We start from the raw sequence: 54,385 nt of genomic DNA on the forward strand, positions 1-54,385 counted from the left end.
TGTCAAGCCCCGGAATAAAAAATATTTCGCTTTCGCCGTCGGGCAAATCATCTCTACGAGTTTGCGTTATCCCGTCCCACTCAGAGGGGCGTCGGCCGTCGTCACGACGAGGGGCGGGTTGCGGTGGACGTAACAGTTGCGATGGACGGTCGCGGCTGAAGCGTACGGCGAAAGCGTGTGGTCCTGGCGCCCGTAACGGCGTTAAGTCCTGCGGGAGCTAACGCTTCCGAGGGGCGACGGTGGCAATAGAGGCCGTCTCACCGGGGAGAGCGCGTCATAAGCCGTAAAGCCATTGCGCAGGGAATGTCGGATGTTCTCCGCTGCCCTGTATGCTCATGTGCAGCATACTTATGCACAATCGCACATGAGACCGCGGGTGCAGCGCGCATCCGGCATTCCCTGCGCCCTCTGAATTGAGAGGGCGGAGAATTTCTAGACAAAGCTCGGGCGCAACGCGTCGCGAGATCGCGAAGTTGCGTTTAACCGTCATCCCCGCGCAACGGCTTCGCCGTTGTCGCTGGAGGTGCGAGCGCAGCGAGCCTCGAAGGATGAATCGGCCACAGACGGGCCGTCGTCCTTCGAGGCGCGCAAGAGCGCGCACCTCAGGATGACGGGTCTTGGAGTGAACGCGGGGGGTCGACAGCAATGTGTGGCGCTGCACCATCCCCGTCATTGCGAGGAGCGCTTGCGACGAAGCAATCCATGCCTCAGCAAGCGGAAATGTGGATTGCTTCGCTACGCTCGCAATGACGTGGAAAGAGCTCGTGCCCTCGCCCTCAACCTTCCTTCTTCGCCTTCGCGCGCAGCTTCATCTCGCGGTAGCGCGCTGCGCCGCCGTCGCGGTTGTTCTGCGGGCTGCGCTCGACGGCCAGCGCATCGTCGGGCACGTCCTTGGTGATGACGGAGCCCGAGCCGATATAGGCGCCCTTGCCGATTTTCACCGGCGCCACCAGCGACGAATTGGTGCCGACGAAAGCGCCCTCGCCGATAACAGTCTTGTGCTTGAAAAAGCCGTCATAGTTGCAGGTGATGGTGCCGGCGCCGATGTTGGAATTGGCGCCGACATGGGCATCGCCGATGTAGGAGAGATGGTTGACCTTGACGCCGGCTTCGAGGTGAGCGGCCTTGGTCTCGACGAAATTTCCGATCCGCGCGCCATCGCCGAGCGAGGTGCCGGGCCGCAGCCGCGCATACGGGCCGACGGACGCCTTCTTGCCGATCGAGGCCTGTACGATGTGCGAGAACGAATGGATCACCGCGCCGTCGGCGATGGTGACGCCGGGGCCGATCACCACGAACGGCTCGATGGTGACGTCGTTGCCGAAGGTGGTGTCGGCGGCAAGATGCACGGTTTCCGGCGCGATCAGCGTCACGCCGGCGTCGAGCGCTGCCTTGCGCAGCCGCGCCTGCATCACAGCTTCGGCTTCGGCGAGCTGCGCCTTGGTGTTGATTCCGCGCACTTCATCCTCGCTGGTTTCAATCACGACGGCCTCCAATCCCATGTCCCTGACGAGTGCAACCGCATCGACGAGATAATACTCACCCTTGCTGTTGGCATTGCCGATCCGCTCGAGGATCGAGAGCGCCTTCTTGCCGTCGAACGCCATCACCCCGGCATTGCACAGCGTGACCTTGCGCTCCTCGGCGCTGGCATCCGCATGCTCGCGGATCGCCACCAGCTGATCACCCTCGACGAGCAGCCGGCCGTAACCGGTGGGGTCGGCAGCGCGGAAGCCAAGTACGGCGATCGCGGCCCCCTTCTCCAGCGGCGCGCGCATTCGCGCAAACGTCTCGGCCGATATCAAAGGCGTATCGCCGAAGGCGACGATCAGGTCATCGGCGCCGCGCGCCAGCGCCTCGCGGGCCGCCAGCACCGCATGCGCGGTGCCGAGCCGTTCGCGCTGGATGAAGGTCGCGGCATCGGGACGTATCCGCGCAACCTCGTCGGCGACCGCCTTGTGATCGGGGCCGATCACGACGGCGAGCGAGGCGCCCGCGCCGTTCGGGGCGGCATCCAGCACATGCGCCAGCAGCGACTGGCCGGCCACCGGGTGCAGCACTTTCGGCAGCGAGGACCGCATCCGCGTCCCCTCGCCGGCCGCAAGCACCACCGTCAGGCTGGATCGAGCAGTCATGAGAAGTCCTCAAATATCAGGGCCAAAGGCAACGGCGCCGTCTTTAGGTGTTTTCGCTGTGAGAGGAAACCCGATTCGCCGTCCCGCAAAGTTCCGGATTCAAGATCATGGCAGAATTCCTGTTAATGTTTGACCTGTGATTCGGCGGGCCTCGGGAGGGCCAAAGACGTTTGGCCAAGAATTCCGACCATCGCGCTGGCGGCCTCGAGACGGACGATACCGGCGGCGTGCTGAGCGGTTTTCTGGCCGAGGAAGAGGATCTCGACCGCCGCGCGCTGTGGCGGCTCGGATCGTGGGGCGTCGGTGCGGTGGCCGCGGTCGTCGTCGCCGTGATGGCGAACCAGACCCAGTTTGGATGGAAGCGCGACCAGATGGCCGCGACCGATCTCGGCCAGCGAGCGCAGCAGATCCAGAATGTTGCCAATCAAACGGAACGCGAGGCGCGACGGCTCGCCGCGGCCATCGATACGCTCAACAGCGATCGCGACCGGCTCTATGCCCGCGTCACCGGCCTGGAACGCGGGCTGGACTCCGTGACCGGGTCCATCGCCCGCCAGAATTCCGCCGCGGCATCGCCTGCCCCGGCAGCGCCTTCGCCTGCCGAGCCCCAAGCTACCCAAGCCGCGCAAACTCCCGCTCCCGCCGTGGCGCCGGTGGCGACACAGACGGCCGCGGCAACGCCTGAGAAATCCGTCGCCAATCCAGTCCCGACCGAACCCGGCTCGGCGGCGGCTTCATCCGTTGCCAAGGATCCGGCCAAAGAATCTGGCAAGGAAACAGCCAAGGAAACGATCAAGACCGAGTTGCCGAAGGTCGAAGCAAGGAAGACCGACCTGGCAAGGTCTGAAGCCGCCAAAGCTGAAGCGGCGAAGCCTGAAGCGGTAAAGTCCGACACGGCGAAAATCGATACCGTGAAGATCGAAGTTGCGAAGGCCGACGCGGCGACGCCGGCGACGCCGCTGGTCGCCTCACAGTCCTTCATGGCGCCGCCCGATCCATCCGCCACCAAACTGGTCGAACCCACCAAGCCCCTGAGTTCGGTGATCGCGAGCCCGATCCCGGAAGTGGTGGCGGCCGCACCGGCAACGGACGCCGAGGCGGACGAGGAAACCGGTCCGAAGGTTGCGATCCAACGCACCCAATTCGGGGTCGATCTCGGCACCGCCAATTCGGTCCCCGGCCTGCGCGCGCTGTGGCGCGGGCTGTTGAAATCGAGATCGAACGCGCCGCTCGCCGCGCTCCGCCCGATCATCGTGATCAAGGAAAGCACCAACGGGCTCGGCATGCAGCTTCGGCTGGTGGCAGGTCCCATCAACGACGCCGGAGCTGCCGCCCGGATCTGCGCCGTCCTGGCCGAAAACAAGCGGAACTGCGAGACGGCGATCTTCGACGGCCAACGGCTGTCGCTGACTGGCGACAGCCCCGCGCCTGCACCGGGCGCAAAACCCGCGCCGCGCCGGCGGGGTGCGGTGGCGAAACGAGCGGCCGTGGTCGCGGAGGACCCGGCAAAGAAGCCGGAAACAGCGGCAACGACCGCGGTCTCGTCCTGGTTCGGCAAGCGAGGCCAATAGATATTTCATTGTAGTACAAGGGGTTGCGGCCAGACTCTGATCCGTTTTTGCCGCCCCTTAATGTCCTGTGGTGGCTTGTCCCGCCGGCCATTCCCGACCATATTCGCCCCGCCATCCATCCAAGCCCGAGAAAATGCCGCTGTGAAAAAAATTCCGTTCCGGCTGACGCCCTATCAGGTGCAGTTCCTGTTGGTGGTCGGCTTCGTCACCGTCGGCTACGCGCTCTATCTGCGCTATCTCGCGGTCGAGTTCTCCACCGTCGCGCTGGCGTGCGACGCCGGCCTGCAGACGATGATCTGCAAGGCCCGCACGCTCGCCACCACGCTGTTCAAGAATTCGGTGTTCGGCATCGTGGCGCTGATCATCGCGGTGCTTCACGTGATGCGGCCGTCGATCGTACTGCTGACCGGTGGGCTGATCGCGGCCGGGCTTGGGATCGTGCTCTATAATGTGGTGCTGTCGGGGATCGCGATCGGGCTGCTTATTTTGGGGTTTGCACGGCCCGCGCCCGCCACAGCGTAAGCGCGAGCAGGAAGTAGATCGCGCAGGTCCACATCGCCTGCCAGTTCTGCGCGCCTTCGTTGAACCCGATATAGAGCATGGCCAGCACGAGCAGTCCGGCAAAGGCCGATTCGGCGATCGGGCGCGTGCCCTCCTTCGGCCGGTTGACCAGCATCAAGGCGGCAAACGGCACCACGGCCATGGTCAGCGAAGCGAACGGAAAATCGCGATAGCGCGGATCGAACGCAAAACCGAGCGCGGTCTCCGCGCCGATCACCGTGGCGACAACCAGCGTCAGGCCGAGCAGCACTGAGAGCACCGATCCGGTCCGGCCATCGCGCGGGCCGAGCAATTCGAGGAAGGTCGGCAGCGGCCGTCCCGACATCACAGCGTTGGCGCAGAGCATCGGCGACGCGATCGCGGCCGCCAACAGCGCCCCCCATTGCAGCCAGCCGCCGGTCCCGTAGCTCTCGTAGAACATCTTGTCGGCGGCGACGCCGAGCAGCATGCCGGAAATCGTCGCGGACGTGCCGACCGCAAGCCAGGCGGCCAGCCGCGGCTGCCACGGCCGCCGCCGCAACGTCAGCCAGCCCGCGAGAAACACGAAGAAGCTGAGCGCCATGCCGCATCCCATCTGCAGCTTCCAGAACGGGAAATTGCTGATCTCCTGGCCGGGCGGATATTTCACCGCCCGCTGGGCGGCATCGATCAGGCCCCAATAGCCGCCGACGGTGCCCTCGAGCTGGCGCTTCCACGGCTGGTCATAGGCCTCGATCAGGTTGACGCGAAAGCCTTCGCGCTTGGCGAGATCGAGAATTTCGGAAACGACGCGCGCCTGGTTGGTGCGCGACGGCAGCGCGCCCTCGCGCATCCGCCCGGCGCTGGGCCAGCCGGTCTCGCCGATCAGGATCTCCTTGCCCGGAAAGGCGACCGCGATCCGCTTGCGGATCGAATCGACATGGGAGGCGGCAAACTTCGCGCGCACCGGCATGTCTTCCCAGTACGGCAGGATATGAATCGTGACGAAGTCGACGGCATCGTAGATCTCACGGTTGCGCAGCCAGAATTCCCAGACATCGGCATAGGTGACGGGAATGGAGACCTGTGCCCTGACCGAGCGGATATGGGCGGCGAGATCGGACGCCGTCATTTCACCGCGCAGCAGCACCTCATTGCCGACCACCAGAGCAGTAATGACACCGGGATATTGCTTGGTCAGGCCGACCGTGATCGCGATCTGGGAAGCGTTCTTGATCTGGTTGCTGGAGAGCCAGATGCCCTGAATGACCTTCAGCCCGACCTTGGCGGCAAGGGCCGGAACCTGATCGAGCCCGTTCTCGATCGAATAGGTGCGCACGCAATCGGTGATCTTGGCGAGCTGCGCCAGATCCTGCGCGATCTGGTCGGCACCGATATGGGTGGTCGGAATCAGCGGCGTCTGCGCGTCGCGGAACGGCGCGTAGGAAACGCATTGCAGTTTCGCGTTGGGATCGATCGGGGCGCGCACAAGCATGATCGGTGTGGCCAGCCACCACCACACGGCCGCGATCATACCAAGCGATGTCAGGAGAAGCGCCAGCGGCGTACGAAGAGAAATCAGTTCCATCCTCCGGGCGGGGCCCGTCGATTAGCTGGTCACCGGCGTTCTGCCAAGAGTGATATGCCGGCAGGATAGACCTAATCCAGCCAATCCCCTGCGACGATTTTACCACGCCGCGATAAAGTTGTGAGTTTGCTGGACAAAATCCGAAATAACCGTCATGGGAATCCGGCAGCGTCTCCGCCGCATTGGGGACCAATTTGGACGGCAACTAGCCAAGCCATCACGAGCCGCCGGAATTGCCATTTCGGGCATCTCCTGCGGGCATGAAACAAGTCGGGGAATGTATGCGTCGAAGTGGGCCTGATCTCAAAAATGCGGTTTTGCGCCACCTTGCCGTTGCCGGCCTTGTTGCAGGCTTGGCCCTCCTGACCGGATCGGGCGGGGCGTTCGCCCAGAGCGGCACGCCCGCCCCGGACCAGCCCGGCAAGCCGCCGGCGGCCAATGCGGCCGACCCGACCAAGGATAATCAGCGGAAAACCGACGAATTCGTCGAGGCTACCCAGGCCATCAACGGCCCCGGCGGGAACCCGGAATGCGTCTGGCTCGGCCGGCGCGTGGTCCGCCTGATGTGGCGCGACGACCTCGATACCGCATTCCGGCATCTCGACCTCTACGACCGGTTCGGCTGCCCCGGCGGCCATGTCCAGGCGACCTTCCGCTGCCTGACCCGATTCGGCGGACAGATCGACGACAAGGTGCCGAGGAGCCTGGACGACAGGGTTCACGCCTGCTGGATCAATCCGGCCGCACAGCCGCAGGCCGCCGTCGCGGCCAACCCGGCCGCGCCTGCCCCCGCAACCGCCGGCAACGCGGCACCCGCCCCAGCTCCCTCGCCCGCTCCCAGCGCCAGCCCGACGCCAGCGAAGTAAGCGCCCAAGGCCTTGCAATTAAGGCCTGCAATATCGGCTCGAACGGAACGAACGTGATTATTCAGCGTTTGTTCAACTCCGCGCCCTTAAAACGCCATGGCGTCATATCAGTTGAGAATTCGCACGGCAGGACTATTCTTAAACCTGCCGCCGTGTCGGTCGAACCTAGGGGACGGGTTCGCTTTCCCCTTTCTAGGCCCCGTTATGGTTTAGCCGCCGATGCGCGCCGTCGTCGCCGTTCTGCTGTTTGTGACCGCAGCTCACGCTGCGTTGTGGGGTCTGTTCCAGGACAAGCAGCCGGCACCCGATTTCCGTGGAATTTTGCCGAGCCTTTCCTATACGCCGTTTGAGCCGGGGCACACCGTCGTTGAGGATGACGCGGAGAAGATTCGCGCCGATATGAAAAAGCTCTCGACGCTGACGCGGGCAATTCGCCTGTACGCGTCGACGGAAGGCAACGAACTGGTGCCGGCAATCGCCGCGGAATTTGGCCTCAAGGTTACGGTGGGCGCCTGGATCGACAAGGACAAGGACCGCAACAAGCGCGAGATCGAGGCGGTCATCAATCTCGCGCGAAAAAACAGCAACGTCATCGGGGTGGTCGTCGGCAACGAAACCATCTACCGGGGCGAACAAGTCCCGATCGAGAATCTTGTCGCTCTGCCGGACCTTGACTCCGAAGGTGCACGCATCCAACGCGAAGAGGTACAGCGGCTGCAGGAAGCGGAAGCCCAGCCTGAAGACAAGCGGGCTGAAGCGATAAAATGGACGACTGCACAAAACAACGTGTTTCGTCTGGGGCGGCTGATCCAGCGGATCAAGAAATCCGTCAACGTTCCCGTGACGACAGGCGAGATCTGGAACATCTGGCGCGATTATCCGCAGTTGGCCAACTCCGCTGACTTCATTGGCGCGCACGTGCTGCCCTATTGGGAAAACTTCACGGACAAGCAGGCGGTCGATCAGGCCGTCGCGATGTACCAGCTGTTGCGCGACCAGTTCCCGGGCAAACGGATCGTAATTGCCGAGTTCGGCTGGCCGAGCGCCGGTTACAATCTGCGCAATGCCGAGCCCGGCCCATTCGAGCAGGCTGCGGTGCTGCGCAATTTCGTCGCGCGTGCCGACGCCATCGGCATGGACTACAACATCGTCGAGGCGATCGATAAGCCCTGGAAATTCAACGAAGGCGGCGTCGGACCCTATTGGGGCATTCTGGATGCTTCCCGCGAACCCAAATTCAGCTGGACCGGCCCGATCGTCAATCTGAACTACTGGAAGCTGGCGCTGATCGCGCTCCTGGTCGGCATCCTGTTGTCGCTGCCGATCCTGCGGCTTGAAAAGCCCACCGTGATGCAGGCGCTGGTGCTGTCAGCGGCCGCCAACGGCGTCGGCGCCTGGGCCGCCACCGTGTTCGCTTACTGGGACGGGCACTATTTCGTGCTCGGCTCGGCCTTCGCGCTGACGCTCGGCCTGATCCTGCTGGTGCCGCTGGTGCTGATCGCGATGGCCCGGATCGAGGAAATCGCGGCGGTCGCCTTCGGGCACGGCCCGCGCCGGCTGATCACCAAGAGCGCGCCGCTGGCGCCCGCCACCATCGGCGAGAACGTTGCCTTCCCGAAAGTGTCGATCCACATCCCCGCCTATTTCGAACCCGTCGAGATGCTCAAGCAGACGCTCGATGCGGTGTCGCGGCTCGACTATCCGAACTTCGAATGCGTCTGCATCATCAACAACACGCCGGATCCGGCATTCTGGCAGCCGATCCAGGATCATTGCCGCTCGCTCGGCGAGCGCTTCAAGTTCATCAACGCCGAGAAGGTGCAGGGCTTCAAGGCAGGCGCGCTGCGCATCGCGATGGAGCGCACCGCGACCGACGCCGAGATCATCGGCATCATCGACGCCGACTATGTCGTGCATCCGGACTGGCTGAAGGATCTCGTTCCGGTCTTCGCCGACCCCCGCGTCGGCCTGGTGCAGGCGCCGCAGGAGCATCGCGACGGCGACCTGTCATTGATGCACTACATCATGAACGGCGAATATGCCGGCTTCTTCGACATCGGCATGGTCCAGCGCAACGAGTTCAACGCGATCATCGTGCACGGCACGATGTGCCTGATCCGCCGTTCCGCGATGGATATGGCCGGCGGATGGTCCAGCGACACCATTTGCGAGGACACCGATCTCGGCCTGACCATCCAGCAGCAGGGCTGGCTGACGCACTACACCAACGTCCGCTATGGCGAGGGCCTGCTGCCCGACACCTATGAGGCGTTCAAGAAACAGCGTCACCGCTGGGCCTATGGCGGCTTCCAGATCGTCAAGAAGCACTGGCGGCGCTTCCTGCCCGGCGGGAGCCGGCTTTCACCGGATCAACGCCGCGAATTCTCGCTGGGCTGGCTGAACTGGCTCGGCGCCGAGAGCCTCGGCGTGGTCGTGGCGATCCTCAATCTGATCTGGGTGCCGATCGTGGCGTTTGCCGACATCGCGATTCCCGACAAGATTCTGACGCTGCCGATTATTGGCGCCTTTGTCGTCTCGCTGGTGCATTTCATCTCGCTCTATCGCCTGCGGGTGAAGATCAAGGCCGGGCAGATGCTGGGCGCCATGATCGCGGCGATGAGCGTGCAGTGGACGGTGTCGCGTGCCGTGGCCCAGGGCCTGATCACCGAGCATCTCGCCTTCGCCCGCACTTCCAAGGGCGGGCTATCGCGGATGTCGATCGAATTCCAGGCGTTCTGGGAGGCCGTGATCGGCGTGCTGCTGCTGGTCGGCGCCACCGTGCTGGTGGTCATGAACGGCTACAAGCAGGTACGCGAGATCTACATCTTTGCGGGCGTGCTGGTGCTGCAAAGCCTGCCGTTCCTCGCGGCGGTCGCGATCGCGCTGCTGGAGAACTCCCGGATCAACTCGTTCGCCTTCTGGCGCGACGGCGCGGTGCGCACGGCGGAACTGATCGGGATCCGTCCGGTCCGGCTGCCGACGGTCGCGCGCCCCTCCCAGCCGGTCGCATCCGAGATTCGCCGGGAAGCCAATTAACGGACGGTGAACCGATCGGCGCTGCCCGCTTGAAGAAGCCGGACTAACCGCAAGCCGAACCTCAGGAATCTGGATCGGGCGGCCTAGCATTTTCTGGCGCCGGCGCTATTGACCCGCAGGGGTCCGCCCCCTACACAGCGCGTCGAGTGAGCGCGTAGCTCAGGCGGTAGAGCACGTGACTTTTAATCATGGGGTCGAGGGTTCGAGTCCCTCCGCGCTCACCAATGAAATCAATCTCTTACTGACTAAATGCCTGCTACGGTCTAGCAAGTCTTTCTCTTGTGCACACACCCTGCACACATTCGGGGACGTAGATGGAGCGCACAAGAATGAGCCCAGCTTCTGGGCGTGCTTATCCATCTGAAATTAACAACACGATTGGTCAGCCGGCATTACGGCGGGCTGACAATCCCTGCAGCAGACTGCGAACGCGAGCGTGCGCTAACCCCCTTGGGTCAGTTGCTGCATAATCTGTTGAAACATTTGGGCCGGATCGTTCTGACCACCCTGACCACCCTCACCACCGCCCGTTCCTCCGCCTTTGATTTCCAGCACTTTGACCGCCACCAAGGGGAGCCGCATAAAGCCGCCAGACACCACATCGAGTTCCTGCGCATTCAGAACGTCGCTCGCATTGATTGCTTCGGTCATCACAGTTCCCCTTTGATTAAACCAGCGCGATCATCCGGGCTGGTGCGGCCAAATTTAGCGACACTGCTCTCGTCGCGATGTGACGGCGATCACGGAGGTGTCTGAACTCTGGCGTGGGCGCACATTCTGGAATGAGAACCCCGCCCCCAGCCGGCCAGCTTGGGCGGGATTTTTTCGTTAGGTTGGCGACCTCAATTAATTGCAAAACCCGCCGGAGTGAACGGCAGAGCATCAGTCGCCTTTTGCCTCAAGGGAAATCGGGCAAGAGAGAGCGCCAGTTTGAAGCGGCCTCCCCAGGTTGCGGCGGCTTCGGGATCAAAGGCTATAGCTCGCCACGAAAGCCTCTTTCATTTTCACAACGAGGAAGTCCTTCTGTCCTTCGCCGGCCTTGCGCCCTCCGGTGACGTTTTCGAGTTCTTTGTCGCGGATTTTGTCGCTCAATTGAGCCTGCTCGGTCTTCATTGTCCCGCTCCGTGTTGTGGCGCTGTGCCGTTGATGTCGAGCGAGTATGAGGGCAGCGGGCGGTCTAAACCGTGAGACGGCTCACATAAGAACGAGCCGCCTGGGTGAACCGGCGGCCTCTCTTCAAGCCGACAGGTCGTCCCGAACGGGAATGCCCCGTCCGCGCTAGCCCCCGGGCGGGGGATTTCATGTCATCTGAAGGCCTGGAGTTTCAATTCGTAATTACTGCGCATCAATCGCTATTCGATTGACGAGTTTTCATCGATGCTCGCCAACGTTAGAAACGGCCATAGTGCTTAGTCTAACCGAATTCGCGCGACCCAGCCTGTACCGTTGGGAACAGCGTCACGAGAATTTATCCGTCAATGTCGCAAAAGCCGAGGGCAATGGTGCATCGGGAGAAAAAGGAACTAGGAGAGCGACATGAAATCGGATTATCAGATTGAGACAACCGAAATGACGGGCGAGCAGCTTGACGCTGCAAGCGGCGGTGCCGGTGTCATTGCTGGCTTCGGGGTGCGGACGGATCAGCGGATTGCGTTGCAGCAACAGCTTACCGCGGCGTATGCCCGCAACAATCCAACTGATTACTACGGGTATTTTGGCTGACCGTTTGAGTTTTATGAGGAGGCCGCCCCGCTGGCGGCCTCTTTCGATAATCAGGACGCGGCTTTTTGCGCGCCTTTAGAGCGTTCGCCAAATCTCATCATGGAACGTGTTGGGTACAAAGAGGCCGGCTGCCTTCTTGATCAGCTCCAGGTATTTTTGATCCGCAAGAAGCTTCAGCCCCATAGCCTCGTACTGGGCCAAGTTCTCGTAGTTGGCAATCCAAGCCATGCGAGCAGCATTACCTCCAACCGGAACGGCTATTTTTAGATCGATGCCCGTAGTTGTTTTTACTTGGGTACTGATCTCGCTTGCAAATGCCATTGCTGCCGACAACATCCCAGGCGCGACGCTAACACTCCTCTGAACCAAAATCATCGAAACCTCCCTTAGGATTTATTTTGGAATGGTGAAAAGCACGAATGCATTGCAGTGCAATGCTGACCCCAAAAACTCCGCAAACTTTGATCTAGGTCAAGAAGGCCGGCCCGTTGCCGCTTTTTCCGGAATTCGCTCCGCCTACATACGCCACGAAATGCGTACAACTACCAAGTTTTCCCGATTCTACTTTTCTGCAATCTGACCGTGTCCGTTTGTCCTCACAGCATGTCTGTGGCGCCACTTTTCGAGTACACCCAGCGCCGGGTGGCACCACCGCTGCCCTACGCACCAGCTGCAACAGGTCGCATCACCAAGCGGTGGCGCGTTTACGTACAGGTGGTGTCCTTCATCGTCCCGGTTACCCAAGGGCGCGAAGCCAGTCAGGATCGCGTTGTCTTCAGCGCCTCGATCGCCTTCATCACGTCCGGATCCAGTCCTGTTCCTCCCGTGTCGAGATGGGCCAGGATCGCGCTACGCATCCTCGGATCCCAGAACTTCCTGATATGATCGGCAATGCCCGGCACCGCCTTGTCGTGGCCCTGGCTCTGGAAGAATTTGCCAATCTGGTTGGCCATGTAGATCAGCCGGTCAGGCGACATGGGCGGCTCCCTCGGCGGCGACGCCGGCGCTGATCCGGCCGGGATGGGTGAAGACTTCGAACCCGTCGCTCCGGGCAATAGCGGCAAGCGTGATGCCGGCGGCATCCGCCGTCCGCACCGCCAGCGCCGTCGGCGCGGAGACGGCAACCATCAGCGGCGCGCCCATCGCTGCAGCCTTCTGCACCATCTCGACCGAGACGCGGCTGGTCAGCAGCACGATGCCTTCGTCCGCGGCAATCCCATCCTGCGCGAGTGCGCCGACGAGCTTGTCGAGCGCGTTGTGGCGGCCGACATCCTCACGCAGCGCAACATTGCCGCGTGCCGGCGTCCAGAACGCTGCGGCATGTACCGCGCGGGTCTCGACATTGATCCTCTGCAAGGGCGGCAAGCTCTGCATCGCCGCCATGATCTGTTGTGGCGAGAATGATCGGCCTTGCGGGACGACGGCCGCCGGACGGACCGCCTCCGCGATGGAATCGATGCCGCACAATCCACAGCCGGTGGGCCCTGCAATATGCCGCCGCCGTTCGCTGAGCTGGTCCGCTTTCGATTGCGCGAGCCACATTCGCAGCTCGATACCGTCGTCAAGGGAAACGATGTCGAGGGATTCGATCTCTCGAGGCGATCGCACGATCCCCTCGCTGAGGCTGAAGCCAACGGCGAAATCCGCAAGATCCTGCGGCGTCCCCATCATGACGGCATAAGTTCCGCCATTATAGGTCAGCGCGAGCGCGGTTTCCTCCGGAATGATCCTCGCGCCCTCACTCCGGCCACTGTCGCGCCAGACCAGACGATCCACCATGCGAACCGGCTCGTGCATGGTTACTCCGCGGCTTCCACGACGGGCGCAATGCGACGCGAGTGACGGGCCTGCTCGTCATAGGCTTTTTGCCAGTCCGACGGACCATTCGACGGCGAGATCTGCACCGCCGTGACCTTGTATTCAGGGCAATTTGTCGCCCAGTCCGAATAGTCCGTCGTGATGACGTTGGCCTGCGTGTCCGGGTGATGGAAGGTGGTGTAGACCACGCCCGGCGCTACCCGATCGGTGATCTCCGCCCGCAGCGTGGTCTCGCCGGCACGGCTCTTGAGCCGCACCCAGTCGCCGTCGCGCACGCCACGCTGTTCGGCGTCGTGCGGATGAATTTCCAGCAGGTCCTCGCTGTGCCAGACGACGTTGTCCGTGCGGCGCGTCTGCGCACCGACATTGTACTGGCTGAGGATGCGGCCCGTGGTCAGCAGCAGCGGGAAACGCGGCCCGGTGCGCTCGTCGGTCGGGATGTATTCGGTGATGACGAATTTGCCCTTGCCGCGGACGAAGCCGTCGATATTCATGACCGGCGTGCCCTCCGGCGCCTTGTCGTTGCAGGGCCACTGCACCGAACCGAGTTCTTCAAGCCTGGCGTAGGATACGCCGGCGAAGGTCGGCGTCAGCGCCGCGATCTCGTCCATGATCTGCGACGGGTGATCATAGTGCATCTCATAGCCCATCGCCTTGGCGAGGCCGATTGTGACTTCCCAGTCGGCAAGGCCGTTGCGCGGCGTCATCACCTTGCGGACGCGCTGGATGCGCCGCTCGGCGTTGGTGAAGGTGCCGTCCTTCTCGAGGAAGGTCGATCCCGGCAAAAACACATGAGCGTAGTTCGCGGTCTCGTTGAGGAAGAGATCGTGCACGATGACGCATTCCATCGACGACAGCGCCGCCACCACATGCTTGGTGTTGGGGTCGGACTGCAGGATGTCCTCCCCCTGCACATAGAGGCCCATGAAAGTGCCTTCGATCGCGGCGTCGAACATATTGGGAATGCGCAGGCCCGGTTCGGGATTGAGCTTGACGTTCCACATCGCCTCGAACTGGTCACGCACCGCCTCGCCGGAGATATGGCGATAGCCGGGCAATTCGTGCGGGAATGAACCCATGTCGCAGGAACCCTGCACGTTATTCTGGCCGCGCAGCGGGTTCACGCCGACGCCGGGCCGGCCGATATTGCCGGTCGCCATCGCAAGATTGGCGATGGCGATCACGGTGGTGGAGCCCTGGCTGTGTTCGGTGACGCCGAGACCGTAATAGATCGCGCCATTGCCGCCGGTGGCGAATAGCCGCGCCGCGGCGCGCAACTCCTTGGGATCGACGCCGGTCATGATCGCGGTTGCTTCCGGGGAGTTCTTCGGCTGGGCGACGAAGGCGGCCCAATCCTCGAACTCGCTCCAGTTGCAACGCTCGCGCACGAAGGCTTCATCGGCGAGGCCCTCGGTCACGATGACATGCGCCAGCGCGGTCAGCACGGCGACGTTGGTACCGGGCATCAACGGCAGATGGTGTACCGCCTTGAGATGGGGAGCCTCGACCATTTCGGTGCGCCTGGGATCGATCACGATCAGCTTCGCACCCTGACGCAGCCGCTTCTTCATGCGCGAGGCGAACACGGGATGCGCGGCCGCCGGATTGGCGCCAATCACGATGATCACATCACTATGTTCGACCGAATCGAAGTCCTGCGTCCCGGCGGAGGTGCCGAACGTCGTCGACAGGCCGTATCCGGTCGGCGAATGGCAGACGCGGGCGCAGGTATCGACATTGTTGTTGCCGAAACCGCCGCGGATCAGCTTTTGTACGACGTACACATCTTCATTGGTGCAGCGGGATGAAGTGATACCGCCGACGGCGTCGCGGCCGTACTTCTGCTGGATGCCCTTGAACTTGGCGGCAGCGAAGTTGAACGCTTCGTCCCACGACACCTCTTGCCAGGGATCGTCGATACTTTCGCGGATCATCGGCTTGAGAATGCGTTCCTTGTGGGTGGTGTAGCCCCAGGCGAAGCGGCCCTTGACGCAGGAATGGCCGCGGTTCGCCTTGCCGTCCTTGTATGGCACCATGCGCACGACTTCCTCGCCGCGCATTTCCGCCTTGAAGGTGCAGCCGACACCGCAATAGGCGCAGGTGGTTACGACCGAATGTTCGGGCTGGCCGATCTCGATCACGGATTTTTCCGTGAGCGTCGCGGTCGGGCAAGCCTGCACGCAGGCGCCACAGGACACGCATTCGGAGCCGAGGAAACTTTCGCTCATGCCGGGCGACACCCGGCTGTCGAAGCCGCGGCCGGAGATCGTCAGCGCGAAGGCGCCCTGCACTTCCTCGCAGGCCCGGACGCAGCGCGAGCATACGATGCACTTCGACGGATCGTAGGTGAAGTACGGGTTGGACTCATCCTTCGGCATCCATGCGTCGTTATCGCAGCCATGCGACCTGGCGAACACATGGTTCTCGCCTTCATAGCCGTAGCGCACGTCGCGCAGGCCGACGGCGCCCGCCATGTCCTGCAATTCGCAATCGCCATTGGCGGCGCAGGTCAGGCAATCCAGCGGATGGTCGGAGATATAGAGCTCCATCACGCCCTTGCGGAGCTTCTTCAGCCGCTCGGTCTGGGTGTGGACCACAAGGCCGTTCATGACAGGCGTGGTGCAGGATGCCGGCGTGCCGGCACGGCCATCGATCTCGATCAGGCACAGCCGGCAGGAGCCGAAGGCGTCGACCATGTCGGTGGCGCAAAGTTTCGGGATCTGCGTGCCGACCTCCATCGCCGCGCGCATGATCGAAGTGCCCTCTGGCACAGTGACGCTGTTGCCGTCGATGGTCAGCGTGACCATCGTCTCGGATCTGGAGCGCGGTGTTCCAAAGTCGGTTTCATGGATCAATGACATTGCGCCCTCTCCTATTCCGCGGCCTGCAAGCGGGCCGGTGCCGGGTCAAAATCTTCCCGGAAATGCTTCAACGCGCTCATGACGGGATACGGCGTGAAACCGCCCAGGGCGCAGAGCGAACCGAATTTCATGGTGTTGCAGAGATCCTCGACCACGGCGATGTTTTCCGCCACGCGCTCGCCCGACCTGATCTTGTCGATCGTCTCGACGCCGCGCGTGGAGCCGATCCGGCACGGCGTGCACTTGCCGCAGGATTCGACGGCGCAGAACTCCATCGCAAAGCGCGCCTGTTTGGACATGTCCACGCTGTCGTCGAACACCACGATGCCGCCGTGGCCAATCAGGCCGTCCCGTGCCGCAAAGGCTTCGTAATCGAACGGGGTGTCGAACAGTTCGCGGGGAAAATACGCGCCGAGAGGTCCACCGACCTGCACGGCGCGCACCGGGCGGCCACTCGCGGTGCCTCCGCCGACGTCGTCGATCAGTTCGCCAAGGGTGATGCCGAATGCGACCTCGAACAATCCGCCGTGCTTGATGTTGCCGGCGAGCTGGATCGGCATCGTACCGCGCGAACGGCCCATACCGAAATCGGCATAGGCTTTGGCCCCGCCGGCCAGGATGAAGGGAATCGCCGCAAACGACAGCACGTTGTTGATCACGGTCGGCTTGCCGAACAGGCCCTTGTGCGCCGGCAATGGTGGCTTGGCGCGCACGATGCCGCGGCGTCCTTCCAGGCTTTCCAGCAGCGCGGTTTCCTCGCCGCAGACATAGGCGCCGGCGCCTACGCGAACTTCGAGGTCGAAGCTGTGGTCAGAGCCACCGACGCGCGCGCCGAGAAAGCCGGCGCGCCTGGCGGCGGCTATTGCCGCATTCATCGCCTCGACCGCGTGCGGATATTCCGAGCGGATGTAGATGTAGCCATAGGTGGCGCCGACCGCGACGCCTGCGATCGTCATGCCCTCGATCACCACGAAGGGATCGCCTTCCATGATCATGCGGTCGGCAAACGTACCGCTATCGCCTTCGTCGGCGTTGCAGACGATGAATTTGCGGTCGGCGCTAGCCTGCGCCACCGTCTTCCATTTGATTCCGGTTGGAAATCCCGCGCCACCACGGCCACGCAAGCCCGAGGTCGTGACGTCGGCGAGGATCCCGTCGGAGCCAAGCTTCAGCGCGCGCTCGAGCCCCTTGTAGCCGTCGTGGGCGCGATAATCCTCGACCGAGCGCGGATCGATCACGCCGCAGCGCGCAAAGGTCAAACGGGTCTGCCGTTTCAACCAGGGGATTTCGTCGGCGATACCGAGCCGCAGGACATGCGGACCGTCTGCCGCCATCGCATCGAGCACGGAGGGTACATCGACCTCCGTCACCGGCCCAAAGGCGACTCGGCCCTGCGCGGAGGCGACCTCGAGCATCGGCTCCAGCCAATACAGCCCGCGCGAGCCGGTCCTGACGATTTCGATCGCCAAGCCGCGGCTGGCGGCGCCGCGTTCCAGCACTTCCGCCACGTCGTCGGCGCCGACCGCGACCGCGCCAGCATCGCGCGAAACGTAAATGCGAAGCGTCATCGCTGCGCCTCCGCGACCAGTGCATCCATACGCGCTTCGTCAAGCCGGCCAACCACGCGGCCATCCAGCATCGCCGACGGCGCGGTTGCGCACAGGCCAAGGCAGTAGATCGGCGCCAGTGTGACGCGCTCGTCGGCGGTGGTATGGCCCAGTGCAATCCCGAGTTTCGCCTCGGCGCGCGCGGCGAGCGCGTCGCCGCCGGCGGCCTGGCAGGCTTCGGCGCGGCAGAGTTTCAGAACATGCCGGCCGGCAGGCTCGCGGCGGAAATCATGGTAAAAGGTAAACACGCCGTGAACCTCGGCGCGCGACAGGTTGAGCGCCGATGCCACCATCGGGATCGCCGGCTCCGGCACGTAACCGAATGCTTCCTGCAGCGCATGCAGGATCACCAGCGTCGCACCCTCGAGGTGGGAATGCTCCGCGATGATTTCAGCGCCGCGTACCGCGGTCCATGGGTCGTAAGCAGGTGTCATCCACATTCTCTGTCGGCGATTTGCTATCCGCCCAAGAGAATTGGAATCGATCCAGGAATCAATAAAGCTGTCTCATGTTGCGATACGGAAACGCGATCGATAGGAAGCCGCAATTAAACGATATCAAAAAGCAATAAATGTAAGTCTGCGTTCTTCGACGTGTTGGTCTGGAGCGGTGGAGTCGAGCGTTCGAGCCGCCCCTCCGTACTCGCAGCCGTTTCTATAATTTTCAGGATCTCGGATTTTATCCGAGAAACCCGCCGGTAGGTGCAACCATGCTGGGTAAGCGCTCGCCCTCGGCGGCCTCCGGTGGCTATCAGCCGATCCAGTCAGACCAACGGCGGATGGATGTGTGGCGTCGAAAACCAAGTCATTGGCGGGCAGTAACAAGACCGGGCGTCGGTGGTTCGGGTAGAGGTCAGCGGTCCACCAAAGTTCGAGGGCGGGCGGCCGCTACCAAACCAGCAACTGGCTGGAAACTCGTTCAACCGCCTTAGAATGCGCGCGGAAAACTCTTTCATGACTTTATCGCTTGATCAGCGTCATGCCTTGCTCATCGCCGAGCGCTCGCGCGATATCGACGTTATCACCGCGGCCGTCACCGCGGTTCTGGCGACGAACCGAGGGGCAACCCTTCTCGATGTCGAAATGGCTTTCCGCGAGGGCGGCTCGCCCGTCTATCTGATCGCCAGCCCCACCCTTTCAGTCGTAATCGGCATGCCGGCATGGCGCGCCGCACTTGACCGCGCCGGGCTCACCCCGGAAGCAAACCAGATCGCGCTGGCAGACAAGGCCGGAGCGCCGCGCCGCCCTTGACCCACCGCTTGCATTCCAGCCCCGCCAGCACCCGACAGCTCGCCACATGAATTTTAGGCACGAGTTCCGTTGATCTACATCAATGCCCCGCACTGACAGCGCCGCAATTTCCTGTCCGGCAGGGTTTGTAGAAAGAGGTTCGGCCATGCTTCGCTATGTTCTTGCTGCTTTTGCGGCACTTGTTCTGCTCGCCGCCAGTTTGCTCCCAGACGATGCCTATGCCCGCGGTCGCGGCGGTGGCGCTTATCGCGGTGGCGGATTTCACGGTGGTGGCTACCGCGGCGGCGCGGTCGCAGTTCGAGGCGCTCGGGGTGGCGCTGTCGCAGTGCGCGGCGGTCGCTACGGTTATGCTGGCTACGGGTATCGTCGGGGCTACGGTGCGGCAGCGGTCGGCGCGGCTGCTGTTGGCGCTGCGGCGGCAGGAGCCTATTACGGCGGCGGCTGCGGCTACGATACCTACGGCAACTGGGTTTGCCCGCGCTACTAATCCGTGTTGAGGCGGCCGTGCGCCAGTGGCACGGCGCTCGGCTGCCAGCGGTAAGTCAGGCACATATCCCAGACGCTGCCCATGGCGGCGGCCGTTTAGTGCACTGGGCGTTATGAGCGGGTGCATCCGGCGATGAGCCGCGAGTTTCAAATCGTCGCCTGCGGCTTTAGCGGCCTGCAAACAATAGGACAGCAACCAGCCCGACGTTCATCAGGCCAAGGGCGATGATGCCTGCGCGATAGAGGAATTCGATTGCCATGGCGCGGTGCTCTCACGGGGCATTGTTCGTGAATTCAACACGATACACCCGCGGGCATCTCCTGGCTTGTGCAGTTTGTGCCATTCGCTATTGAGGCAAAACAACAAAACGTTGGCGCACTTTAACGACACGTATGACCGGCTTCGTCGTCATTTCGAACGGCTTGCCGACGAAGTTGAACAGGCGATGATGGAAGGACGCGTGCAGACCTTTTGACGCGTTGACGGTAGTACCGACGAGCCTAATCTAGAATGTAGAAGAACACGGCAAACAAAAAGGGCGTCGAGACTACGGATGCCCAGAACAGCCAATCGAAACGCGGGCGCTTCAAGGGCAAGATTGACGGGTCGAATTTCGGCATGTGCTGCGTCCCTGAAACAGGCGGGAGCACTACACTCTCAGTCATCGGCAATTGCCAAACTCATTCCGATGATGACCGAATCTATCACTTAAGTCCGGTTCCCGACATAGAAAATTAGGGCGACTATGAAGCAGCCGGCGGTTGCCGGCCGTCTGACGGAAAAAGGCGTTGCGGTGGCTTTCCTTCGGCAGGAAGGTTGATGACCCGAGTGGCGGCGCGCGCCGGCGGATTGCTGTGGACAACTGACCTTCATCTTTAACTTTGTCGCCCGGGGCAAGACTTGTTGCCCAATTACGCCTCACGAAACCGGCGCTCCGTACCCTAACCTTTGTGGGAAGGGGGCGTCATGGAGCTATTTCGAGCTGAGAAGATTGCCACTGCTCGGGATCAATCAAACCATGACTGCCGCTTCTGCGCAGGAAGACTCACTCTTCTCAAAACGATCATGGAATCCGAGAGCGGAGTTGTCATTCATATGTTTGAATGCAAGCAGTGCGGAGAGCGCATCTGGACCGAATAGGCCGGCAGGCACGGGCACATAGCCAATAGCCCGACAACTCACAGGCGCCCCTCGGGCATGATAACATCCGCATTTTGCGCCGACCACAATTTGTAGACGCTTAGCCGCGCGGGCGTATGGCTGATCGATCAGAATTAACCGAAGTTGCGGAATCCCCACATCAAGATTCCCAACGTCACTACGAGAATGCACAGGCTGCCGACTGCAACCATGAGGAAGACCTCCCAGCCGGTTTGGCTTTGACAGCTCCGACGCCCAGCAAGACAAACAACAGTGGGGCGACGAGCAGTGTCATTTGCGCTTCTTGGGCGCCTGTACCGGCAGATCGAGCACGCCAAACAATGCGAGCAGCAGGGCAACTTCTTCCTTCGAGCCAACTTTAATCATCGTCATCATCTCCTGTTCGATGGTTAGTCGGCCTAAGATTTCGGGGGGTTCATGGCGATTTGGTTTCGCGATTGTTTCAAACTTGTTTCGTCGGCAGAATTCTGAACAACCGGTAATGTGCCTGGATGGCAGGCCCTCAATAAAGAAAGGGGGACTCGGGGCCCGTTGAGTTGGTGGAACGGTTTATTCAGAAGCGGGTTCTCCGAACGGAGGCCCAACATGACCAAACCTCAGATCGCCCGCGTTTGGCGCGGGAGGACCAATCCAGATGTGGCGGACGAGTACGAGGCCTACAATTACGAGGTCGGCATCAAGCCGCTGATCGAGAAGGCCCTTGCCGTCCAGACGTTCCGCGAGGACCGGCAAAACGAGACCGAGTTCGTCACCATCTCGTACTGGGAAAGCCTGGAATCGATGAGCAGTTTCACGGGCGGAGACCCATCCAGGATCCATCACCTGGAGCGCGACAAGGATTTTCTGATCGAGCTTCCGAAGTCAGTTCAGATTCTGAAGATACGGCATAGCCACGCAATCTAGCGCCCGTCCTGCGGTCCCCTTCAGAACAACCGAGCAAGAACCGTGAAACAAGCCACCACTCCGGCGACATCCTTCGTTTCGTGATTTACGTCACATCTCCGTCGATTGTAATCCGCCATGATCGCAGCCTGCGAAACGTCGCAAAATGGTGCGAGACAATGACCAGCGAAAATCGCGAACTGAGCGTTGAGGAACTAGGGTCCGTTGCGGGTGGCGGCCTCGTGGACAATGTCTTGCCCGAAGCCGAGGCGAGCACGGCCGAGTTTCTGAAGAGATTTGCCGAGGGCGCCCTGCGGTTCAATGCTTTCATCGCCAGCGCCACAAGTCAGAGCCCCGCCGCAAATCAAGGGTAGTACCCAGCACGAAAATGGGCTCACCGGCATGGCCGGCGAGCCCAGGACAACCGCGCGACGCGCTGGCTGATCGAATCAGATTAGCATTTTTGCCCGTTTGAAAGCCGGCACTGGCCACTACCGGGCTGGCTCTTTGGGTCTGAGGCCTTCTGGGCCTGCGCAAGCGATCCCCCGACGAAAACAGCGAGCGCGAACGCAATTGCAACGATAGCTGAAAAACGGATCATCAAAACCTCCCTATTGGAAATGCCACCTCCGCCCCCGCGGAGACTGGCAATCCGAAGTGTCACGATAATCGTGAGCCCGGTCAAGCCGGGCGTCTTCCTTCAAGGAGCGGCGGGAAGCCCACCTGCCGAAGTAGAGGGCGCATTGTTAAACCGGAAAGCGAACGGCACTTGCGAACCAGCAATCACCACATCGTCTGACGCGCGCGCTCCGGCCATTCACGGTCGTATTTCTCGCCGCCCACGGTGTTGTTGCTCATCTCGGCCAGAATATCGCCTGGTGTCGGCAAGGTCATCGGATCGACGCGCTTGTCGGGATTCCAGAGATCGGCGCGGACGATGGCGCGGGCGCACTGGAAATAGATCTCGTCCACCGTCATGACGATCACGGTGCGCGGCGCCTTGCCGTCCATCTTGAACGACGCCAGCAGCTCGGGCTCGGCGGAAACATGCGCGCGGCCGTTGACGCGCAGCGTGCTGCCCGAGCCCGGGATCAGGAACAGCAGCGCTACCCTGGGGTCTCGCACGATATTGCGCAGGGAATCGCAGCGGTTGTTGCCGCGGCGATCCGGCATCATCAGCGTCTTTTCATCATGGAAACGCACGAAGCCGGGCAGATCGCCGCGGGGCGAACAATCCAGCCCCTCCGGTCCGCAGGTCGCCAGCGCCACAAAGGGCGACTGATCCATCAGCGCCCGGTAGGACGGGGTGACGCGGTCCGCGACCTTGACCGTCGAAGCATCGTTGGGAAAGCCATAGATGGCCTCGAGTTGTTCAATCGTCGAGACTACGGTCATTGCTTCTCCGGATTCTCTTTTTGACGCGTTTTCTTCACGCGAACCGCTATCCACTTCGCTTGAAAACGCTATCTACTCGTCCCACTTCTCGCCCTTGATCGCCCGCACCAGCTGACGCGCGTGAAACTCGGCGCTGCCGGTGTTGACGATGGTGACGTCAGGCGCGGCCTCGTCCACCGTGCGGCTCAGCCGGTGCTCGATCTTGCCGTCACTGCTGCGGCTTCGCATCGCCAGGCGCTCCGCCAGAACGTTCGGCGGCGCGGTGATCGAGATCACCGTGACGTCGGCGTAGGCGCGGCGCATCGCTGAAATGATGGTGCGCGAAACATTGGCGACAACGGTGTGCCCGGCGCGGATTTCGTTGTCGATGGCGCGCGATATCGCGTAGCGGTGGCCGTGCGCTTCCCAATGCATGGCGTATTCGTCACGCGCCAGCGCCGCCTCGAACGTGCCGGCGCTGACCTCTTCATTGTCCTCGGAGGCCGAGGCTTGCCGCGTGATCACGCGGCGCGGGAATGCGATGGCGCCATCATCGGCGCAGGCCGCCTTGGCAAGCCCAAGCAGCGTATCCTTGCCGGCGCCGCTCGGCCCGACCACCAGGATGAGCCGGCCCGGCCCGATCGCGTCCGCATGGCCCGTTGATGTCGCGAGTATGTCTGTCATGCCACACGCTGCCCTTCCCGCCAGACGCTGCGCACCACCGGGATGTCGCGCGCCACGTGTACCCTGATCAGGTCGGCGCGCTTGCCGACCGCGATTTCGCCGCGGTCCGAAAGCCCCACCGCCTCGGCCGGCGTCTTGGTGACGGTGCGGACGGCAGAAGCGAGATCAATGGCAGGAACATGCCGCGGCAGTTGCAGGGCGGCCATCAACAGGCTCGAGGGAATGTAGTCGGACGACAGGATGTCCAAGAGCCCCTCGCGGGCGAGATCGACGGCGGCGATGTTGCCGGAATGCGAGCCGCCGCGCACCACGTTCGGCGCGCCCATCAGGATGCCGATGCCGGCCTGGTGCAGACCGCGCGCGGCCTCCATCGTGGTCGGAAACTCGGCCACCGCGACGCGGTCGCGCACAGCGTCGATGACGTTTTCCTCGGTCGTGTCGTCATGGCTGGCAAGCGGTATCGCGTATTGATGCGCCAGGGCCACGATCTCGCGCATATTGGCCGCGGCATAGGTCTTCTGGTACACAAAGCGCCGCTCGAACAGCACGTCGAGCTCGGCGTCGGTCTTGCCGCCGTTCTTGCCGCGGTAATAGTCGCGCAGCTTTCCTTCATCGCGGAACTGGCGCTGTCCCGGCGTGTGGTCCATCAGCGACATCAGCCGGATGTCCGGCCGGTCGATCAGTTCCTTGGCTTCCTCGACGACGCTCGGCATTGGGATCTCGCAGCGCAGATGCAGGAAGTGATCGGCGCGCAGCAGGTTTTCCTCACGCGCCGTTGTGATCGCCTTCGCGAGCACGCCTGCCCTGCCATCGACCTCCTCGGCGCCGTCCTCGCGCCAGACCCGCAGCGAGTCCAACACGGTGGTGATGCCCGAAGTGGCCAGTTGCCCGTCGTAGGAGACAACGGCGGCGATCGGATCCCAAAACACCTTTGGCCGCGGCACGTAGTGTGCTTCGAGATGGTCGGTGTGCAGTTCGATCAGGCCGGGCATGATGAGGTCGCCGGCGGCGTCCTCGGCTCGGCCGGGGGCATCGCCCTGACCGAATTCGGCGATGCGGCCATCTGATATGGCGACCCAGCCGCGCTCGATCACGCGATCGGCGAGGATGATGCCGGCATTGCCCAAAATGGTCTCGTGCTTCGTTGCGCTCATCTCACTTCTCTTCCCTATGCCGCCGAGGCAAACGACGTCACATCGACGATCCGGTCCGCGATCAAATGGCGGATCTCGTCGTCATGGACGATCGCCACCATCGCCACCCCCTGACGTTTATTCTGATCGATCAATTCAACCACGACAGCGCGGTTGGCGGCGTCGAGCGATGCCGTCGGCTCGTCCAGCAGCAGGATCGGCAGATCGGAAATGAAGCCGCGGGCGATATTGACGCGCTGCTGTTCGCCGCCCGAGAACGTCGAGGGCGGCAGCGCCCACAGCCGTTCGGGGATATTGAGCCGGCGCAACAGCGTGCCGGCCTGCTCGCGCGCCTCTGCACGGGCGATCCCGTTCACGATCAGGGGCTCGGCCACCACGTCGATGGTCGCCACCCGCGGCACCGCCCGCAGGAACTGGCTGACATAACCGATGGTGGACCGGCGCACGCTCAGTACCTGCCGCGGTTCGGCGGTGGCGAGATCGATCACGGTGCCCTGGTGGCGGATGCCGATCCGCCCGCCGTCGCAGCGGTAGTTGCCGAAGATCATCTTCAGGATCGAGGATTTGCCGGCGCCTGACGGGCCCGACAGCACCACGCATTCGCCCGGCGCGACGTGAAACGAGACCCCGCGCACGACTGGCAGTTCGACGCCGCCCTGCAGATGCATGGTGAAGGTTTTTTCGGCGTTGGTTATGTCGATCATCGCGGTCATTGGCCTAACTCATGCCGGCAAAATCGAGGAGACGAGCAACTGGGTGTAGGGTTCGCGGGGATCGTCGAGCACCTGATCGGTCAATCCGGTTTCAATGACCCGGCCGCCCTTCATCACCATCACGCGGTGCGACAGCAGCCTCGCCACCGCAAGATCGTGGGTGACGACGATGGCCGCAAGGCCGAGTTCGCTGACCAGGTTGCGCATCAGGTCGAGCAGCCGCGCCTGCACCGATACGTCGAGGCCGCCGGTCGGCTCGTCCATGAACACCAGCCGCGGCTCGGTGACGAGGTTGCGCGCGATCTGCAACCGCTGACGCATGCCGCCGGAGTAGGTCCGCGGCGCGTCGTCGATACGGTCGGTGTCGATCTCCACCCGCTCCAGCCAGGACGACGCGGTGTCGCGGATGCGGCCGTAGTGATTCCAGCCCACCGCCATCAGCCGCTCGCCGACATTGGCCCCCGCCGAGACCGCCATCCGCAGGCCCTGCGCGGGATCCTGGTGCACAAAGCCCCAGTCGGTACGGAACAGGAAACGCCGCTCGGCTTCGCCCAACGCCGCCAGATCGCGCAGCACGCCATCGCGCATCCGGTACGAGACACTGCCGGCGCTCGGCGCCAGCTGGGCCGACAGCAGTTGCAGCAGCGTCGACTTGCCCGACCCGGACTCGCCGACGACAGCCAGCACCTCGCCGGGATAGAGCGCAAAGGAGACGTCGCGGCAGGCGATCAGCTTCCCATAGGTCTTGCCGAGGTTTTCGGCGACCAGCAGCGGTTGATCGTCGAGGGTTTGCTCAGCCATGCGCCCTCTCCTTGTGCGGCGCCGCGCTTTCGCTGCCGCGATGCCCGGCCAATTGGCGGCTCTCGCAATAATCGGTATCGGAACAGACGAACATCCGGCCGCCCTTGTCGTCGGTGACGATTTCATCGAGGTAGGAATCCCCGGCCCCGCACAGTGCGCAGGGCGCGTCAAAACGGTACCGCGTGAAGGGATGATCCTCGAAATCGAGCGAGACCACTGACGTATGCGGCGGGATCGCGTAGATCCGCTTCTCGCGCCCGGCGCCGAACAATTGCAGCGCCGGGCAATTGTCCATCTTGGGATTGTCGAATTTCGGCGTCGGCGACGGGTCCATGACGTAACGCGCGTTCACCTTCACCGGATAGGCATAGGACGTCGCGATATGGCCGAAGCGCGCGATGTCCTCATACAGCTTGACATGCATCAGGCCGTATTCGCCGAGCGCATGCATGCGCCTCGTCTCGGTCTCGCGCGGCTCGAGAAAGCGCAGCGGCTCGGGGATCGGCACCTGATAGACCAACACCTGCCCGCCATGCAGCGGCGCTTCGGGAATCCGGTGCCGGGTCTGGATCACGGTGGCGTCCGCGGTCGCGGTCGTCGTCGCAACGCCGGCGGTCTTGCCGAAGAACTTTCGGATCGAGATCGCATTCGTGGTGTCGTCAGACCCCTGGTCGATCACCTTCAGCACATCGTCGGGCCCGAGGATCGCCGCGGTCACCTGCACGCCGCCGGTACCCCAGCCATAAGGCATCGGCATTTCCCGGCTGGCGAACGGCACCTGATAGCCGGGGATCGCGATCGCTTTCAGGATCGCGCGGCGGATCATCCGTTTGGTCTGTTCGTCGAGATAGGCGAAATTATACGTCGGCGCGTTCATTCCGCGGCCTCCTGCATCGGCGGCGCTTCCGTGGCTTCCGCGAACTCCTTGCGCAACTTGCGCAGCAGACCGAGTTCGGACTGGAAGTCGACGTAATGCGGCAGCTTGAGATGTTCGACGAAACCGGTCGCCTGCACATTGTCAGAATGCGACATCACGAACTCTTCGTCCTGGGCGGGTGCGATCGCTTCCTCGCCGAGTTCGCGGGCGCGCAGCGTGCGGTCGACCAGCGCCATCGACATGGTCTTGCGCTCGCTCTGCCCGAAGGCGAGCCCGTAGCCGCGGGTAAAACACGGCGCTTCGGTGGCCGAGCCCTTAAACTGGTTGACCATCTGGCATTCGGTCATCGCGATCGCGCCGAGCGGCACGGCGAAACCGACGTCCTCGGCCATGAATTCGATCTCGACTTCGCCGAACCGGATTTCGCCGGCAAACGGATGGTTGCGGCCATAGCCGCGCTGCGAGGAATAGCCCAGCGCCAGCAGAAAGCCTTCGTCGGCGCGCGCCAGGTTCTGCAGGCGCAGGTCGCGATCCGCCGGGAAGCTGAGCGGCTCGCGTGTGAGGTCGCCGACCGGCGTCTCCGCATCCGCTGCCGGCGACGGCTCGATCAGGCCGTCCCGGCCGAGAATGTCGGTGACGCGCGGCGTCGCCGCGAGCGAGGCTTCGCTCGTCTCCGGTGTTTCCGGAGAAAATCCCTCCGCGAGCTGCGGATCGAGCAGCCGATGGGTGTAATCGAAGGTGGGTCCCAGAATTTGTCCGCCCGGAATATCCTTGAAGGTCGAGGAAATCCGCCGCCGCACCTGCATCGCGCCGGTATCGACCGGCTCAGTGGCGCCGAAGCGCGGCAGGGTGGCGCGGAACGCGCGCACCAGGAAGATTGCCTCGATCATGTCGCCGCGCGCCTGCTTGATCGCCAGCGCCGCAAGCTCGCGATCGTACAGTGCGCCCTCGGTCATGACCCGGTCGACGCCGAGCGACAACTGCTCGGAAATCTGGGACAGCGAGACCTCGGGAACGTCACGGTCGCCGCGCCGCTCATGCGCCAGCAGCCGATGGGCGTTCTCGATGGCGCGTTCGCCTCCCTTGACGGCAACGTACATAACTAGCCTCCCCTCGCGACCAGCCGCGTGGTGCGCGGTATCGCGACAATCGCATCGTCATGGACCAGCACGACATCGATGCCGCGCGGAAACAGCGCCACGTTGACTTCAAGCCGCTCGAACAGATCATGCGGCTGGATCGCTGCCTGCAGGATCGCGGTGCCGTCGATGCCGGGGCCGCGCAGCTCGAGGGCGGGCCCCTGCGTCAGGCTGTCGACCTGCAGGATCAGCGTCGTCGAACGATCCGGGTATTCATTGCTGCCGAACGCAAAACGATCGAGCGCCGGAAGCTCGCGGGGGCTGCCGATCAGGGCAAAGCTTCTGATCGAAGAATCCGCGATCACAGGCGCGCTGGTGTGGAATTTGAGCCATTTGGCAACGTCCGTCGTTGCCGACATCCGGCTGTCGAGCCAGATCGGCGTATCATGGTCGAACAGCGTCAGCGCAATGGCCGCGGTGCCGCGCATCATGGCGGCGGGCGTGCCGGCGACGGCCGCGATGCGCTGCACGCTGCCGGGACGCGCCATCGCATCCATCACCGAGCGGAAGGTCGATTGCGCCGACAGCACCTTGTCGGCAAATCCTGCGGGCAGTTCGGCAACCGTCGTCATCAACCCTCTCCCCGCACCAAGGTGTAGAAATCGACCCGCGTCGCCGCGGCTTCCGCCGCCTTGCGGTTCCGCGTGGCGGTCATTGCCGCGCGCAGCGGAGCGATCACCTTTGTCTCAATGAGGTCGGCGAATTCATCCGACTGCACCATGGCGTCGCACAGCGCGATCATCCGTGCTTTCTCACCGTCCCGGCTGAGCGTGTAGCCGAAGCCGACTTCGCCGGTCGAAAGCCGCACCGCCGCCCGCGATACCGTGGCTTCGCCGAGGTTGAAGGCAGCCCCATCGCCGCCGATACGGCCGCGCACCATCACAAGGCCGTTCTCCGGCTCGCGCAGATTCTCGTGATCAGGCAGCGTGATTGTGCCCAGACGGCCGGATATCTCGGATGGATCGGAATGCGCCAGCACCGCCATGACTGTCTTGCGCTGCGCCTGCTTGTCGTTCTCGGTTGCCGTCATATCCACCTTGCCGGAATCAAGTTGTCTATGCTAATAGACAACTTCATAACCAAACGCCATGACTGTTTGGTGACAACAGGGTTGTTTTTTCGGATGGCCGTTCCGGGTAGTTTCACACCATGAGCATGCAGGATGCGGCCACCGGTGTGGCGTTGTGGCGGCAGGTCGCCGACGGGATCGAACGCGGCATTGCCGAGGGCCGCTTCGCCGCGGGCGAAAAGCTGCCGGGCGAGATGGAGATCGCCGAGACCTACCGGGTCAACCGCCATACCGTGCGCCGGGCGCTGGCGACGCTCGCCGAACGCGGGCTGGTGCGCGCCGAGCGCGGCAGCGGCACCTATGTCGAGACCCAGCGCCTCGCCTATCCCTTGCGCTCGCGGACGCGGTTTTCCGAAATCGTCGGTGCCGGCGGCCATGAACCGCGCGGCCAGTTGATCGAAGCGTCCGACGATGTCGCTACCCGCGAACTGGCGCGGGAACTCGGGCTGAAGACGGGCGCACCCCTGGTCCGGATCGAGGCGCTTCGGCTGGCCGACCGGACGCCGATCTGCGTCAGCACCTCATGGCTCTCCGCCGAGCGCTTCCCCGACGCGGGACAGGTCTTCGCCAGCGTACGCTCGATGACCAAGCTGGTCGCGCATTACGGCATCCGCGATTACCGCAGGTCTTCCACCCGGATCACCGCCGCCATAGCCGACGCCAGCGACGCCGCACGGCTCGATCTCGCGCTCGGTCGCCCGGTGCTGGTGGTCGACAGCACCGACGTCGATCCCGACGGGAAGCCGATCGTGACCAAGCGCTCGCGCTTCGCCGCCGAACGTGTCGAGTTCATCGTCGAAAGCGATTAGATAGCTGGATCAAACCACCGCGCGCTGGCCGATGATCGCAAACCGCAGCTTGCCTGAAATCCAGTCGATCGCAGCCACCGCGACCAGGATCATCAGGATCAGGAACGACACCTTCTGCCACTCCAGCACCCGGATCTGCTCGGCCAGCTGCAATCCAATGCCGCCGGCGCCGACGATGCCGATGATGGTGGCCGAGCGGGTGTTCGATTCGATGAAATAGAGCACCTGCCCTGCGATCACAGGCAGCACCTGCGGCATCAGCCCGAACCGTATTTCGTGCAGCGCATTGCCGCCGGAGGCCCGGATGCCCTCGACCTGCTTCTTGTCGGCGGCCTCGATCGCTTCGGAGAACAATTTGCCGAACGCGCCAAAGTCCGCCACCGCGATCGCCAGCACGCCCGCGAACGGCCCAAGCCCGACAACGTTGATCCAGACCAGCGCCCAGATCAGCGTGTCGACGCCGCGGATCGAATCGAGAAAGCGGCGGACCGGGAACCGGAAGATACCCGACGGCACGATGTTCCTTGCCGCCAGCAGACTGACCGGCAGCGCGAGCAACGCGGCAAGGGTCGTGCCCAGCATCGCGATCGACAGGGTTTCACCGAGCGCAACGAGATAGACCGGGAGCGAACCGCCGGGATCGGGCGGGATCATCATCATCGTGATCCAGCCGAGTTGGCTCAACCCGGCCAGCATCCGCGCCGGCGAAAACTCCAGCTCGACCAGCCCGAACACGAAGATCCCGAACGCAGCGAGCAGCATCGCGGGGATCGCGAGACGGGAGGAAACCGGCCGGTCAAAAACTTCGGGATAGCGGCCGCGCAGATCGCCGGAGTCCGGTGCAGGCAACCGTGTCATGCCCGTGCCTCCTTGCCGAACAGCCGCCCGCGCGCCCATCCGGTGCCGATATCGATCAGGAACACGGTGACAATGATCATCAGCAGGATCGCGCTGACGTCGGAATAAAAGAACTTCCTGACGGCGACGACGAGTTCCTGGCCGATGCCGCCGGCGCCCACGAAACCCATCACCGAAGCGCCGCGCACATTGATCTCAAAGCGCAGCAGCGTGTAGCTGGCAAAGCCCGCCGCGACCTGCGGCACGACCGCAAAGCGTATGCACGAGATCCAGCTCGCGCCGGTCGATCGCACCCCCTCGACCGGCTTCATGTCGATGTTCTCGACGATTTCGGAAAACAGTTTTCCTAGCGCGCCAACCGAATGGATCATGATGGCGATAACCCCGGCCATCGGCCCGAGACCGAACGCAATCACGAAGATCAGCGCAAACACGATGTCCGGAACGGTACGGCAGAACTCCATCAGGCGGCGGATCGTAAACCGCAGCCATGGCGCCGGCGAGGTATTTTCAGCAGCGAGAAAATTTAGCCCAAAAGCAAGAATCGCCCCGGCCAGGGTGCCGACGTAACTGATCAGGACGGTCTCGCCGAGCAGCGCCAGCCATTTTTTCCAGCCCCAGAACCACTCGCCGATATCGGACCAGACCCGCGCGCCACTCTCCAGCGTGCCGATGCGATCGAAATAGCTGACGAAATTTCCGATCTTGTTGACGAACGTGACCGGATTCACCTCGGCGCCGATCGCGGCGATGACCAGAACCGCGAAGAATACCGCCGTTGCCAGCGTCATCCGCAGCCGCTTGCGCGCCACCGCCGCACGATAAGCGTCGTTGAGCACCGCGAGTTGCTGGGCCGGAAGGATGGATACGGCAGATGTCATGGAACGCTGCTGTGCCGGTTATGTCCTGAACGGAAAAAGGCCGGGTCGCATGAACCCGGCCTGGTCTCGCTCCGCCGATCGATCAGGACGCCTTCTTCTTGCGAAGATTGTCCACGAACTTGATCAGGTCGATCATGCCGTCCCAATCCTTTGTCGTGGCGGGGTTGAATGCCTTCTTCTGGCCGTCGGAAAGACGGTCGAAGGCAGCCTTGTCCTTGGCCGGTGCATCCGCAAACGCCTTGGCGATGGCGGCCTTCAGGCCGTCCGGAAGGTCCGAGTTGTAAGCATAGGGCCCATTGAGAATGGGCGCGGACTTGTGGACGATCCGGAAATCCTCCTTCTTCATCGCTGTGCCGTCGGCGTTCTTCAGCATGCCTTTGGTCAGCATCTGGGCCAGCGTGGAGTCGTTGTCGGTGGTCCATTGATTGGCGGCGACTTCGACGGTGCCCTGCGTGAGCGCCAGGATGGCGTTCTCGTGGCTGCCGCTGAACACGACCTTGCCAAAATACGTGTCGGCATCGGAGATGCCCAGCTTGTCGAGCTCGAAGCGCGGCACGTTGTTGCCCGACGTCGAATTCGGATCGACCAAAGCGAGATTCTTGCCCTTCAGCTGGTCGATGTTCTTGTACGGGCTCGACGCCTTGACGAAGAACACCGAGTAATAACCCGTCGAGCCATCGGCATTGATGTCATTGGCGAACGCGTCGGTCTTGACGCCGGTCATCCGCGCGCGCGCGAACGACGCCGAGCCGTAGCTGGCGATATGGATGTTGCCGGAGCGCTGGCCTTCGATGACGGCGGCGTAATCGTTGGCAATGCGCAGCGTGACCTTCACGCCGAGCTCCTTGGAGAGATAGGCGACGAACGGCGCCCAGCGCTCGGTCACGCCAGAGGCGTTTTCCGCCGGCACGACGGCGAAGGTCAGTTCCGGATATTTGCCCTTCCAGTCCTGCGCAGAAGCGCTGGAGGCCGAAAACGCCAGCGCGGCTGCGCCGGCCAGAACGATACGACGATTGATCATGGTGTGCCCTCTTGTTGTGTTACGCTTTTTTCGGCCGTTTGCAGGCTTACAGAAGAAACGCTCAGGCCGCCGCCGCAGTGCCCAGCTCAGGAACGGCAGCACCGCCAGGCGCATGTGCGGGTGCTGCGCCCATGACGTCGTTGGCTTCGAGATCGTAAAGCTCGCGCGCGATGAGGTCGGTCAGCGTCGCCGGCGCCCCGTCGAACACGATGCGGCCCGCGGACATGCCGATCAGGCGGTCGCAATAGGTTCGCGCCAGGTCCAGCGAATGCAGATTGCAGATCACGGTAATGCCGAAATGCTTGTTGATGCGCAGCAGCGCATCCATCACGATCCTCGTGTTGCGTGGATCGAGCGAAGCGATCGGCTCGTCGGCGAGAATGATATCCGGCTCCTGCACCAGCGCACGCGCGATCGCGACCCGCTGCTGTTGACCTCCGGAGAGTTGGTCGGCGCGCTGGGCTGCAAGCGAAGCCATGTCGAATTGCTCAAGCGCCGACATCGCCAGCGCCTTGTCCCGTTCGGGCCAAGTTTGCGTCAGCGAACGCCAGGACGGGATTTCGGCGAGCCGCCCCATCAGCACATTGGTCAGCACATCGAGCCGGCCGACCAGATTGAACTGCTGAAAGATCATCGCCGAGCGGGCGCGCCACTGCCGCAAATCCTTGCCGCGCAGCGCGGTCACGTCGACGCCTTCGAACATGATGCGGCCTTCGGAAGGCTCAGCGAGACGGTTGATCATCCGCAGCAGCGTCGACTTGCCGGCGCCGGAGCGGCCGATCACGCCGACGAAGCTGCCGGGCGCGATTGAGAATGACGCATCATCCACTGCGGCTTTTGTGCCGAAACGGCACGTCAAACCTTCCACTACCAGCATGCAATGCTCCAGAATCCCACTCGTGGATCATCGCTATCGATTGGACTTTACAGTTGTGTGACAATCACGCTGCGGTGCGGCGGCGTCCACACCCTCATCGCTCGCGCGATATCCGTCATGCAACCGTCACGAAGATGTCATCATGCCCGTTGATGACGTGCCATCGTGACACCATCTTTGTCGCGGAGAGACGCCCGTATGGCCGGCAAAATGCTTTCAGTCGACCCGACCGTCGATCCCACGGCGAAATTGCACGAGACCCGGCTCGGTGCCTATTGCGAAGTCGGCGCGCGCACGATCCTGCATGAAGTGTCGATGGACGACTATTCCTACGTCGTCAACGACGCCCAGATCACCTACACTTCCATCGGCAAATTCTGTTCGATCGCGGCGATGACCAGGATCAATCCGGGCAATCACCCGATGCACCGCGCGACGCAGGCGCACTTCACGTACCGGGCCAGCGCCTATTTTCCCGGCGAGAGCGACGACGCCGAGTTCTTCGAATGGCGGCGCGCACACCACATCCATATCGGCCATGCGTCTGGATCGGGCATGGCGCGATCATCCTGCCCGGCCGCAGCATCGGCACCGGCGCGGTGATCGCCGCCGGCGCGATCGTGACCAAGGACGTGCCGGCCTACACCATCGTCGGTGGCAATCCGGCACGGCCGATCAAGCGGCGGTTTTCGGAAGAGGTCGCCGGCCGCCTCGCCGAGCTCGCCTGGTGGAATTGGGACCATGAGACGCTGCGATGCGCCCTGCCCGATTTTCGCAAGCTCACGGTCGAGGATTTTCTGGCAAAATACGCAGCAGGCACGGGCTCCGTCCGCGCGCAGATCAGGCATCAGGGTGCAGCATCGTGACTGACATTTTCATCGAAGGCGGCCGGGCCCTGCTCGGCCACGAAATCCACGAGACCTCGCTACGGATCGCAGGCCGTGACATCAGCGCCATCGGCGCCGACCAGGGCCGCGCTTCGCTGGGCATCGACGCCGGCGGCTTGCTGGTCCTGCCGGGGATCGTCGATCTTCATGGCGATGCGTTCGAACGGCAGATGATGCCGCGCCCGGGCGTCGACTTCCCTATCGACGTGGCGCTTGGTGACAGCGACCGGCAGGCGATCAGCAACGGGATCACCACGGTCTATCATGGCACGACCTGGTCGTGGGAGCCGGGCCTGCGCTCCGGCGACAATGCAAGGCGGCTCTTGGAAGCGATCGAGTCGATGCGGCCGCAGCTTTCGGCCGACACCCGCTTCCATCTGCGTCACGAAACCTACAATCTCGACGCCGAAGCCGAAATCATCGAATGGCTGTCGGACGGGCGCATCGACCTGTTCGCGTTCAACGACCACATGGACGGGACGGTCGCCAACCTCGACAAGCCGCAAAAGCGCAGCCGCATGGTCGAGCGCACCGGGCTTTCGAACGAGGCGTTCGATTTGCTGGTGGCGAGCGTCGTTGGCCGCGCACACGAGGTGCCGGCCTCGATCGCCCGGCTGGCGAAAGCGGCGCGTGACGCCAGTGTGCGCATGCTGTCGCATGACGACGAAAGCCCCGAGATGCGGAAGGCGTTTCGGGCGCAGGGCGTCGGCATTGCCGAGTTTCCGGTCAATGAGGAAACCGCGCGCGAGGCGGCAGAGGCCGGCGACTTCATCGTGTTCGGCGCGCCCAATGTCGTCCGCGGCGGCAGCCATACCGGCTGGACCAAGGCGTCCGACATGATCGCCAAGGGCTTATGCTCGGTGCTGGCGTCGGATTACTATTATCCGGCGCAGCTATTGGCAGCGTTCCGTCTCGCTGCCGACGGCGTGCTGCCGCTGGCGCAAGGCTGGCAGCTGATATCGTCAGCCCCCGCCCGCGCCGCCGGCCTCACCGATCGCGGCGTTCTCGCCACCGGCCAGCGTGCCGACATCATCTTCGTTGATGACAAGGTGCCGCTGCGGCCGCGTGTCGTCGCCGTCATGGCCGCGGGCCGCCTGGTGCATCTGGCAGAGGCTGGCCGCCTGCGCAACTCGACCCTTACCCCGCGCAAGGCGATTGCAGCCGCCTGACACGCCTCTATCCTGTATCCTGTGCCAATGTCGAATTATCCGCGCTACGCGATCTACTACGCCCCTGAGCAGGCCAGCGACCTCAATCGCTTCGGCGCGCAATTGCTTGGCTATGACGCCTTCGGCGGCGAAGACCTGCCGTTTCCGGAAGACGTCGTCAGCGCTGCGCCGGATTGGCGTGACCTGACGGCCGATCCCCGCAAATACGGCTTTCACGCCACGCTGAAGGCGCCCTTTTCGCTGGCGCAAGGCAGGACGGAAGCCGAACTCCTCGCGGCCTGTGCCGCGTTCGCCGCAACGCCCCGGGCGATTCCGGTGATCAGGCCGGTGGTCGGTTCGATCAGTGGCTTCATCGCCGTGATCCCGGCTGATCCACCGACGGAACTGATCCGCCTTGCGGCCGACTGCGTCAGCGAATTCGATACGTTCCGCGCGCCGCTCACCGAAGCGGACCGTGTGCGCCGCAATCCTTCCCGCCTGACATCGGCGCAGCGCGACCATCTCGACCGCTGGGGCTATCCCTACGTGATGGAAGAGTTTCGTTTCCACATGACGCTAACCGGCAGGCTCGACGCAAGCCGGCTGGAGTCCGTTCTGGCGATGCTGAGCAATCGTTTCTCCACGCTCGGCCTCGAGACGCTCGCAATCGACCGGCTCGCGTTATTCCGTCAGGACAGCGCGGATTCCCGCTTCCGGGTCGTCAGGCAATACGTCCTGATGCCAGGCCAGGGTTAGACGCATCCACGTTTGCCGCTGCGTCAGATGTGTTGCGACAGCACTTGCTTCTGCCGTCCATCCGGCCGCGGTTCGATATCCACCGACCATAGATCCCGATTGTCGACATCCTTCAAGGTCACCGTCATGACCTCCGATTGGCCATCGATATCGACGCGGCCGAAGAACTGCAGTCCGAAACATGGCGCGAGGTTTTCGCCCTGCTCCGCGCTGCAGCCTTTCTGGAACGCCACCGCCGGTCCGAACGTATTGTCCAGCGGCGCGGGCGCCCAGGTCCCCGCATGCAGCGGCCCGGAGACGAACTCCCAGAACGGCTCGAAATCCTGGAATACCGCGCGGTTCGGATGGTAGCGATGTGCGGCCGTGTAATGCATGTCGGCTGTCAGCCACACCGTGTTGCTGATACCCATGCGCTTCATGAAGGACAGCAGATCGGCAATCTCGCATTCGCGCCGCTCCGGCGGGCCATCGCCGAGCGCAATCGCATCCTCGCTGATCAGTCCGATCGGCATGTCGGCGGCGATGACCTTCCAGGTCGCATCGGATGCCGTGAGTTCACGCTTCAGCCAGGCCAATTGCGCCGGGCCGAGAATGCAGGTGTCGCTGCGGTCGTCGCGATTATTCCCTGTCGAATCGCGATAACTGCGCATGTCGATCAGAAAGACATCGAGCAGCGGCCCATAGGCGACCTTGCGATAGATCCGTCCCGCCTGCCCAGCCAGGTTGCGGATCGGCATGAATTCATGAAACGCGCGGGCCGCCCGCGCCACCAGGCGGGAGCTGCCGTCTTCGGCGTAGCCGGTCTCGTCGGCGGTGCCGATCGGTGCCCAGTCATTGGTGACTTCATGGTCGTCCCACTGCGCGAGCATCGGCACTTGCGCGTTGAAGGCGCGCAGGTTCTCGTCGAGCAAATTGTATTTGTAGTTGGCGCGATACTGCGCGAGGCTGTGGGCAACGACGGATTTGTCTTCGGTGACGATGTTCCGCCACAGGCCTCCGTCCGGCAGCTTCAATTCGGCTTCGATCGGACAGTCGGCGTAGATGTGATCGCCGGAATGAATGAAGAAGTCCGGGCGATTTTCGAGCATGGTTTTGTAAGTCCGCATGCCGCCGCGGGCGGGATCGATGCCCCAGCCCTGGCCGGCAGTGTCACCCGACCAGACGAACGAGATCGCCTGTCGCGCCACCGGTGCGGTACGGAAATGGCCGACCTGTGCTTCTCCCGAAATCCCGGACTCGCCGATATCATCGAAACGCACCCGATAGAAAATATCCTGCCCCGGCGGAAGGCCCTCGAGCAAAAGCTTCGAGGTGAAGTCATGCTCGGGCAGCGCTTCCGACGATGCGACGCGAAGGATGGACTTGAAGCTCTCGTCGGTCGAGCACTCCACCTGCATGCGCGCGGCCCGATCGGCCCTTGCCCATATCACCGCGGAATCGGCCGAGACGTCGCCTGACGCGATCCCGCTGGCGATGTGCGGACGATCCGCGGCGCGGCTCAGATAGGGTCTGGCAACACTTCCCAATGCTGCGACCGCTGCGGTGGATGCGGACCGAACCAGCAATTGACGTCTGGTCAAGCCTTGTCCAGGCAGGTCTTGCTTCGCGCGTATTCCAATCGGCATTCAAGGCATCCTCGTCGAATCGCGACGAAGGGTGCCCGTCCAAATTGACCGCAGCCCGAAGGTTTTGCGACAGTCGGATGAACCGCGCGGCAGCTGCAGAATGAAGGTGTTCGCAATCTCAGCAGTGAACAGATCGCCGTCGGTTGCTGAGCGGATGTGTGGGAGGTAGACGAGGCCCGGAGTGCCTAGGAGTCCGGGCCTCGTGAGCCTCCAGTGGAAAGGCGTTCACTGTGATGAGCGAACGCCCTGCCCCCCGCTGTTAGCGACGCCGTTATAGATTGCGAAGCCGCGTGCCGCTAACCCGGACGAATACGGATGTCCGGATTACGACCATCGTGCGCTGCGTGAGAGGACCGCCAACGCAAAGGTTGCTAAACGCATCGCCGCACGCCTTGTGCCACCAGGAGCATTTCAAATGAAAACGATTTTATCCGCGTTGATTGTGCTTGGACTATCGCTCGCCGCCACGCCCGCCTTGGCCGCCGACAACCGCAATGTTTCGGTCATCAACGAGACCGGCTATGCGATCAAGTTTTTGGGTTTCAATTCGCCCGATGACGGCCTCGACGAATGGGAGAACGAACTCGACAAGACCCTGAAGAACCAGGACACCGCCTACGTTGAATTCGATGAGGACGAGGACGAAGACGGCTGCGTTTGGAACATCAAGGTGGATTGGGCGAACTATGATGAATCGGTGCTCTGGAAGAACGTCAATCTGTGCAAATTCAACGTGCTCAGGCTGCGCTACGATTCCGGGACCAAGACGACGTCATTCATCGCGGAGTAATCGATTAGTCGAGTGATGCCGCCAAGATCGCGCGCAAAAATCGCGCGCTGGCGCAACGTGCACGAAACGCAGGCAGCATTGCTTACAAAATCGCCTTGCCCGAAACTGTTCGATAGGGCTGATTTCACGCGGGTCCTTGGCGCGACACCTGGGCAACCCCCAGCCTCGCACCATCTTTCCCATTCGCCCCCGCCGATCCTCAGGGACGGCGGGGGTTTCATTCTTGGAATCGCTGGAATCCGCACCGGGCGGCCAATGATACCGTGCCCCTTGGGCCAGCCCCCACGACCCGCCATCAACCCCTGCGACCCGTACATTTTGGAAGAGAATCGGCCATAACGCGTTGAACGTTCCTCCCGCTCACAATCGGAGCAGCGCACGCCATGAACCGAAACATGCATTGCCCGCATTTTCTTTGGAATAATGGGCCCCGCGCGGTGTTCCGGGCTCCGATGCTGCAATTTGTCATCTTCAAGCGCCGCCGGAACTTTTGCTGGCAAGTGCGCGATCAGAGCGGGAAAATGATTGCAGGCGGACGGGAGAAAACCCGGCCCGCCGCCCGATATCACGCGTATCGCGCCTTGTTCCTCGTGCTTTCCACCGGCTGGAAAGCGAACGATCTGCAACCGCATTAGGCAGGGCTCCTGCGGATCGCATCGCCTTGTCCCAAGGCAGCGTCCCGAGGTAACGCACAGCTAGCAGCCCCGACAGATCCCAGTGAACGTGCTGGTCTCAACCCGGCCGCGCGGGCGCACGGGCGGCCTCTTTGACCTTGCCTGGCGTGGAACGGTAATCCGTTGTGACGCACCCGCATAGGGCGGCACGAACACGCGCGAGCCCGAGGGCGACGCGTTGACCGAACCGGAGCCGGTGATCGGCACCATCGTGTTGGTGCCGGGCGGCGGAATCCGGGAGGCGTTTCCGATACCGCTGGGGTCGCCGACCACGCTGGGATTGGCCGGACCGTAAGGTATGCCGCTGATCGCGGAATTGCCCGCTCCGGCCGAGCCGGCGGGCGGCGGGAACTGCGCGAACGCGCTGCCGGGCAAGCTCAGGCTGACCAGCATTGCGAAGCCAACAAGCGCCGAATGGCCGGACATTGAATCTCCAGGGGAAAGCCGCGGACCCAACGTTTATGTGGGGCGCTCGTTCCCAAGGGTAAAGGTCGCGCCGTCATTTACCGGAGTAGGCATCTGTAAACGAATCAGACCTAATTTGGCGGCGATCACATCCGGAGATTCGGCGGCATGAACCAGCCCGTAATCCTTGATAATGATATCCGCGCCCTGCAGGAATGGCTGCGCTCGGCCTGGCAGCAACTGGCCGATCCCTCCCTCACCACCTTTACGCGCCGCGAACTGCGCAATCAGATGAAGCAATGCAGCGCCGACCTGCGAACCCAGCTTCAACTGGCGGCGGCGCGTCTGTCACAGCCGGTCAAGGACCAGCCCCGCACCCCCGGTAGGCCGGAGCTTCGCATCCTGACTTGACCCTCGAAGATTCCTTGGGGATCACGCGCCAACCGGCGGCGCGCCGTCGCGGGCCTGTGATCGGACGCGCGGATGGCACGGCGAAGTCGGCCAGGAAGCTGCCAATGACGAGAGTGACGGTTTTCGCGGCGGCCTTGTCCGCGCTGCTCGCGACGTCGGCATCGGCCCAAAGTCCGGCCCCCACGGCGTTCAAGGTGATCTCGCCGATCTTCGGTCAACTCGTCATGTTCAGCTTGCCTGCCAGTTTCACCACGGTGTTCGAGAACACCAAAGGGACGAACTATGTCCGCGAGGCTGTGCTGAAGGGCGAGACGGTCAAGAGCTGGACCCAGATGATCACGGTGACCGGCGCCAAGGGCGCTGCCGGCAACGCCGGGGTTTCGCCGGAGAGCTTTGCGGGCTCGATCGTCGGTGGGTTCAAGTCGGCCTGTCCCGACACCTTCGCAGCGCAAGGATTTGGCGCGACCAGATTCGGCGATCAAGATGCATATGTCGCGGTGGCAAGCTGCGGCCGGGTCGAAACCAGCGCCGACAAGCACAGCGAAACCACGCTCATCGTCGCCGTCAAAGGCAGCGCCGATTACTATACGGTGCAATGGGCCGAACGCGCGCCGGCGACAGGGCGAAGCGCAATTGACGAGACCAAATGGCTGGCGCGGTTGCGCCAATTGCAGCCGATTCGTGTCTGTCCGATCGTGCCCGGCGAGCCCGCGCCCTACCCGAGCTGCGCCAGCAGGAACTAACCGCGGCGCCGGCACGCCGACTTGCCCGGCGCGCCCTTTGCATTGATAACCCTGACTGTTGATAACCTGGCCTCGCCGACCCCGGCGGCGAGTCTGACGGCTGTGGTGTGCTATCCGCATATCGGCCTGACTAACGACGGACAGAACATATGCGGATCACCCTCGTCGGTTCCCGCCATTTCGGCGTGACGACCTTCACCATGCTGCGCGAACACGGGGTCGAAATCGCGAGGATCGTCGTCCACGATAACGAAGACCGGTTGGCAGCCGCAGCGAGGGCCGCTGGCGTTGAGGTCGTCGTGCAGGCCGACGCCAGATTCGTCACCGCGGCGGAAATCGCCCCCGACAGCGACCTGATCGTGACCGCCCACAGCCACGCCCGTATCACCCGGGAGGCGCTTGCCGCCGCCAAACTTGGCGGTATCGGCTATCACCCCTCGCTGCTGCCCCGGCACCGCGGCATCGCCGCGGTCGAATGGACCATCAAGGAAGGCGATCCGATCGCCGGCGGCACCATCTATCACCTCGCCGACCGGATGGACGCCGGCGCGATCGCGGCGCAGGAGTGGGTTTTCGTCAAGAAAGGCGAGACCGCACGCGAACTCTGGGAGCGCGCGCTGGCTCCCCTCGGCCAAAAGCTGCTCGGCGAAGTCATCGATTACGCCAGGATCCACAAGACCCTGCCAGCGAGACCCCAGGACGAGCAATTCGCCACCCTTGCGCCAAAGCTTTCCGACGCCAAGCACTGACCGAAACGGGGAATATCCGGCAGTTTCAGCCAGTTAAGCATCCCGGACCCGAATCATGACCCGAATAAGAGCCCATCGCGCATTTATCCGTTCCGAGGCCGGAACCGGATTCACCTTGATGTGTTTGAGTCCACAGGAACTTTCCGCGTTATTGCGGCGCACCAAAGTTTGAACACATTGTGACCGGATAACGCGCTCATCACACACAATTCGGGGAATTGATCCATGCGTTCCAACCGCATCAGCAAGCTGTTTTTGACTTCGTTTCTTGCCACCGCTGCCTTCGCGGCCGCTCCCGCCGCCGCCCAGCAGCCCTATGACGGGCTTTGGCAGGTTACCGTCGTCACCAAAACCGGCAGCTGCGATGCGCGCACCGCCTCAACCGTGACTGTCAGCGACGGCAAGGTAACTGGGTCCGGCGCTCCGGTTTCCGGCACCGTGAGTTCCGGGGGACTTGTGCGAGTCTCGATCAATGGTGCATATGCGAACGGTCAACTCAGTGGCAACTCCGGATCGGGGAAATGGAATGGGGCATCAGCTGGTGTACCGTGTAGCGGTCGATGGGAAGCGTCCCGTCAGTAAGACAAGCCGAACATCAGAATTCTTCGCCTACCCGCGGCGGCTGACATTTGCAGCCGTCGCGTTTTTTATGACTTCGCTTGCAGTCCCATCAAGTTATGCCCAGTCCTCCGGGCCTTACGCCGGCATGGCCGGCAAGTGGGCGGGCGGCGGCACCGTCACGCTGGACGACGGATCGAACGAACGCATCCGTTGCCGCGCGGTCTATGATGTTGCGGGCGCCAAGATGGACATGAGCCTCACCTGCGCGAGCGACGCCTACAGGTTCAATCTGACGGCCAACGTGGTCGACCAGGGCGGCGCGATTGTCGGGCAGTGGAGCGAAACCAGCCGCGGCATCACCGGTAGCCTGCAGGGCCGCGGCGGCGGCGGCAACTTCCAGGTCACGGCCGCCACCGTCGGCTTCAACGCCAACATCGCGCTCAAGACAGCCGGCAACAAGCAGTCCGTCAGCATCCGGGCCGACAGCCAGTTCCGCGCCGCCAACATTTCGCTTACGAAGTAAAACCGCAGCGGTCCGCCCGCCCTGCCCCGAATACCAAATCGCCCGCTGTGAAGAGCGGGCGATTTTCGTTGTGAGCGGTATTTGCGGTTACTAGCCGGTTTTGGGCGTCCCCAGCTTCGCAGCCGTCTCCTTGATGGTCTTTGCGATCAGCAGGGCCTGCTCCTTGTTGAAGGCAAAATCCTGCACCCCGTTATGGGTCGTGAGCGACAGCACCATGATGTCGGGTTGGGCTTCGGGCCAGCCGGTAGCGAAGGCCGTCACGAAGCTCGCTGAAGTCGATCGGGCTTCTGAAGTCGAGCGGTTGGTCATGGTCTATGTTTCCTGTGTTGTTCGAGCGCGCGCCAGAAGTCCAATTCAGGACTTGGGCACGTAAGCGGTGACTTCGAGTTCGACCTTGGCCCTGACATCGACGAGCCCGTCGATATAGAGCAGCGTCGATGGCGGGAAGTTGCGCCCGAGCGTTTCTTTCCAGGCCGCCCCAATCCCGGCGCCCGCCGCCTCATATTCGCTACGGCTGGTCAGGTACCAGGTCAGGCGTACGATGTGTTCGGGACCAGCCCCTGCCTCGCCGAGCAGCTTGATGATCCGCTTCAGCGCGGTGCCGACCTGGGCGGCCATGTCGGGGTGATAATCGCCCTTCTCGTCGCCGCCGGTCTGGCCGGCCAGCACGATCCACTTGCCGGGACCATCGACCTCGACACCATGTGAAAAGCCGCGGGGTTTCGACCATTCGGCCGGGTGTAGGATACGCATGGATAAGGTCCTCACAATTATGATCGTCATTCCGGGGCGCGAAGCGAACCCGGAATCTCGCGGTTCCGGGTTCGATGCTTCGCATCGCCCCGGAACGACAAGTAGCACCGATCCGGCGCTGCCTCCCACAGCGAAATTGGCGCCCGCGCATCGCTGCGTCCGCAGATTTGCACGTTGCAAATCGCCGAGCGCTCGCCGATACCCGCCTGCCCCTCTAAGTCAGCCCAACTCAGCCGCTAGCGCATGGACCACACACCTTCCAAATCACTGGCTGCACTGTGGATGTCGGGCTGGCTCGCCTTGATGCTGATCGTGGTGGTCGCCGGCCGCGAAGGCATGCGCGAGCTGAACGTGTTCCAGCTGATGGAAATGCGCACGATCATCGGCTTCTTTCTGCTGTATCCGATGATCCGAGCCAATGGCGGATTTGCCATCCTGAAAACCGCGCGGCTGCACATGCACATCTCGCGCAACCTCATTCACTACGGCGCGCAGCTCGGCTGGTTTTTCGCGCTGACGCTGATTCCGATCGGTCAGGTGGTGGCGATCGAATTCACGATGCCGATCTGGACCGCGATCCTGGCCGCGATGTTTCTCGGCGAGCGGATGACGGTCTGGAAGGTCGCGGCCATCGTGCTCGGCATCGTCGGCGTCATTGTCATCGTTCGCCCGGCGACCGGCGAGGTCAATCCCGGACAGTTGATTGCGCTGGGGGCCGCGGTCGGCTTCGGCATCTCGATCGCGATGGTCAAATCGCTGACCCGGACCGAACATTCGGTCGCGATCATCTTCTGGATGCTGGCGATACAATCTGTGGCCGGCTTTTTTCCCGCGCTCTACGTCTGGACGTGGCCGCCGGCTTACGCCTGGGGCTGGGTCGTCGTGATCGCTTTCTGCGGCACGTTCTCCCACTACTGCATGGCACGCGCGTTGCTGCATGCCGATGCGACTGTCGTGATCCCGATGGATTTCCTGCGGGTTCCCTTAACCGCCACCGCGGGCTGGCTGATCTATGCTGAGCGGCTCGACCTGTTCACCGTGCTCGGCGCGATCCTGATCCTGGCCGGCAATCTGCTGAACTTGCGCGCGATCAATCCGGTTCCCGCGCGGGCAGCAACTTGAATACGGATTTTACCCACCAAATTGTGATCTGGATCGCACGAGGTCTCGGGTAAATTTAATAGGTTAACAGCGAATCGCACGGCTCCAGGACCTGGGCAAGCTCCCCATTTTTCTGGCGCGGTGTGTGTTTTTTTCGTGTAGCCTGCGGCCAACGTTGCCGCCGAAATCTTTTTTCGATTCTGCCAGGGGGATTTTTCTGATGCGCTTCCCAACCCTTGTCCTTTCCCTGATCTGCATGGTCTTCACCGCCGGCGCCGCCAGCGCCGAAAGGCGGGTTGCCTTCGTGGTCGGGAACGGCACCTACAAGAACGTCGCCGCGTTACCCAATCCGTCGATCGACGCGAAGGCGATGGCGGCCGCCTTGCGCAACGTCGGTTTTGAAGTGGTGGAAGGCTCCAACCTGACCCGCGACAAGATGACGGAAAAGCTGCTCGACTTCGGCAAGAAGGCGCAGGGCGCCGACGTGGCCGTGTTCTTCTACGCCGGCCACGGCATCGCTATCGGCGGCACCAATTATCTGCTGCCGATCGACGCCGACATCAAATCGGAAATGGACGTCAAGCTCGGCGCAGCCATCAATATCGATCTCACGCTCGACCAGACCATGAGCGACGCCAAGGTCAAGCTGGTGCTGCTCGATGCCTGCCGCGACAATCCGTTCGCCGCCAAGATCAAGTCAAACGCGCCGTCGACCCGCAGCGTGTCGGTGCAGACGGGCCTTGCCGAAATGAAATCCGGCGAAGGCACGCTGATCGCGTTTGCGACCGGCCCCGGCCAGACCGCGCTTGACGGCAAGGAAGGCGGCAACAGCCCGTTCACGCGCGCGCTGCTCGCCAACCTCACCCAGCCCGGCGTCGAGCTTCAGCAGGCGATGACCAAGGTCCGCGCTCAGGTCCAGGAGGAAACCAACAAGGGTCAATTGCCCTGGGGTAACACCAATCTGACCGGTGCGGTTTACCTGAACGGTGCGCCCGCGCCTGCCGCGCCCGGAACCGCGCCGGCGGTGGCCGCTGCTGCACCGGGCAACGACGTCGAGCTCGAGTTCTGGCGCTCGATCAAGGATTCCAACAAGCCGGAAGAGCTCAACGCCTACGTGTCGAGCTATCCCAACGGTCAGTTCAAATCGCTGGCGCTGGCACGGATCGCCTCCCTTGAGAGCAAACCGGACAATGCCACGCGCAACCTGACCGCCGGCATCGATCCGGCGACGTTCAAGGACGAAGCGAACCAGACCACCGAGGACCAGATTGGCCTCGACAAGGGCCAGCGCCGCGACGTGCAGCGCCGCCTGAACGGTCTCGGCTTCGACACCAAGATGTCCGGTACCTTCGATGCACCGACCCGGGCCGTGATCACGCGATGGCAGGCCGCCCGCGGCTACCCCAAGAGCGGCTACCTCAACAGGCTGCAGCACAAGGCCCTGTTGACCGAGATCGTGGCGGCACCGCCGACCGCAAGCGCCAGCGACGAGGAAAAGCCGCGCCGCCGCGCCAACAGCGGCGGCGGCGGCGGTGGCCAGCCCCAACCGCAGCGTCAGCACAGCGGCGGCGGCGGCCCGGATCCGGCCGGTGCCGGCCGGTTCATCGGCGGCGTCGTTGGCGGCATGCTGCGCTAGGCGCTCAAAGACAATTCACGGCAAAAAGCCCGGGACCATCCCGGGCTTTTTCATTCAGAGCTGGGGTTGGACAGCCCCAGGCAGTCCGCGTGGCCGTCGGCAAGCTTGACGAATTTGTCGCCGCCCGACGTCAGCCGGCACATCTCCACTTCCTTGCCCGCGGGCACCGACTTGGCACAGGTGATCTGCGGATTGTTGTCGTATTTGGTGGTCGAGAATCTGCACGTCACGATGCAGGAAGCGTGGCTGGCGAGCGGGTTCGTCATCGCGATGCTGGCGATCTCCTCGCCCGGCAGGATCGTGCAGGTGAACGGCGCCTGATCCGCCCTCGCCGGATCGGCGAGGCAGCCGCCGATCGCCAATCCGAAGCAGCTCAGGACAACCAGCCGGAATCGGGCCAGGACGGGACGCATTCGCGCGTATCTGTTTCGAGGGGCTATTTGCCGGCGGCCTTGCGCAACGCCGCGTTGATCCGGTCCTGCCAGCCGGCGCCGCCTTCCTGGAAATATTCGAGCACATCCTGGTCGATGCGCAGCGACACCAGTTCCTTCACGCCGGGAAGCGCCGCCTGTTTCGGTGGCGCCTCCACCACCTTGGTGGTGGTGCGCTTGAACGCCGCCTCGGCCTCGCTGCGGGCGTCGTTCAGGGTCCTCGGCCGTCTCGGCTGGTCCGCCATCGCTAAATTCCTTCAAACAATACGGTCGACAGATAACGTTCGGAGAATGACGGCACAATGGCGAGGATGGTCTTGCCGGCGGCCTCCGGACGCTTGCCGATCTCAAGCGCGGCGGCGATCGCCGCGCCCGAGGAGATGCCGCCCGGAATGCCTTCGTTGCGCGCCAGCGCGCGCGACATCTCGATCGCGGTCGCCGAGTTGATCTTGACGATCTCGTCGATCACGGAACGATCCAGAATGTCCGGAATGAAGCCGGCGCCGATGCCCTGGATCTTGTGCGGCGTATGCTGTCCGCCCGACAGCACCGGGCTTTCCTCGGGCTCGACGGCGATCACCCGCAGCGAAGGCTTGCGCGGCTTCAGCACCTGGCCGACGCCGGTGATGGTGCCGCCGGTTCCAACGCCAGCGACAAAGAAATCGATATTGCCGCCGGTGTCGTTCCAGATTTCCTCCGCGGTGGTGCGGCGGTGAATTTCGGGATTGGCGAGGTTCTTGAACTGCTGTGGCATCACGGCGTTCGGCGTCGTGCGCACCAGCTCTTCGGCGGTCGCGATCGAGCCCTTCATGCCCTGCGCCGCCGGCGTCAGCACGATCTCGGCGCCGAGGAAGGCCAGCATCTTGCGCCGCTCGATCGACATCGATTCCGGCATCACCAGTTTCAACCGGTAGCCGCGTGAGGCCGCAACGAATGCCAGCGCAATGCCGGTATTACCCGAGGTCGGCTCGATCAGCACGGTGTCGGCGTTGATCACGCCGGCCTTCTCCATCGCGATCACCATCGCCGCGCCGATGCGGTCTTTGACGCTTGCCGCCGGGTTGAAATATTCAAGTTTAGCTAAAATGGTAGCGCTGACACCGTGGGCTTGCGGCAGTTTGCGCAAGCGGACGATCGGCGTGTCGCCGACGGCATCGACGATGCTGTCGAACACCCTGCCCCTCCCGGGACGGTGCACTGCACCCGCGGCTGACGATGCCTCCATCACAACGCTCCTATAGTGATTTATGCCCGGAATTCGGGGCTCTCTTACTTAGGAGGTGGCCGAGCTGATGCGCAAGTCCGAAACGTCAGAGTCAAAATTCGCTGCATCGCAAAATCGAAAGTTCGCCGATAACGTCGTTCCAACGCATTTGTGTTGCGACAACGTCAAATAAATCGGTTTATACTTTCGTCGTGAGTTGAGCTTCCGCTTCAGATCGCCAGGAGGTCACGATGCCAGCAGTTGCTGAAGTCCTGTCCGTCGCGTCTAGGCCCGACCCGCGTGGCTGTGATTTACCGACCTGCCCGGTGTGTGCGGACTCCATGGTGGCGGCAGAAGCTTCCGCCTACATGTATGACAACGTCATCGGTTATCTCTGGACCTGTGACACCTGCGGTTACGGCTTCGTGACCAAGCATTCGATCCGGAGGTTCGCCTGTAACTGAGATCCATTACCTCGGAGCAATGTCACCGCGCGCCCATCCGGCGCGCGTTTGTTTTTTGAACGCTTGAAAGCTGCCGTCGCCGATCGCGTCCCGCATGCCCTGCATCAGGCTCTGATAGTACGCGATATTGATTTCCGACAGCAGCATCGCGCCCAGCGTCTCTCCTGATCGCACCAGATGATGCAGGTAGGCGCGCGAGTATTCGCGCGTCGCCGGCCACGTGCTCTCCTCGTCCAGCGGCCTCGGATCGTCGGCATGGCGGGCATTGCGCAGATTGATCTGGCCGAAGCGCGTAAATGCCATGCCGTGCCGGCCGTTACGGGTCGGCATCACGCAGTCGAACATGTCGATGCCGCGCGCTACCGCCTCCAGCAGATCCTCGGGCGTGCCGACGCCCATCAGATACCGCGGCCGATCTTGCGGCAGCCGGGGCGCGGTCTCCTCGATCATGGCAAGCATCACCGCCTGGGGTTCGCCGACCGCAAGGCCGCCGATCGCGTAGCCGTGGAACCCGATCTCGACCAGCCCGCGCGCGCTGGTGTGGCGCAGTTCGGGCACGTCGCCGCCCTGCACGATGCCGAACAGCATGTAGCCGGGAGGCGCGCTCTCGAAGGCGAGTTTTGAGCGCTCGGCCCAGCGCAACGAGAGCTGCATCGCGCGTTCGATGTCGGCGCGTTCAGTCGGCAGCCGCACGCATTCGTCCATCTGCATGGCGATATCGGAGCCGAGCAGCCGCTGCACCTCGATCGATCGTTCCGGCGACAGTTCGACTTTGGCGCCGTCGATATGCGAGCGAAAGGTCACGGCGTGCTCGGTCACCTTGCGCAGCTCCGAAAGCGACATCACCTGGAAGCCGCCGGAATCGGTCAGCATCGGCCCCTGCCAGCCGGTGAACTTCTGCAAGCCGCCAAGGGCTGCGATCCGCTCGGCCCCCGGCCGCAGCATCAGATGGTAGGTATTGCCGAGCACGATATCGGCGCCGGCATCGCGCACCTCGCGCCAGTGCATGCCCTTCATCGCGCCCGCGGTGCCGACCGGCATGAAGGCCGGCGTCCGCACCACGCCGTGGGGGGTGGAGAGCCGGCCGAGCCGGGCCTGGCCGCAGGTGATGAGCAGCTCGAAATGATTGGGAACGTCCATGGGTGAGCTTATGGCGTAACAGGCGCGCCCTGTTCAACAGGCCATTAGGCCTCTTTTTCCCTCCAAAACCCGTTGACGACGACAAAAGTCTCCCGCATAAGTCGGCGCCATGAACGCGACCACCAAACGTACCGCGAAAACCAAAGCACCCTTGGGGGGCTCGGGAGCCGTGCGCGCGTAGTCGAACGATCGCATCATCTGAACCGAAGCCCCGCCTGAAAAGGACCGGGGCTTTTTTATTGCCTGCAGCACACTCTAACCAAAGGAAGACGAACGTGAGCAACGATCCTGTAGTGGCCATTGTCGGCGTGACCGGCGCCGTCGGGGCCGAATTCATCGCCACCATGGACAAGCGCAATTTCCGCGTCGGCAAGCTGAAGGCGCTGGCGAGCGCGCGCTCGGCCGGCCAGACCATTAACTTCCGCGGCGAGCAGGTGGTGATCGAAGAGCTCACCCCACACTCCTTCCACGGCGTCGACATCGCCCTGTTCTCGGCCGGAGGCAGCATTTCGAAGAAGTATGCGCCGATCGCGGTGAAGTCGGGCGCCGTCGTGGTCGACAATTCGTCCGCCTTCCGGATGGACCCGGACGTGCCGCTGGTCATTCCCGAGATCAACGCCGGCCGCATCCGCGACCACAAGGGCATCATCGCCAACCCCAACTGCTCGGCGATCACGGCGCTGGTGCCGCTGTGGCCGATCCACAGCCAGAACCGCATCAAGCGCATGATCATCTCGACCTATCAGGCCGCCAGCGGCGCCGGTGCGGCGGCGATGGAGGAACTGAAGGAATCGACCCGCGCCAGCCTCGAGGGGCGGCCGTTTACGCCGAAGGTGATCCCGCTCCCCTACGCCTTCAACGTGTTCAGCCACAACACCGCGATCGATCCTGCGACCGGCTACAACGACGAAGAAACCAAGGTCATCAAGGAGACCCGCAAGATCTTCGAGGACGAGAAGATCGCGATCGGCGTCACCTGCGTCCGGGTGCCGGTGCTGCGCGCGCATTGCGAGGCCATCACTTTCGAATGCGAGCGCCCGATCTCGGAGGACGAGGTGCGCGCGATCCTGTCGAAGGCGCCGGGTGTCAGAGTCGTCGATGATCGGGCGAAGAACTACTTCCCGATGCCGATCGACGCGTCAGGCCAGGACGACGTGCTGGTCGGCCGCATCCGCAAGGATCTCAGCGATCCCACAGGCCACTCGATCGCGATGTTCGTCTCGGCGGACCAGCTGTTGAAGGGCGCCGCGCTGAACGCGGTCCAGATTGCGGAGCTGCTGCCGCAGCGCGCGATGGCGTGAGGTGAACGCGTGGGGTAGGCTAGACGTCGCTGACCAACCCCACGCTTCGCGCATCATTTTATGCGGCGAAGCATGCTCGCTCTTGTTCGCGAGGAGATCGCTGATGATACGGCTTTATTACTATCCCGGATTCATCAGCCTCGTTCCGCATGTGTTGCTGGAAGAAATCGGGGCTCCGTACCAACTCGTCTTTGTCAATCTAAGCGGCGGCGCGCACAAGGGACCCTATCATCTCCGACTGAATCCAAATGGTTTGATCCCGGTCCTCGTGCAGGATGACCTGGTCTTGTACGAATCCGCAGCCATCTGCCTGCATTTGGTCGATACTCATCCGGGCTGTGAGCTGGCTCCGGCCATAGGGACTGGCGAACGCGCGCACTTTTATAAGTGGCTGATGTGGTCCTCAAGTACGTTACAGCCTGCGTTGTCGATGTATTTGCATCCCCATAAATGGGCCAACGATCCAGCCATGTTTCCCGAGTTGCGAGCGTGTGCCGAACAGAAGGTGTATGGCTTATTCGATATGCTCGACAGTGCGCTCGAATTTCACGGTGGCCCGTGGCTGTTGGGTGATACTTACTCGGCAGTTGACGCTTGTGCGCTTACCCTGTGTCGATGGTCACGCGGAATGCCGCGTCCGGGAGCAAGCTGGGCCCATATCGGTCCGTACTTGAATCGCATTCTGGCCAGACCGGCGGTTCAACACGCGCTGCAACAGGAGCATTTGCCAGAACCCTGGATTTGACCGGTCGCGTGCCGTCGAGCTGAAGCGCCTTCGTTGTGTCGCCGGGAATGAAAAATTCCTGACATCGATGAAGGGCGCCGCCGCGCCTGCTGGCTTCACGGCGAATCGTTGGTTAAGTTCGCGATCGCTACCGAACTTGAAGGCTAACGATGCCGAAGCGAAGCTGGGCGTATCTCCTCGGGCTGGTCTTGATCTGCGCGATAGCCGGATCGTGGTACTATTATTACAAGAGCAAGTGCCACGGCATGGATGAATGCGCCGCTCAAGCCGCCGAAGGTCGGGAGCGGGACAAGCCGAGCGAGCCGCGTTGATCGACCTAGGAAAGGCCGACAGACCGCCGTTGTAGCGCGTTTCCTGCCCCCCTAGCACCCGACAGCGCACATGTGTTGGTGGGTACGCTGCGTTCTGGCCACCCGCGCCCTGCGCGAATATGCCCATAAACCCAGCCTGCCTTTTGCTTTCAAATACCCAGGCCGCGTAGTAGCGTTCGCCCTGGTCCCCCGGCGACAGGACGTGTCACCGGGGGATAGTCGTCAAAGCGGGGCTGATTTGCTGTTTCCGACCGATCTCGCATCGTTTCTCGATCAGATACGCCAGCACGGCGATGCGGCCTACAGCCTCATGTTTGCTTATGCGGCCTCGCACAGCCTGCTGCTAACGCTGTTCGCGGGCTACGCCGCGCACGCGGGCGCACTGAATTTCGTCACGCTGATCATGGTTTGCTGGCTCGGCACCTTCACCGGTGACGTGATCCGGTTCTGGATCGGGCGGCGTTATGGCACACGCTGGCTCGGATCCTTTCCGAGGCTGGAACGTGCCGTCCAGATCGCAGCCCGGCTGGCCGACCGTCACTATGCCTGGATGATCCTGTTCCATCGGTTTCCGCACGGCATTCGCGGTGTCGCCGGGTTCGCATACGGGATATCGCAACTGCCCTGGTCCACTTTCCTGGCGTTCAATTTCGTCGCGGCGGGCCTGTGGTCCTGCACGGTGGTCTCGGCCGGCTACGCTTTTGGTCAGGTCTCGGAGAAAATGATGAGCGATGCTTCCTCCGGCATGGCTTTCGCGCTGCTGGTCGTGTTCCTCGGCCTGTCCTGGTTCTTGAGCAAGAAGCTCGAACGCGCCGTCGAACGAAACTAGCAGGCGCGTCAGTCACTCACTTCCGCGCGCGGAACAATAAACACGCATCGCCATAGGAATAGAACCGGTAGCCGCCGGCGATGGCGTGCGCATAGGCCTGCTTCATCGTCTCTAAGCCGCTGAACGCCGACACCAGCATGAACAGTGTCGAGCGCGGCAAGTGGAAGTTGGTCAGCAATATATCGACCGCGCGAAAGCGATAGCCCGGCGTGATGAAGATCGCGGTCTCCGCGCCAAACGGCTGGATGGTGCCGTCCTCGGCGGCCGCGCTTTCGAGCAGCCGCAACGATGTGGTCCCGACCGCAACGATGCGGCCACCTTTGGCACGAGCCGCATTCAAGGCCGCTGCGGTCTCGGCCGAAATCGAGCCCCATTCGGCATGCATCCGGTGTTCCGACGTTTCTTCCGCCTTGACCGGCAGGAAGGTCCCTGCCCCGACATGCAGCGTTATCCGGTGCAGTCCGACGCCGCGCGCGCGCAGCGCCGCCTCCAGCGCCGGCGTGAAATGCAACCCTGCGGTGGGCGCCGCGACCGCCCCCTCATTGGCCGCGAACATGGTCTGGTAATCGGCGGCATCGCGATCGTCAGGCGTGCGCTTGGAGGCGATGTAGGGCGGCAATGGCGGCGTGCCGAGGTCGGCGATGGCCTGGTCGAGCGCTGGTCCATGAAACGAGAACGACAGCGTGATCTCGCCCTCTTCGCCTTTGGCCTCGACCTCGGCGTCGAGATGGCCAAGCAGGCAGACCTTGCCTTCATTGCCGAAGCGCACCACGTCGCCGGGCGCCAGCTTCTTGGCCGGCTTGACAAGCGCCTGCCAGCGCGAGCCGTCGAGCCGCTTGATCAAGGTCGCTTCGATCTTCGGTTCGGTCTCGCGGCCGATGCGGCGTCCCTTGAGCTGGGCTGAAATGACCTTGGTATCGTTTACGACGAGCTGGTCGCCAGGCTGCAACCAGTCCGGCAGTTCGGCGACGCTGCGGTCCTGCAGCGCGCCATCCGGCTGCACGACGAGCATCTTCGCGGAATCGCGCGGGCTCGCCGGTCGCAGCGCGATGTTGGCGGGGGGCAGTTCGAAGTCAAACAGATCGGTGCGCATGCTATCACCGTCATTGCCGGGCATAGGCGTCCGAAGGACGGCGTCGCTTCCGCTCGCCTATGACCCGGCAATCCATCACCTACGAAAAACTCTTCTGAAGATTGATGGATGCCCGGGTCAAGCCCGGGCATGACAATCGAAAATCAGCCCGCGTCAGCGGCCATATGCGCCTTGACGATCTTGTCCGGGTTCTGCACCGGCTCTCCGCGCTTGATCTTGTCGACGTTCTCCATGCCGTCCGTGACCTTGCCCCAGACCGTGTACTGGCCGTTGAGGAAGGAGGCGTCGTCGAAGCAGATGAAGAACTGGCTGTCGCCGGAATCCGGGCTCGCCGCGCGCGCCATC

At 62.8% G+C, this 54,385-nt stretch carries 59 protein-coding genes, 1 tRNA gene and 1 pseudogene (1 of these 61 cut by a window edge); 28 read left to right on the top strand and 33 right to left on the bottom strand.

Annotated elements, in window-relative coordinates; all coding sequences use genetic code 11:
• Positions 1-776: 776 nt before the first annotated feature.
• On the bottom strand, positions 777-2,135 hold the full coding sequence (gene glmU, locus JQ575_RS32945) for a bifunctional UDP-N-acetylglucosamine diphosphorylase/glucosamine-1-phosphate N-acetyltransferase GlmU (protein ID WP_212037341.1): 1,359 nt from the start codon (positions 2,133-2,135) through the stop codon (positions 777-779).
• A gap of 170 nt (positions 2,136-2,305) precedes the next feature.
• Here glmU and JQ575_RS32950 point away from each other — a divergent pair, with 170 nt between their 5' ends.
• Both JQ575_RS32950 and JQ575_RS32955 read left to right on the top strand, forming a co-directional pair.
• Positions 2,306-3,706, top strand: a complete 1,401-nt coding sequence (locus JQ575_RS32950) for a hypothetical protein (protein ID WP_212037342.1) — start codon at positions 2,306-2,308, stop codon at positions 3,704-3,706.
• Between the two features lie 141 nt (positions 3,707-3,847).
• A complete protein-coding gene (locus JQ575_RS32955; RefSeq protein ID WP_212037343.1) occupies positions 3,848-4,228 on the top strand; it encodes a hypothetical protein in 381 nt (126 codons plus the stop codon).
• Here JQ575_RS32955 and JQ575_RS32960 read toward each other — a convergent pair.
• Complete coding sequence (locus JQ575_RS32960; RefSeq protein WP_212037344.1) at positions 4,188-5,813, bottom strand: beta-(1-6) glucans synthase; 1,626 nt, start codon at positions 5,811-5,813, stop codon at positions 4,188-4,190. The two genes, JQ575_RS32955 and JQ575_RS32960, sit on opposite strands and share 41 nt — an antisense overlap.
• A gap of 281 nt (positions 5,814-6,094) precedes the next feature.
• Here JQ575_RS32960 and JQ575_RS32965 point away from each other — a divergent pair, with 281 nt between their 5' ends.
• From JQ575_RS32965 to JQ575_RS32975, 3 genes are all read left to right on the top strand, one after another.
• Positions 6,095-6,679: a beta-1-3, beta-1-6-glucan biosynthesis protein gene (locus JQ575_RS32965; protein ID WP_212037345.1), complete on the top strand. Its 585-nt coding sequence runs from the start codon at positions 6,095-6,097 to the stop codon at positions 6,677-6,679.
• Positions 6,680-6,898: 219 nt separating this feature from the next.
• Entirely contained in the window at positions 6,899-9,715 is a 2,817-nt protein-coding gene (locus JQ575_RS32970) for a glycosyltransferase (protein ID WP_212037346.1), read from the top strand.
• Between the two features lie 148 nt (positions 9,716-9,863).
• Positions 9,864-9,939 (top strand) — tRNA-Lys (locus tag JQ575_RS32975).
• Positions 9,940-10,156: 217 nt separating this feature from the next.
• Here the strand turns inward: JQ575_RS32975 and JQ575_RS32980 are convergent.
• Positions 10,157-10,366, bottom strand: a complete 210-nt coding sequence (locus tag JQ575_RS32980; RefSeq protein WP_212037347.1) for a hypothetical protein — start codon at positions 10,364-10,366, stop codon at positions 10,157-10,159.
• Between the two features lie 315 nt (positions 10,367-10,681).
• Positions 10,682-10,828 carry a hypothetical protein gene (locus JQ575_RS32985; RefSeq protein ID WP_212037348.1) on the bottom strand — a complete coding sequence of 49 codons (147 nt, stop codon included), beginning with the start codon at positions 10,826-10,828 and terminating at the stop codon, positions 10,682-10,684.
• Between the two features lie 423 nt (positions 10,829-11,251).
• Here JQ575_RS32985 and JQ575_RS32990 point away from each other — a divergent pair, with 423 nt between their 5' ends.
• Positions 11,252-11,437 (top strand): hypothetical protein, encoded by a 186-nt coding sequence (locus JQ575_RS32990; protein WP_212037349.1) that lies wholly within the window; start codon positions 11,252-11,254, stop codon positions 11,435-11,437.
• A gap of 75 nt (positions 11,438-11,512) precedes the next feature.
• On the opposite strand, the gene JQ575_RS32995 is transcribed toward JQ575_RS32990, so the two are convergent.
• The 6 genes from JQ575_RS32995 to JQ575_RS33020 form a co-directional block, all read right to left on the bottom strand.
• Positions 11,513-11,812 carry a hypothetical protein gene (locus JQ575_RS32995; RefSeq protein WP_212037350.1) on the bottom strand — a complete coding sequence of 100 codons (300 nt, stop codon included), beginning with the start codon at positions 11,810-11,812 and terminating at the stop codon, positions 11,513-11,515.
• A gap of 383 nt (positions 11,813-12,195) precedes the next feature.
• The gene (locus tag JQ575_RS33000) at positions 12,196-12,414 is read right to left on the bottom strand and encodes a formate dehydrogenase subunit delta (RefSeq protein WP_192736050.1); all 219 of its coding nucleotides are present in this window, start codon (positions 12,412-12,414) and stop codon (positions 12,196-12,198) included.
• On the bottom strand, positions 12,404-13,234 hold the full coding sequence (gene fdhD, locus JQ575_RS33005; protein ID WP_212037351.1) for a formate dehydrogenase accessory sulfurtransferase FdhD: 831 nt from the start codon (positions 13,232-13,234) through the stop codon (positions 12,404-12,406). Before fdhD ends, JQ575_RS33000 begins: the two co-directional genes overlap by 11 nt.
• A 2-nt stretch (positions 13,235-13,236) precedes the next feature.
• On the bottom strand, positions 13,237-16,116 hold the full coding sequence (gene fdhF, locus JQ575_RS33010; RefSeq protein ID WP_212037352.1) for a formate dehydrogenase subunit alpha: 2,880 nt from the start codon (positions 16,114-16,116) through the stop codon (positions 13,237-13,239).
• Positions 16,117-16,127: 11 nt separating this feature from the next.
• Positions 16,128-17,684, bottom strand: coding sequence for an NADH-quinone oxidoreductase subunit NuoF (locus JQ575_RS33015; RefSeq protein WP_212037353.1), 1,557 nt, complete (start codon positions 17,682-17,684; stop codon positions 16,128-16,130).
• Entirely contained in the window at positions 17,681-18,157 is a 477-nt protein-coding gene (locus tag JQ575_RS33020; RefSeq protein WP_212037354.1) for a formate dehydrogenase subunit gamma, read from the bottom strand. The genes JQ575_RS33015 and JQ575_RS33020 overlap by 4 nt, the downstream gene beginning before the upstream one ends.
• 498 nt (positions 18,158-18,655) lie before the next feature.
• Here JQ575_RS33020 and JQ575_RS33025 point away from each other — a divergent pair, with 498 nt between their 5' ends.
• The 4 genes from JQ575_RS33025 (at position 18,656) to JQ575_RS33040 (ending at position 21,877) form a co-directional block, all read left to right on the top strand.
• On the top strand, positions 18,656-18,973 hold the full coding sequence (locus tag JQ575_RS33025; protein ID WP_212037355.1) for a hypothetical protein: 318 nt from the start codon (positions 18,656-18,658) through the stop codon (positions 18,971-18,973).
• Between the two features lie 145 nt (positions 18,974-19,118).
• The gene (locus JQ575_RS33030; protein ID WP_212037356.1) at positions 19,119-19,460 is read left to right on the top strand and encodes a hypothetical protein; all 342 of its coding nucleotides are present in this window, start codon (positions 19,119-19,121) and stop codon (positions 19,458-19,460) included.
• Between the two features lie 1,746 nt (positions 19,461-21,206).
• On the top strand, positions 21,207-21,524 hold the full coding sequence (locus JQ575_RS33035) for an antibiotic biosynthesis monooxygenase (protein WP_212037357.1): 318 nt from the start codon (positions 21,207-21,209) through the stop codon (positions 21,522-21,524).
• Between the two features lie 158 nt (positions 21,525-21,682).
• Positions 21,683-21,877: a hypothetical protein gene (locus JQ575_RS33040; RefSeq protein ID WP_212037358.1), complete on the top strand. Its 195-nt coding sequence runs from the start codon at positions 21,683-21,685 to the stop codon at positions 21,875-21,877.
• A 409-nt stretch (positions 21,878-22,286) separates the two neighbouring features.
• Here the strand turns inward: JQ575_RS33040 and JQ575_RS33045 are convergent, their stop codons facing one another.
• From JQ575_RS33045 to phnG, 9 genes are all read right to left on the bottom strand, one after another.
• On the bottom strand, positions 22,287-22,898 hold the full coding sequence (locus tag JQ575_RS33045) for a pyridoxamine 5'-phosphate oxidase family protein (RefSeq protein WP_212037359.1): 612 nt from the start codon (positions 22,896-22,898) through the stop codon (positions 22,287-22,289).
• Between the two features lie 72 nt (positions 22,899-22,970).
• On the bottom strand, positions 22,971-23,561 hold the full coding sequence (gene phnN / locus JQ575_RS33050) for a phosphonate metabolism protein/1,5-bisphosphokinase (PRPP-forming) PhnN (RefSeq protein ID WP_212037360.1): 591 nt from the start codon (positions 23,559-23,561) through the stop codon (positions 22,971-22,973).
• Positions 23,558-24,715 (bottom strand): alpha-D-ribose 1-methylphosphonate 5-triphosphate diphosphatase, encoded by a 1,158-nt coding sequence (locus JQ575_RS33055; protein ID WP_212037361.1) that lies wholly within the window; start codon positions 24,713-24,715, stop codon positions 23,558-23,560. Before JQ575_RS33055 ends, phnN begins: the two co-directional genes overlap by 4 nt.
• Positions 24,716-24,729: 14 nt before the next feature.
• Positions 24,730-25,428, bottom strand: coding sequence for a phosphonate C-P lyase system protein PhnL (phnL, locus tag JQ575_RS33060; RefSeq protein WP_212037362.1), 699 nt, complete (start codon positions 25,426-25,428; stop codon positions 24,730-24,732).
• A gap of 9 nt (positions 25,429-25,437) precedes the next feature.
• A complete protein-coding gene (phnK, locus tag JQ575_RS33065) occupies positions 25,438-26,229 on the bottom strand; it encodes a phosphonate C-P lyase system protein PhnK (protein WP_212037363.1) in 792 nt (263 codons plus the stop codon).
• On the bottom strand, positions 26,222-27,106 hold the full coding sequence (locus JQ575_RS33070; RefSeq protein ID WP_212037364.1) for an alpha-D-ribose 1-methylphosphonate 5-phosphate C-P-lyase PhnJ: 885 nt from the start codon (positions 27,104-27,106) through the stop codon (positions 26,222-26,224). Before JQ575_RS33070 ends, phnK begins: the two co-directional genes overlap by 8 nt.
• Positions 27,103-28,206 carry a carbon-phosphorus lyase complex subunit PhnI gene (locus tag JQ575_RS33075; protein WP_212037365.1) on the bottom strand — a complete coding sequence of 368 codons (1,104 nt, stop codon included), beginning with the start codon at positions 28,204-28,206 and terminating at the stop codon, positions 27,103-27,105. The genes JQ575_RS33070 and JQ575_RS33075 overlap by 4 nt, the downstream gene beginning before the upstream one ends.
• Before the next feature lie 2 nt (positions 28,207-28,208).
• The gene (gene phnH / locus JQ575_RS33080) at positions 28,209-28,817 is read right to left on the bottom strand and encodes a phosphonate C-P lyase system protein PhnH (RefSeq protein WP_212037366.1); all 609 of its coding nucleotides are present in this window, start codon (positions 28,815-28,817) and stop codon (positions 28,209-28,211) included.
• The gene (phnG, locus tag JQ575_RS33085; RefSeq protein WP_212037367.1) at positions 28,817-29,275 is read right to left on the bottom strand and encodes a phosphonate C-P lyase system protein PhnG; all 459 of its coding nucleotides are present in this window, start codon (positions 29,273-29,275) and stop codon (positions 28,817-28,819) included. Before phnG ends, phnH begins: the two co-directional genes overlap by 1 nt.
• A 119-nt stretch (positions 29,276-29,394) precedes the next feature.
• On the opposite strand from phnG, the gene phnF reads away from it, so the two are divergent.
• The gene (phnF, locus tag JQ575_RS33090) at positions 29,395-30,123 is read left to right on the top strand and encodes a phosphonate metabolism transcriptional regulator PhnF (RefSeq protein WP_212037368.1); all 729 of its coding nucleotides are present in this window, start codon (positions 29,395-29,397) and stop codon (positions 30,121-30,123) included.
• 9 nt (positions 30,124-30,132) lie between these two features.
• On the opposite strand, the gene phnE (JQ575_RS33095) is transcribed toward phnF, so the two are convergent.
• The 4 genes from phnE (JQ575_RS33095) to phnC all read right to left on the bottom strand — a co-directional run bounded on the left by phnE (JQ575_RS33095) (position 30,133) and on the right by phnC (position 33,760).
• A complete protein-coding gene (gene phnE / locus JQ575_RS33095; RefSeq protein WP_212037369.1) occupies positions 30,133-30,981 on the bottom strand; it encodes a phosphonate ABC transporter, permease protein PhnE in 849 nt (282 codons plus the stop codon).
• A complete protein-coding gene (gene phnE / locus JQ575_RS33100; protein ID WP_212037370.1) occupies positions 30,978-31,862 on the bottom strand; it encodes a phosphonate ABC transporter, permease protein PhnE in 885 nt (294 codons plus the stop codon). Before phnE (JQ575_RS33100) ends, phnE (JQ575_RS33095) begins: the two co-directional genes overlap by 4 nt.
• Positions 31,863-31,944: 82 nt before the next feature.
• Positions 31,945-32,883: a phosphonate ABC transporter substrate-binding protein gene (phnD, locus tag JQ575_RS33105; protein ID WP_212037371.1), complete on the bottom strand. Its 939-nt coding sequence runs from the start codon at positions 32,881-32,883 to the stop codon at positions 31,945-31,947.
• A gap of 61 nt (positions 32,884-32,944) precedes the next feature.
• The gene (phnC, locus tag JQ575_RS33110) at positions 32,945-33,760 is read right to left on the bottom strand and encodes a phosphonate ABC transporter ATP-binding protein (protein WP_212037372.1); all 816 of its coding nucleotides are present in this window, start codon (positions 33,758-33,760) and stop codon (positions 32,945-32,947) included.
• A 198-nt stretch (positions 33,761-33,958) separates the two neighbouring features.
• Here phnC and JQ575_RS45840 point away from each other — a divergent pair.
• From JQ575_RS45840 to JQ575_RS33125, 3 genes and pseudogenes are all read left to right on the top strand, one after another.
• Positions 33,959-34,626 (top strand): annotated as a pseudogene (locus JQ575_RS45840) (chloramphenicol acetyltransferase).
• Positions 34,623-35,816, top strand: a complete 1,194-nt coding sequence (locus tag JQ575_RS33120; protein WP_212037373.1) for an alpha-D-ribose 1-methylphosphonate 5-triphosphate diphosphatase — start codon at positions 34,623-34,625, stop codon at positions 35,814-35,816. Before JQ575_RS45840 ends, JQ575_RS33120 begins: the two are co-directional and overlap by 4 nt.
• A 27-nt stretch (positions 35,817-35,843) precedes the next feature.
• Positions 35,844-36,551, top strand: a complete 708-nt coding sequence (locus JQ575_RS33125) for a DUF1045 domain-containing protein (RefSeq protein WP_212037374.1) — start codon at positions 35,844-35,846, stop codon at positions 36,549-36,551.
• A 23-nt stretch (positions 36,552-36,574) separates the two neighbouring features.
• On the opposite strand, the gene JQ575_RS33130 is transcribed toward JQ575_RS33125, so the two are convergent.
• Positions 36,575-38,176, bottom strand: a complete 1,602-nt coding sequence (locus JQ575_RS33130; protein ID WP_212037375.1) for an alkaline phosphatase — start codon at positions 38,174-38,176, stop codon at positions 36,575-36,577.
• A gap of 415 nt (positions 38,177-38,591) precedes the next feature.
• Between JQ575_RS33130 and JQ575_RS33135 the strand changes: the two genes are divergently transcribed.
• Positions 38,592-38,966 carry a hypothetical protein gene (locus JQ575_RS33135; RefSeq protein ID WP_212037376.1) on the top strand — a complete coding sequence of 125 codons (375 nt, stop codon included), beginning with the start codon at positions 38,592-38,594 and terminating at the stop codon, positions 38,964-38,966.
• Between the two features lie 383 nt (positions 38,967-39,349).
• Positions 39,350-39,601, top strand: coding sequence for a hypothetical protein (locus JQ575_RS33140; protein WP_249167068.1), 252 nt, complete (start codon positions 39,350-39,352; stop codon positions 39,599-39,601).
• A gap of 60 nt (positions 39,602-39,661) precedes the next feature.
• On the opposite strand, the gene JQ575_RS33145 is transcribed toward JQ575_RS33140, so the two are convergent.
• The gene (locus JQ575_RS33145; RefSeq protein WP_212037377.1) at positions 39,662-40,066 is read right to left on the bottom strand and encodes a hypothetical protein; all 405 of its coding nucleotides are present in this window, start codon (positions 40,064-40,066) and stop codon (positions 39,662-39,664) included.
• Between the two features lie 147 nt (positions 40,067-40,213).
• Here JQ575_RS33145 and JQ575_RS33150 point away from each other — a divergent pair, with 147 nt between their 5' ends.
• From JQ575_RS33150 to JQ575_RS33170, 5 genes are all read left to right on the top strand, one after another.
• Complete coding sequence (locus JQ575_RS33150; RefSeq protein WP_249167069.1) at positions 40,214-40,456, top strand: hypothetical protein; 243 nt, start codon at positions 40,214-40,216, stop codon at positions 40,454-40,456.
• Between the two features lie 104 nt (positions 40,457-40,560).
• Positions 40,561-41,199 carry a hypothetical protein gene (locus tag JQ575_RS33155; protein ID WP_212037378.1) on the top strand — a complete coding sequence of 213 codons (639 nt, stop codon included), beginning with the start codon at positions 40,561-40,563 and terminating at the stop codon, positions 41,197-41,199.
• 149 nt (positions 41,200-41,348) lie between these two features.
• Positions 41,349-41,948 (top strand): formyltransferase family protein, encoded by a 600-nt coding sequence (locus tag JQ575_RS33160; RefSeq protein ID WP_212037379.1) that lies wholly within the window; start codon positions 41,349-41,351, stop codon positions 41,946-41,948.
• A gap of 225 nt (positions 41,949-42,173) precedes the next feature.
• On the top strand, positions 42,174-42,530 hold the full coding sequence (locus JQ575_RS33165; RefSeq protein ID WP_212037380.1) for a hypothetical protein: 357 nt from the start codon (positions 42,174-42,176) through the stop codon (positions 42,528-42,530).
• 67 nt (positions 42,531-42,597) lie between these two features.
• The gene (locus tag JQ575_RS33170; protein ID WP_212037381.1) at positions 42,598-43,032 is read left to right on the top strand and encodes a hypothetical protein; all 435 of its coding nucleotides are present in this window, start codon (positions 42,598-42,600) and stop codon (positions 43,030-43,032) included.
• A gap of 90 nt (positions 43,033-43,122) precedes the next feature.
• Here JQ575_RS33170 and JQ575_RS33175 read toward each other — a convergent pair whose 3' ends face one another.
• Positions 43,123-43,341 carry a hypothetical protein gene (locus JQ575_RS33175; RefSeq protein ID WP_212037382.1) on the bottom strand — a complete coding sequence of 73 codons (219 nt, stop codon included), beginning with the start codon at positions 43,339-43,341 and terminating at the stop codon, positions 43,123-43,125.
• Positions 43,342-43,386: 45 nt separating this feature from the next.
• Positions 43,387-43,785: a RidA family protein gene (locus tag JQ575_RS33180; protein WP_212037383.1), complete on the bottom strand. Its 399-nt coding sequence runs from the start codon at positions 43,783-43,785 to the stop codon at positions 43,387-43,389.
• Between the two features lie 243 nt (positions 43,786-44,028).
• Between JQ575_RS33180 and JQ575_RS33185 the strand changes: the two genes are divergently transcribed.
• A complete protein-coding gene (locus JQ575_RS33185) occupies positions 44,029-44,907 on the top strand; it encodes a DMT family transporter (RefSeq protein WP_212037384.1) in 879 nt (292 codons plus the stop codon).
• Between the two features lie 199 nt (positions 44,908-45,106).
• Complete coding sequence (locus tag JQ575_RS33190) at positions 45,107-46,522, top strand: caspase family protein (protein ID WP_212037385.1); 1,416 nt, start codon at positions 45,107-45,109, stop codon at positions 46,520-46,522.
• Between the two features lie 50 nt (positions 46,523-46,572).
• Here the strand turns inward: JQ575_RS33190 and JQ575_RS33195 are convergent, their stop codons facing one another.
• The 3 genes from JQ575_RS33195 to cysK are packed head-to-tail and all read right to left on the bottom strand — an operon-like array spanning position 46,573 to position 48,178.
• Positions 46,573-46,935, bottom strand: a complete 363-nt coding sequence (locus JQ575_RS33195; RefSeq protein WP_249167070.1) for a hypothetical protein — start codon at positions 46,933-46,935, stop codon at positions 46,573-46,575.
• Positions 46,936-46,958: 23 nt separating this feature from the next.
• A complete protein-coding gene (locus JQ575_RS33200) occupies positions 46,959-47,198 on the bottom strand; it encodes a BrnA antitoxin family protein (protein ID WP_212037386.1) in 240 nt (79 codons plus the stop codon).
• 2 nt (positions 47,199-47,200) lie between these two features.
• Positions 47,201-48,178, bottom strand: coding sequence for a cysteine synthase A (gene cysK, locus JQ575_RS33205; protein ID WP_212037387.1), 978 nt, complete (start codon positions 48,176-48,178; stop codon positions 47,201-47,203).
• 230 nt (positions 48,179-48,408) lie between these two features.
• Here cysK and JQ575_RS33210 point away from each other — a divergent pair, with 230 nt between their 5' ends.
• The gene (locus JQ575_RS33210; protein WP_192736088.1) at positions 48,409-48,621 is read left to right on the top strand and encodes a hypothetical protein; all 213 of its coding nucleotides are present in this window, start codon (positions 48,409-48,411) and stop codon (positions 48,619-48,621) included.
• Positions 48,622-48,627: 6 nt separating this feature from the next.
• On the opposite strand, the gene tgt is transcribed toward JQ575_RS33210, so the two are convergent.
• Complete coding sequence (gene tgt, locus JQ575_RS33215) at positions 48,628-49,761, bottom strand: tRNA guanosine(34) transglycosylase Tgt (protein WP_212037388.1); 1,134 nt, start codon at positions 49,759-49,761, stop codon at positions 48,628-48,630.
• Between the two features lie 275 nt (positions 49,762-50,036).
• Between tgt and JQ575_RS33220 the strand changes: the two genes are divergently transcribed.
• From JQ575_RS33220 to JQ575_RS33235, 4 genes are all read left to right on the top strand, one after another.
• On the top strand, positions 50,037-51,062 hold the full coding sequence (locus JQ575_RS33220) for an aspartate-semialdehyde dehydrogenase (RefSeq protein ID WP_212037389.1): 1,026 nt from the start codon (positions 50,037-50,039) through the stop codon (positions 51,060-51,062).
• Positions 51,063-51,165: 103 nt separating this feature from the next.
• A complete protein-coding gene (locus JQ575_RS33225) occupies positions 51,166-51,807 on the top strand; it encodes a glutathione S-transferase family protein (protein WP_212037390.1) in 642 nt (213 codons plus the stop codon).
• A gap of 149 nt (positions 51,808-51,956) precedes the next feature.
• Positions 51,957-52,118, top strand: a complete 162-nt coding sequence (locus JQ575_RS33230) for a hypothetical protein (RefSeq protein WP_212037391.1) — start codon at positions 51,957-51,959, stop codon at positions 52,116-52,118.
• A gap of 238 nt (positions 52,119-52,356) precedes the next feature.
• On the top strand, positions 52,357-52,947 hold the full coding sequence (locus tag JQ575_RS33235; RefSeq protein ID WP_212037392.1) for a DedA family protein: 591 nt from the start codon (positions 52,357-52,359) through the stop codon (positions 52,945-52,947).
• Between the two features lie 16 nt (positions 52,948-52,963).
• Here the strand turns inward: JQ575_RS33235 and queA are convergent, their stop codons facing one another.
• Together queA and JQ575_RS33245 are read right to left on the bottom strand one after the other, a co-directional pair.
• Positions 52,964-54,040, bottom strand: a complete 1,077-nt coding sequence (queA, locus tag JQ575_RS33240; RefSeq protein ID WP_212037393.1) for a tRNA preQ1(34) S-adenosylmethionine ribosyltransferase-isomerase QueA — start codon at positions 54,038-54,040, stop codon at positions 52,964-52,966.
• A gap of 143 nt (positions 54,041-54,183) precedes the next feature.
• Positions 54,184-54,385 carry the 3' end of a peptidylprolyl isomerase gene (locus JQ575_RS33245; RefSeq protein WP_212037394.1) on the bottom strand. It continues 263 nt past the right edge of the window, so 202 of the gene's 465 nt are visible here — the last part of the coding sequence; the start codon falls outside the window, past its right edge — the gene reads right to left on this strand; the stop codon is at positions 54,184-54,186.

This window comes from Bradyrhizobium sp. JYMT SZCCT0428 (genome assembly GCF_018131075.1).
Classification (GTDB): domain Bacteria; phylum Pseudomonadota; class Alphaproteobacteria; order Rhizobiales; family Xanthobacteraceae; genus Bradyrhizobium.

Coding starts and splice junctions, on each gene's coding strand:
- JQ575_RS33035 (WP_212037357.1), top strand. CDS start 21,207: ATGACCAAACCTCAGATCGCCCGCGTTTGGCGCGGGAGGACCAATCCA.
- phnH (WP_212037366.1), bottom strand. CDS start 28,817: ATGACGACGGTTGCCGAACTGCCCGCAGGATTTGCCGACAAGGTGCTG.
- JQ575_RS33165 (WP_212037380.1), top strand. CDS start 42,174: ATGCGTTCCAACCGCATCAGCAAGCTGTTTTTGACTTCGTTTCTTGCC.
- JQ575_RS33200 (WP_212037386.1), bottom strand. CDS start 47,198: ATGGCGGACCAGCCGAGACGGCCGAGGACCCTGAACGACGCCCGCAGC.
- glmU (WP_212037341.1), bottom strand. CDS start 2,135: ATGACTGCTCGATCCAGCCTGACGGTGGTGCTTGCGGCCGGCGAGGGG.
- JQ575_RS33040 (WP_212037358.1), top strand. CDS start 21,683: ATGACCAGCGAAAATCGCGAACTGAGCGTTGAGGAACTAGGGTCCGTT.
- JQ575_RS33020 (WP_212037354.1), bottom strand. CDS start 18,157: ATGACACCTGCTTACGACCCATGGACCGCGGTACGCGGCGCTGAAATC.
- JQ575_RS33030 (WP_212037356.1), top strand. CDS start 19,119: ATGCTTCGCTATGTTCTTGCTGCTTTTGCGGCACTTGTTCTGCTCGCC.
- JQ575_RS33070 (WP_212037364.1), bottom strand. CDS start 27,106: ATGAACGCGCCGACGTATAATTTCGCCTATCTCGACGAACAGACCAAA.
- JQ575_RS33075 (WP_212037365.1), bottom strand. CDS start 28,206: ATGTACGTTGCCGTCAAGGGAGGCGAACGCGCCATCGAGAACGCCCAT.
- phnD (WP_212037371.1), bottom strand. CDS start 32,883: ATGATCAATCGTCGTATCGTTCTGGCCGGCGCAGCCGCGCTGGCGTTT.
- JQ575_RS33055 (WP_212037361.1), bottom strand. CDS start 24,715: ATGAGCGCAACGAAGCACGAGACCATTTTGGGCAATGCCGGCATCATC.
- JQ575_RS32960 (WP_212037344.1), bottom strand. CDS start 5,813: ATGGAACTGATTTCTCTTCGTACGCCGCTGGCGCTTCTCCTGACATCG.
- JQ575_RS32970 (WP_212037346.1), top strand. CDS start 6,899: ATGCGCGCCGTCGTCGCCGTTCTGCTGTTTGTGACCGCAGCTCACGCT.
- JQ575_RS33210 (WP_192736088.1), top strand. CDS start 48,409: ATGCCAGCAGTTGCTGAAGTCCTGTCCGTCGCGTCTAGGCCCGACCCG.
- phnN (WP_212037360.1), bottom strand. CDS start 23,561: ATGACAGACATACTCGCGACATCAACGGGCCATGCGGACGCGATCGGG.
- fdhD (WP_212037351.1), bottom strand. CDS start 13,234: ATGCACGAGCCGGTTCGCATGGTGGATCGTCTGGTCTGGCGCGACAGT.
- JQ575_RS32995 (WP_212037350.1), bottom strand. CDS start 11,812: ATGATTTTGGTTCAGAGGAGTGTTAGCGTCGCGCCTGGGATGTTGTCG.
- JQ575_RS33225 (WP_212037390.1), top strand. CDS start 51,166: ATGATACGGCTTTATTACTATCCCGGATTCATCAGCCTCGTTCCGCAT.
- tgt (WP_212037388.1), bottom strand. CDS start 49,761: ATGGACGTTCCCAATCATTTCGAGCTGCTCATCACCTGCGGCCAGGCC.
- JQ575_RS33025 (WP_212037355.1), top strand. CDS start 18,656: ATGCGCGCGGAAAACTCTTTCATGACTTTATCGCTTGATCAGCGTCAT.
- JQ575_RS33015 (WP_212037353.1), bottom strand. CDS start 17,684: ATGACGCTTCGCATTTACGTTTCGCGCGATGCTGGCGCGGTCGCGGTC.
- phnL (WP_212037362.1), bottom strand. CDS start 25,428: ATGACCGCGATGATCGACATAACCAACGCCGAAAAAACCTTCACCATG.
- JQ575_RS33150 (WP_249167069.1), top strand. CDS start 40,214: ATGAACCAGCCCGTAATCCTTGATAATGATATCCGCGCCCTGCAGGAA.
- JQ575_RS33145 (WP_212037377.1), bottom strand. CDS start 40,066: ATGTCCGGCCATTCGGCGCTTGTTGGCTTCGCAATGCTGGTCAGCCTG.
- fdhF (WP_212037352.1), bottom strand. CDS start 16,116: ATGTCATTGATCCATGAAACCGACTTTGGAACACCGCGCTCCAGATCC.
- phnE (WP_212037369.1), bottom strand. CDS start 30,981: ATGACACGGTTGCCTGCACCGGACTCCGGCGATCTGCGCGGCCGCTAT.
- JQ575_RS32985 (WP_212037348.1), bottom strand. CDS start 10,828: ATGAAGACCGAGCAGGCTCAATTGAGCGACAAAATCCGCGACAAAGAA.
- cysK (WP_212037387.1), bottom strand. CDS start 48,178: ATGGAGGCATCGTCAGCCGCGGGTGCAGTGCACCGTCCCGGGAGGGGC.
- JQ575_RS33195 (WP_249167070.1), bottom strand. CDS start 46,935: ATGCGTCCCGTCCTGGCCCGATTCCGGCTGGTTGTCCTGAGCTGCTTC.
- JQ575_RS33140 (WP_249167068.1), top strand. CDS start 39,350: ATGAACCGAAACATGCATTGCCCGCATTTTCTTTGGAATAATGGGCCC.
- queA (WP_212037393.1), bottom strand. CDS start 54,040: ATGCGCACCGATCTGTTTGACTTCGAACTGCCCCCCGCCAACATCGCG.
- JQ575_RS33125 (WP_212037374.1), top strand. CDS start 35,844: ATGTCGAATTATCCGCGCTACGCGATCTACTACGCCCCTGAGCAGGCC.
- phnG (WP_212037367.1), bottom strand. CDS start 29,275: ATGACGGCAACCGAGAACGACAAGCAGGCGCAGCGCAAGACAGTCATG.
- phnK (WP_212037363.1), bottom strand. CDS start 26,229: ATGGCTGAGCAAACCCTCGACGATCAACCGCTGCTGGTCGCCGAAAAC.
- JQ575_RS33160 (WP_212037379.1), top strand. CDS start 41,349: ATGCGGATCACCCTCGTCGGTTCCCGCCATTTCGGCGTGACGACCTTC.
- JQ575_RS33230 (WP_212037391.1), top strand. CDS start 51,957: ATGCCGAAGCGAAGCTGGGCGTATCTCCTCGGGCTGGTCTTGATCTGC.
- JQ575_RS33130 (WP_212037375.1), bottom strand. CDS start 38,176: ATGCCGATTGGAATACGCGCGAAGCAAGACCTGCCTGGACAAGGCTTG.
- phnC (WP_212037372.1), bottom strand. CDS start 33,760: ATGCTGGTAGTGGAAGGTTTGACGTGCCGTTTCGGCACAAAAGCCGCA.
- JQ575_RS33155 (WP_212037378.1), top strand. CDS start 40,561: ATGACGAGAGTGACGGTTTTCGCGGCGGCCTTGTCCGCGCTGCTCGCG.
- JQ575_RS33135 (WP_212037376.1), top strand. CDS start 38,592: ATGAAAACGATTTTATCCGCGTTGATTGTGCTTGGACTATCGCTCGCC.
- phnE (WP_212037370.1), bottom strand. CDS start 31,862: ATGACATCTGCCGTATCCATCCTTCCGGCCCAGCAACTCGCGGTGCTC.
- JQ575_RS33185 (WP_212037384.1), top strand. CDS start 44,029: ATGGACCACACACCTTCCAAATCACTGGCTGCACTGTGGATGTCGGGC.
- JQ575_RS32965 (WP_212037345.1), top strand. CDS start 6,095: ATGCGTCGAAGTGGGCCTGATCTCAAAAATGCGGTTTTGCGCCACCTT.
- JQ575_RS33000 (WP_192736050.1), bottom strand. CDS start 12,414: ATGTCGCCTGACCGGCTGATCTACATGGCCAACCAGATTGGCAAATTC.
- JQ575_RS32990 (WP_212037349.1), top strand. CDS start 11,252: ATGAAATCGGATTATCAGATTGAGACAACCGAAATGACGGGCGAGCAG.
- JQ575_RS33175 (WP_212037382.1), bottom strand. CDS start 43,341: ATGACCAACCGCTCGACTTCAGAAGCCCGATCGACTTCAGCGAGCTTC.
- JQ575_RS32980 (WP_212037347.1), bottom strand. CDS start 10,366: ATGACCGAAGCAATCAATGCGAGCGACGTTCTGAATGCGCAGGAACTC.
- phnF (WP_212037368.1), top strand. CDS start 29,395: ATGAGCATGCAGGATGCGGCCACCGGTGTGGCGTTGTGGCGGCAGGTC.
- JQ575_RS33045 (WP_212037359.1), bottom strand. CDS start 22,898: ATGACCGTAGTCTCGACGATTGAACAACTCGAGGCCATCTATGGCTTT.
- JQ575_RS33170 (WP_212037381.1), top strand. CDS start 42,598: ATGACTTCGCTTGCAGTCCCATCAAGTTATGCCCAGTCCTCCGGGCCT.
- JQ575_RS33180 (WP_212037383.1), bottom strand. CDS start 43,785: ATGCGTATCCTACACCCGGCCGAATGGTCGAAACCCCGCGGCTTTTCA.
- JQ575_RS33190 (WP_212037385.1), top strand. CDS start 45,107: ATGCGCTTCCCAACCCTTGTCCTTTCCCTGATCTGCATGGTCTTCACC.